The sequence below is a fragment of the Streptomyces sp. P9-2B-2 genome, from assembly GCF_030406865.1.
GTDB classification, from domain to species: domain Bacteria; phylum Actinomycetota; class Actinomycetes; order Streptomycetales; family Streptomycetaceae; genus Streptomyces; species Streptomyces platensis.
In genome coordinates this window covers 8,347,073-8,404,743 of sequence record NZ_CP129126.1, presented here as the reverse complement: position 1 = coordinate 8,404,743, position 57,671 = coordinate 8,347,073, and the positions used below count along the sequence as shown (strand labels likewise).

The 57,671-nt window shown below is 71.8% G+C and carries 52 protein-coding genes (2 of these 52 running past the window's edge); 18 read left to right on the top strand and 34 right to left on the bottom strand.

The genetic code is table 11. From position 1 onward, the window contains the following. The 7 genes from QT196_RS36980 to QT196_RS36950 form a co-directional block, all read left to right on the top strand. Positions 1-411 carry the end of an aromatic ring-hydroxylating dioxygenase subunit alpha gene (locus tag QT196_RS36980; protein ID WP_290356491.1) on the top strand. The gene continues 783 nt to the left of window position 1, outside the view, so the window shows 411 of its 1,194 coding nt (coding positions 784-1,194); its start codon lies off the left edge, out of view; it ends in the stop codon at positions 409-411. A gap of 148 nt (positions 412-559) precedes the next feature. Continuing rightward, on the top strand, positions 560-1,693 hold the full coding sequence (locus QT196_RS36975; RefSeq protein ID WP_290356490.1) for a spermidine/putrescine ABC transporter substrate-binding protein: 1,134 nt from the start codon (positions 560-562) through the stop codon (positions 1,691-1,693). Position 1,694: 1 nt separating this feature from the next. After that, the gene (locus QT196_RS36970) at positions 1,695-2,597 is read left to right on the top strand and encodes an ABC transporter permease (RefSeq protein WP_168483042.1); all 903 of its coding nucleotides are present in this window, start codon (positions 1,695-1,697) and stop codon (positions 2,595-2,597) included. Then, positions 2,594-3,430, top strand: a complete 837-nt coding sequence (locus QT196_RS36965; RefSeq protein ID WP_168483041.1) for an ABC transporter permease — start codon at positions 2,594-2,596, stop codon at positions 3,428-3,430. Before QT196_RS36970 ends, QT196_RS36965 begins: the two co-directional genes overlap by 4 nt. Before the next feature lie 5 nt (positions 3,431-3,435). Then, positions 3,436-4,545 carry an ABC transporter ATP-binding protein gene (locus QT196_RS36960; RefSeq protein WP_266736831.1) on the top strand — a complete coding sequence of 370 codons (1,110 nt, stop codon included), beginning with the start codon at positions 3,436-3,438 and terminating at the stop codon, positions 4,543-4,545. A gap of 81 nt (positions 4,546-4,626) precedes the next feature. Next, positions 4,627-5,940: an NAD(P)/FAD-dependent oxidoreductase gene (locus QT196_RS36955; RefSeq protein ID WP_290356489.1), complete on the top strand. Its 1,314-nt coding sequence runs from the start codon at positions 4,627-4,629 to the stop codon at positions 5,938-5,940. Further along, complete coding sequence (locus tag QT196_RS36950; protein ID WP_266736827.1) at positions 5,933-7,366, top strand: aminobutyraldehyde dehydrogenase; 1,434 nt, start codon at positions 5,933-5,935, stop codon at positions 7,364-7,366. The genes QT196_RS36955 and QT196_RS36950 overlap by 8 nt, the downstream gene beginning before the upstream one ends. A gap of 74 nt (positions 7,367-7,440) precedes the next feature. Here QT196_RS36950 and QT196_RS36945 read toward each other — a convergent pair whose 3' ends face one another. Then, on the bottom strand, positions 7,441-8,364 hold the full coding sequence (locus QT196_RS36945; protein WP_168483037.1) for a DMT family transporter: 924 nt from the start codon (positions 8,362-8,364) through the stop codon (positions 7,441-7,443). A 352-nt stretch (positions 8,365-8,716) separates the two neighbouring features. On the opposite strand from QT196_RS36945, the gene QT196_RS36940 reads away from it, so the two are divergent. The 5 genes from QT196_RS36940 to QT196_RS36920 all read left to right on the top strand — a co-directional run bounded on the left by QT196_RS36940 (position 8,717) and on the right by QT196_RS36920 (position 14,503). Next, entirely contained in the window at positions 8,717-9,841 is a 1,125-nt protein-coding gene (locus QT196_RS36940; protein WP_168483036.1) for a PP2C family protein-serine/threonine phosphatase, read from the top strand. Positions 9,842-10,036: 195 nt separating this feature from the next. After that, entirely contained in the window at positions 10,037-10,288 is a 252-nt protein-coding gene (locus tag QT196_RS36935) for a hypothetical protein (protein WP_042158299.1), read from the top strand. Positions 10,289-10,526: 238 nt separating this feature from the next. Further along, positions 10,527-10,829 (top strand): hypothetical protein, encoded by a 303-nt coding sequence (locus QT196_RS36930; protein ID WP_168483035.1) that lies wholly within the window; start codon positions 10,527-10,529, stop codon positions 10,827-10,829. 537 nt (positions 10,830-11,366) lie between these two features. Then, on the top strand, positions 11,367-13,172 hold the full coding sequence (locus QT196_RS36925; RefSeq protein WP_290356487.1) for a M4 family metallopeptidase: 1,806 nt from the start codon (positions 11,367-11,369) through the stop codon (positions 13,170-13,172). A 131-nt stretch (positions 13,173-13,303) separates the two neighbouring features. Continuing rightward, positions 13,304-14,503, top strand: a complete 1,200-nt coding sequence (locus QT196_RS36920; RefSeq protein WP_168483033.1) for an MFS transporter — start codon at positions 13,304-13,306, stop codon at positions 14,501-14,503. 45 nt (positions 14,504-14,548) lie between these two features. Here QT196_RS36920 and QT196_RS36915 read toward each other — a convergent pair whose 3' ends face one another. Beyond that, entirely contained in the window at positions 14,549-15,793 is a 1,245-nt protein-coding gene (locus tag QT196_RS36915) for a cytochrome P450 (RefSeq protein WP_290356486.1), read from the bottom strand. Positions 15,794-15,854: 61 nt separating this feature from the next. Here QT196_RS36915 and QT196_RS36910 point away from each other — a divergent pair, with 61 nt between their 5' ends. Then, positions 15,855-16,052, top strand: a complete 198-nt coding sequence (locus tag QT196_RS36910; RefSeq protein ID WP_266736815.1) for a hypothetical protein — start codon at positions 15,855-15,857, stop codon at positions 16,050-16,052. A 6-nt stretch (positions 16,053-16,058) separates the two neighbouring features. Here QT196_RS36910 and QT196_RS36905 read toward each other — a convergent pair whose 3' ends face one another. Further along, a complete protein-coding gene (locus QT196_RS36905) occupies positions 16,059-16,712 on the bottom strand; it encodes a TIGR03086 family metal-binding protein (protein WP_266736813.1) in 654 nt (217 codons plus the stop codon). Positions 16,713-16,785: 73 nt separating this feature from the next. Between QT196_RS36905 and QT196_RS36900 the strand changes: the two genes are divergently transcribed. Beyond that, complete coding sequence (locus tag QT196_RS36900; protein WP_168483030.1) at positions 16,786-17,286, top strand: MarR family transcriptional regulator; 501 nt, start codon at positions 16,786-16,788, stop codon at positions 17,284-17,286. A gap of 104 nt (positions 17,287-17,390) precedes the next feature. Here the strand turns inward: QT196_RS36900 and QT196_RS36895 are convergent, their stop codons facing one another. From QT196_RS36895 to QT196_RS36865, 7 genes are all read right to left on the bottom strand, one after another. After that, entirely contained in the window at positions 17,391-17,654 is a 264-nt protein-coding gene (locus QT196_RS36895) for a hypothetical protein (protein WP_168483029.1), read from the bottom strand. Positions 17,655-17,905: 251 nt separating this feature from the next. After that, positions 17,906-19,222 carry an MFS transporter gene (locus tag QT196_RS36890; protein ID WP_168483028.1) on the bottom strand — a complete coding sequence of 439 codons (1,317 nt, stop codon included), beginning with the start codon at positions 19,220-19,222 and terminating at the stop codon, positions 17,906-17,908. Then, positions 19,219-20,307 carry a 4-hydroxythreonine-4-phosphate dehydrogenase PdxA gene (gene pdxA / locus QT196_RS36885; RefSeq protein WP_211117516.1) on the bottom strand — a complete coding sequence of 363 codons (1,089 nt, stop codon included), beginning with the start codon at positions 20,305-20,307 and terminating at the stop codon, positions 19,219-19,221. Before pdxA ends, QT196_RS36890 begins: the two co-directional genes overlap by 4 nt. 25 nt (positions 20,308-20,332) lie before the next feature. After that, a complete protein-coding gene (locus QT196_RS36880; RefSeq protein ID WP_290356485.1) occupies positions 20,333-21,628 on the bottom strand; it encodes a four-carbon acid sugar kinase family protein in 1,296 nt (431 codons plus the stop codon). Positions 21,629-21,739: 111 nt separating this feature from the next. Continuing rightward, positions 21,740-22,552, bottom strand: a complete 813-nt coding sequence (locus QT196_RS36875) for a DeoR/GlpR family DNA-binding transcription regulator (protein WP_168483026.1) — start codon at positions 22,550-22,552, stop codon at positions 21,740-21,742. 128 nt (positions 22,553-22,680) lie between these two features. Beyond that, positions 22,681-23,079 (bottom strand): SHOCT domain-containing protein, encoded by a 399-nt coding sequence (locus QT196_RS36870; RefSeq protein ID WP_235464186.1) that lies wholly within the window; start codon positions 23,077-23,079, stop codon positions 22,681-22,683. A 50-nt stretch (positions 23,080-23,129) separates the two neighbouring features. Further along, positions 23,130-25,859, bottom strand: coding sequence for a SpoIIE family protein phosphatase (locus QT196_RS36865; protein ID WP_266736799.1), 2,730 nt, complete (start codon positions 25,857-25,859; stop codon positions 23,130-23,132). 461 nt (positions 25,860-26,320) lie between these two features. Between QT196_RS36865 and QT196_RS36860 the strand changes: the two genes are divergently transcribed. Continuing rightward, complete coding sequence (locus QT196_RS36860; protein ID WP_168483024.1) at positions 26,321-26,659, top strand: hypothetical protein; 339 nt, start codon at positions 26,321-26,323, stop codon at positions 26,657-26,659. Positions 26,660-26,733: 74 nt separating this feature from the next. Here QT196_RS36860 and QT196_RS36855 read toward each other — a convergent pair whose 3' ends face one another. Beyond that, entirely contained in the window at positions 26,734-28,185 is a 1,452-nt protein-coding gene (locus tag QT196_RS36855) for an APC family permease (RefSeq protein ID WP_248001508.1), read from the bottom strand. Between the two features lie 380 nt (positions 28,186-28,565). Continuing rightward, positions 28,566-30,650 (bottom strand): SpoIIE family protein phosphatase, encoded by a 2,085-nt coding sequence (locus tag QT196_RS36850; RefSeq protein ID WP_168483023.1) that lies wholly within the window; start codon positions 30,648-30,650, stop codon positions 28,566-28,568. Positions 30,651-31,158: 508 nt separating this feature from the next. Here QT196_RS36850 and QT196_RS36845 point away from each other — a divergent pair. Next, a complete protein-coding gene (locus QT196_RS36845; protein ID WP_290356484.1) occupies positions 31,159-32,706 on the top strand; it encodes an AMP-binding protein in 1,548 nt (515 codons plus the stop codon). 58 nt (positions 32,707-32,764) lie between these two features. Here QT196_RS36845 and QT196_RS36840 read toward each other — a convergent pair whose 3' ends face one another. The 3 genes from QT196_RS36840 to ligD all read right to left on the bottom strand — a co-directional run bounded on the left by QT196_RS36840 (position 32,765) and on the right by ligD (position 34,343). Then, positions 32,765-33,040, bottom strand: a complete 276-nt coding sequence (locus QT196_RS36840; protein WP_290356483.1) for a hypothetical protein — start codon at positions 33,038-33,040, stop codon at positions 32,765-32,767. Positions 33,041-33,164: 124 nt separating this feature from the next. Continuing rightward, the gene (locus tag QT196_RS36835; RefSeq protein ID WP_168483020.1) at positions 33,165-33,320 is read right to left on the bottom strand and encodes a hypothetical protein; all 156 of its coding nucleotides are present in this window, start codon (positions 33,318-33,320) and stop codon (positions 33,165-33,167) included. Positions 33,321-33,329: 9 nt separating this feature from the next. Then, complete coding sequence (gene ligD / locus QT196_RS36830; RefSeq protein ID WP_211117515.1) at positions 33,330-34,343, bottom strand: non-homologous end-joining DNA ligase; 1,014 nt, start codon at positions 34,341-34,343, stop codon at positions 33,330-33,332. 88 nt (positions 34,344-34,431) lie between these two features. On the opposite strand from ligD, the gene QT196_RS36825 reads away from it, so the two are divergent. Continuing rightward, the gene (locus tag QT196_RS36825; RefSeq protein ID WP_168483019.1) at positions 34,432-35,493 is read left to right on the top strand and encodes an ATP-dependent DNA ligase; all 1,062 of its coding nucleotides are present in this window, start codon (positions 34,432-34,434) and stop codon (positions 35,491-35,493) included. A 21-nt stretch (positions 35,494-35,514) separates the two neighbouring features. Here the strand turns inward: QT196_RS36825 and QT196_RS36820 are convergent, their stop codons facing one another. The 4 genes from QT196_RS36820 to QT196_RS36805 form a co-directional block, all read right to left on the bottom strand. Next, a complete protein-coding gene (locus QT196_RS36820) occupies positions 35,515-36,501 on the bottom strand; it encodes an MASE1 domain-containing protein (protein WP_290356807.1) in 987 nt (328 codons plus the stop codon). A gap of 63 nt (positions 36,502-36,564) precedes the next feature. Further along, complete coding sequence (locus QT196_RS36815) at positions 36,565-37,398, bottom strand: PP2C family protein-serine/threonine phosphatase (RefSeq protein ID WP_168483018.1); 834 nt, start codon at positions 37,396-37,398, stop codon at positions 36,565-36,567. 194 nt (positions 37,399-37,592) lie between these two features. Further along, a complete protein-coding gene (locus QT196_RS36810; RefSeq protein ID WP_248001507.1) occupies positions 37,593-39,233 on the bottom strand; it encodes an APC family permease in 1,641 nt (546 codons plus the stop codon). Positions 39,234-39,588: 355 nt separating this feature from the next. Further along, positions 39,589-40,086, bottom strand: coding sequence for a hypothetical protein (locus tag QT196_RS36805; protein ID WP_248001506.1), 498 nt, complete (start codon positions 40,084-40,086; stop codon positions 39,589-39,591). 290 nt (positions 40,087-40,376) lie between these two features. On the opposite strand from QT196_RS36805, the gene efeB reads away from it, so the two are divergent. Next, positions 40,377-41,630, top strand: coding sequence for an iron uptake transporter deferrochelatase/peroxidase subunit (gene efeB, locus QT196_RS36800; protein ID WP_168483017.1), 1,254 nt, complete (start codon positions 40,377-40,379; stop codon positions 41,628-41,630). 64 nt (positions 41,631-41,694) lie between these two features. Here the strand turns inward: efeB and hypE are convergent, their stop codons facing one another. From hypE to QT196_RS36725, 15 genes are all read right to left on the bottom strand, one after another. Next, positions 41,695-42,750 (bottom strand): hydrogenase expression/formation protein HypE, encoded by a 1,056-nt coding sequence (hypE, locus tag QT196_RS36795; RefSeq protein WP_168484248.1) that lies wholly within the window; start codon positions 42,748-42,750, stop codon positions 41,695-41,697. Positions 42,751-42,796: 46 nt separating this feature from the next. Next, on the bottom strand, positions 42,797-43,921 hold the full coding sequence (hypD, locus tag QT196_RS36790; protein WP_168483016.1) for a hydrogenase formation protein HypD: 1,125 nt from the start codon (positions 43,919-43,921) through the stop codon (positions 42,797-42,799). Then, positions 43,918-44,256, bottom strand: coding sequence for a HypC/HybG/HupF family hydrogenase formation chaperone (locus QT196_RS36785; RefSeq protein ID WP_168483015.1), 339 nt, complete (start codon positions 44,254-44,256; stop codon positions 43,918-43,920). The genes hypD and QT196_RS36785 overlap by 4 nt, the downstream gene beginning before the upstream one ends. Positions 44,257-44,307: 51 nt before the next feature. Further along, the gene (hypF, locus tag QT196_RS36780; RefSeq protein ID WP_290356482.1) at positions 44,308-46,722 is read right to left on the bottom strand and encodes a carbamoyltransferase HypF; all 2,415 of its coding nucleotides are present in this window, start codon (positions 46,720-46,722) and stop codon (positions 44,308-44,310) included. Continuing rightward, complete coding sequence (gene hypB, locus QT196_RS36775; protein ID WP_290356481.1) at positions 46,719-47,582, bottom strand: hydrogenase nickel incorporation protein HypB; 864 nt, start codon at positions 47,580-47,582, stop codon at positions 46,719-46,721. The genes hypF and hypB overlap by 4 nt, the downstream gene beginning before the upstream one ends. A gap of 3 nt (positions 47,583-47,585) precedes the next feature. Next, entirely contained in the window at positions 47,586-47,966 is a 381-nt protein-coding gene (gene hypA, locus QT196_RS36770; RefSeq protein ID WP_168483012.1) for a hydrogenase maturation nickel metallochaperone HypA, read from the bottom strand. A 226-nt stretch (positions 47,967-48,192) separates the two neighbouring features. Then, positions 48,193-48,756, bottom strand: a complete 564-nt coding sequence (locus QT196_RS36765) for a hydrogenase maturation protease (protein ID WP_290356480.1) — start codon at positions 48,754-48,756, stop codon at positions 48,193-48,195. Next, positions 48,753-50,147 (bottom strand): hypothetical protein, encoded by a 1,395-nt coding sequence (locus QT196_RS36760; RefSeq protein WP_266737153.1) that lies wholly within the window; start codon positions 50,145-50,147, stop codon positions 48,753-48,755. The genes QT196_RS36765 and QT196_RS36760 overlap by 4 nt, the downstream gene beginning before the upstream one ends. A gap of 23 nt (positions 50,148-50,170) precedes the next feature. Beyond that, a complete protein-coding gene (locus QT196_RS36755) occupies positions 50,171-50,875 on the bottom strand; it encodes a DUF6084 family protein (protein ID WP_168483009.1) in 705 nt (234 codons plus the stop codon). Next, positions 50,872-51,483, bottom strand: a complete 612-nt coding sequence (locus tag QT196_RS36750) for a DUF5947 family protein (protein WP_211117652.1) — start codon at positions 51,481-51,483, stop codon at positions 50,872-50,874. The genes QT196_RS36755 and QT196_RS36750 overlap by 4 nt, the downstream gene beginning before the upstream one ends. Before the next feature lie 53 nt (positions 51,484-51,536). Continuing rightward, positions 51,537-52,178, bottom strand: a complete 642-nt coding sequence (locus QT196_RS36745) for a hypothetical protein (protein WP_290356479.1) — start codon at positions 52,176-52,178, stop codon at positions 51,537-51,539. Then, entirely contained in the window at positions 52,175-53,956 is a 1,782-nt protein-coding gene (locus QT196_RS36740) for a nickel-dependent hydrogenase large subunit (protein WP_168483006.1), read from the bottom strand. Before QT196_RS36740 ends, QT196_RS36745 begins: the two co-directional genes overlap by 4 nt. Before the next feature lie 92 nt (positions 53,957-54,048). Further along, entirely contained in the window at positions 54,049-55,137 is a 1,089-nt protein-coding gene (locus QT196_RS36735) for a hydrogenase expression protein HypE (protein ID WP_085927579.1), read from the bottom strand. Between the two features lie 306 nt (positions 55,138-55,443). After that, the gene (locus QT196_RS36730) at positions 55,444-56,178 is read right to left on the bottom strand and encodes a DUF4232 domain-containing protein (RefSeq protein WP_168483005.1); all 735 of its coding nucleotides are present in this window, start codon (positions 56,176-56,178) and stop codon (positions 55,444-55,446) included. 444 nt (positions 56,179-56,622) lie between these two features. Further along, positions 56,623-57,671, bottom strand: partial view of a 2-isopropylmalate synthase gene (locus tag QT196_RS36725; RefSeq protein ID WP_290356478.1) — the 3' portion only. It continues 775 nt past the right edge of the window; only the last 1,049 of its 1,824 coding nucleotides appear in the window; the start codon falls outside the window, past its right edge — the gene reads right to left on this strand; it ends in the stop codon at positions 56,623-56,625.

The following is a 57,671-nucleotide window of genomic DNA, read 5'->3' as shown; positions in this document are numbered from 1 at the left end:
TCCTCGAACTGGGCCGAGCGGCTCTACCAGCGCCTCGCCTCCCCCATGCCGGGGCTGACCGAGGCCGACCGGCGGATCTGGCGGTACGCGGTGATCTACCCCAACACACTCATCGACTTCTACCCCGACCATGTGCTTGCCTGGACCGCCATACCGACGGCCGTCGACCGGGTGGCCGTGCCCGGCGCTTTCTACACGCGCCGCGGGACGAGTGCACGGACCCGGCTCGCCCGCCGGCTCAACATCCACATCGGCTGGATCACCAATGACGAGGACGCCGAATTGGTGGCCCGGGTACAGAAGGGCCTCGGCACACCGGGCTTCGAGCCGGGCCCGCTGTCCCGCCGGGAGGCCGCGGTCGGCTGGTTCGCCGACCGGGTACGCGACGACCTCGGTGGCGCGATGAGCTGACAGCACCGGTGAGACAGCGCCATGAGCCGTCCCCCTCGGCGCGCGACGCCCCGCGCCACGGCTGACAAGGTCCCGCACGGAGGACAGGGCTTCCGTGCATCCGTGACCGCTCCCTGAAGCAGCGCTCATCCCCTACGGAGAGGACCTTATGTCCCCCGAGGAACCCCCGTCTCCGTCCCGGCGCGCCCTTCTGCGCTCGGGCGTCGCCGCGGCCTTCGGTCTCGGCCTGGCCGGCTGCGGCTTTCTGCCGGAGGGCCGCAACTCCTTCGGCGACCCGGACCGGCCGATCGACGTCAAGGTGGACGGCGACCTGGTGTATTTCAACTGGGCGGACTTCGTCGCCCCGGCCGTCTTCGACGGATTCGAGAAGGAATACGGCGTCAAGGTCATCCAGTCGAACTTCGACTCGATGGAGGGCATGGCCGCCAAGCTCAACGCCGGGAACCGCTACGACATCATCTTCCCCACCGCGAAATGGGCCCAGCGGCTGGCCGACGGCGGGCGGCTGCACCGTATCGACCACTCCCGGCTGTCGCACGCCGACGCGGTGTTCGGCCGCTACCACTACTTCGCCGACCCCTGGTACGACCGCCGCTCCGCGCACACCGTCCCGTTCACCATGTACAAGACGGGCATCGGCTGGCGGAAGGACCGGATCGGCGACGACCTGGCCGGCTCCTGGGGCGATCTGTGGAACGCGCGGGCCAAAGGTCAGGTCTTCGTGCTCGACGACCGCGACGAGGTGCTCGGGATGGCCGCGCTCAAACTCGGCCTGGACATCGACACCTCCGACGCGGACGATCTCGCCCGGATCACCGCCACGCTGAAGAGCCTCCGGCCCCGGCTGCGCGGCTTCTCCAGCGACAGCTACAACAACCTGCTCAACGGCAACGCGGTGATGACCCAGGCCTGGAGCGGTGACATGGCCGCCATGCTCGGACAGGCCAAGGACCCTTCCGTACTCGGCTTCGAGGTCGCCCGGGAGGGCGCGCCGATCAACTCGGACTGCTACGCGATCCCCGTCAACGCCCGCCATCCCGGTACGGCGATGCTCTTCATCGACTACATGCTCAGACCCGGGAACGTCCGCAAGAACATCGAGTACATCGGCTATCCCATGCCGGTCGGCGGCAGCGAGGACGTCTACGCCTCGATCGTGAAGCCGTTCCCGCAGTGCCTGGTCTCCCCCGACGAGCTCAAGGCCGACCTCTTCTTCCGCAATGCGTCCTCGAAGGGCGAACAGGCCCGCGATACCGCCTGGACCCACGTGAAAGCCGGCTGACATGGCACAACGCACCCCCTCCGGGGCACTCCGGGACCGGCGTGGGAACTCCGCGTCCGGCACCCGGCTGTGGACCTGGCTCATGCTCCCCGGCACCCTGTGGATGACCGGGTTCCTGATCGCCTCCCTGATCCTCGTGGCCACCCTGGCCCTGGGCACCACCGACCCCCTCGGCAATCCGCGGTTCGGGTTCAACTTCGACAACATCGCGGCGATGGCCGACCCGGCCTACCGCATCGTGCTGCTGCGCTCGCTGGGCTTCGCGCTGATCGCCTGCGTCGTCTGCCTGATCGTGGCCTATCCGGTCGCCTACACCATCGCCCTGCACGGCGGGCGGTTCAAGAACCTGCTGATCGCCGCGATCGTCGTCCCGTTCTTCGCCAACTACCTGGTGCGGATGTACGGCTGGTCGGTGGTGCTGTCCGACGGCGGCCCGGTGCTGAAGGTGCTGCGCGCGGTCGGCCTCGCCGACGCACACACCAAGATCCTCCAGAGCGGGGTCGGTGTGATCGCCGGGCTCGTCTACGGCTTCATCGTCTTCATGATCATCCCGCTGTACGCGGCGCTGGAGCGGATGGATCTCTCGCTGATCGAGGCGGGCCGCGACCTGTACGGAGGGCCCTTGCGGACCTTCTTCTTCGTCACCCTCCCGGCGACCCGGCAGGGTGCCGCCGCGGGCGCCGTCCTGGTCTTCCTGCCCGCCATGGGCGACTTCGTCAGCGCCCAGCTGATGGGCGGACCGGACCAGATCATGATCGGCAACCTGATCCAGGACAAGTTCTTCCAGGGCCAGAACTGGCCGCTCGGCTCCGCCCTCACCATGCTGATGATGGCGGTGCTCTTCATCGGGATGCTCGGCTACCTGCGGCGCACCCGCAAGGACGAGGCGGAGGCCGCCCGATGACGCTCCGCACCCCGCACCGCCGCGGCACCGACCGCAGGCCCCGGCTCGCCCTCACCGTCACCACCCTCTTCTTCCTCCTCCTCTACCTCCCCATCGCGGTCGTCGTCCTCTTCTCCTTCAACGGCCAGAAGTCCCTCACCGTCTTCAAGGGCTTCAGCCTCCGCTGGTACACCGCCTTCTTCCACGACCACGTGCTGATCGAGTCGCTCGGCATGAGCCTGCGGGTCTCGCTGGTGGCGATGGCGGGGTCCGTGATCCTGGGCGTGGCACTGGCGTTGGGGCTGGTGCGCTGCCGTACCCGGCTCGGCTCGCTGGCCGGTCTGATCATGCTGGTCCCGCTGATCACCCCGGAGATCGTCACCGGGGTCGCCGCGATGCTGCTCTTCAAGGGCATGGACATCACGCTCTCCTCCGGCACCGTGATGCTCGCCGAGATCACCTTCTCCATCTCCTATGTGACGGTGATCCTGCGCTCGCGGATCGCCGCCCTCAACCCGGAGGTCGAGGAGGCCGCGATGGACCTGGGCGCGACCCGCTGGCAGGCCCTGCGGCTGGTCACCCTGCCCGCGCTGCTGCCCAGCATCCTGGCGTCGGCGGTGCTCATCTTCGCCCTGGTCTTCGACGACTTCGTGCTGGCCTACTTCACCACCGGCGTGGACCCGCAGCCGCTGTCCGTCCGCATCTACTCGGCGATCCGGTTCGGCGTCCAGCCCACCATCAACGCGGTCGGCACGCTGATGCTCGTCGGTTCCATCGGCCTCATCGGGCTCGCTCTGGCCATCCCGCGTCTGTTCGGCCGCCGCGGTGGCCTCGATCTGCTCTCCGGGAAGTGACACCCATGACCTCCTCCGACGCCCCCTCCCCCGGTGCGGCCCCGGCCGGCGAACCGCCCGCCGTCCGGCTCGACAACATCAGCAAGAACTACGGCGGTTCCTACGCGGTGCAGGACCTCTCCCTGGACATCGCGCCCGGCGAGTTCTTCTCCCTGCTGGGCCCGTCCGGCTGCGGCAAGACCACCTCACTGCGGATGATCGGCGGCTTCACCGACCCCACCGCGGGCACCATCCTGCTCAGCGGGGAGGACGTGACCGCGCTCCCGCCGGACAAGCGCAACGTCAACACGGTCTTCCAGAGTTACGCCCTCTTCGACCATCTCTCGGTGGCCGACAACGTGGCCTTCGGTCTCAAGCGCAAGGGCGTCGGCCGGGCCGAGATCCGCGAGCGGGTCGGCGCCATGCTCGACCGGGTGCAGCTCGGCGGTCTCGGCGACCGCAAGCCCGGCACGCTCTCCGGCGGCCAGCGGCAGCGCGTGGCACTGGCCCGGGCCCTGGCCAACCGGCCCCAGGTGCTGCTGCTGGACGAGCCGCTGGCCGCGCTCGACCTCAAGCTCCGGCGGCGGATGCAGGTCGAACTCAAGCAGATCCAGCGCGAGGTCGGCATCACCTTCGTCTTCGTCACCCATGACCAGGACGAGGCGCTGACCATGTCGGACCGGGTGGCGGTGATGAACGAGGGCCACGTGGAGCAGTGCGGGACGCCGGAGGATGTCTACGAACGCCCCGCGAGCCGCTTCGTGGCGTCCTTCATGGGGACCTCCAACCTGGTCCCCGGCACCTACCGCGACGGGCGGGTCGTCCTCGACTGCGGCCCGGCACTGCCGGTCGGCGACCGCCACGGCGTCGCCGACGGCAGCAGCGTCAGCCTGTCGATCCGGCCCGAGAAGATCTGGCTCTCCGACTTCGAACCGGGCATGGCGCTGGTGCAGGGCGTGGTGCGGGAGACCGTCTACTCCGGCCCCACCACCACCTATCTGATCGAACTCGCCCCCGGCGTCACGGTATCCGTACTGGAGCAGAACACCGACCGCTCACGCATGGAGGACCGCTGGTGCGGCGGCGAGAGCGTGGAGATCGGCTGGCGGCCGGAGCACTGCCTGGTCCTGGACTAGGGCGTGTCCGCTTCGGCACCGATCTCCGACCGGGCGGCTGGTGCCCCACCCCAGCCGCCCGCCGACAGCAAAGGAAGCTCCATGAACCACGATGTCATCGTGCTCGGTGCCGGGCTCGCCGGGCTCGCCGCGGCGCGGGACCTGAGCGCGGCCGGCGCCGACGTCCTCGTCCTTGAGGCCCGCGACCGGGTCGGCGGGCGCGTCGAGCAGGCCGTGCTGCCCGACGGCCGGCTGGTCCAGCTCGGCGGCGAGGTGGTCGGCCGGGCCCACACCGCCTACCTCGAACTGGCCGCCGAACTCGGTCTGACCCTCATTCCCAGCTATGTCGCCGAGCCCGGCCGGATGGCCCGGGCCACCGCCGAAGGGGTCTCGGCCGGTGACCCGCCGCACTGGTTCGGCCCCGGTGACGAGGCCTGCCACCGGAAGGTCACCGACGCCTTCGTCGCGCTGGCACGGACCGTGGACCCCGACGACCCGTGGTCCCATCCGCACGCCGCGACCCTCGACCGCCTGTCGGTCGGTGCCTGGCTGCGCGGCGAAGGCGCGAGCCCGGCCGTCGTACGGCTCTGGGAGATCGGCCAACTCGCCCTGGCCAGCGGCTCCTACGAGCGCACCTCGCTGCTCGCCGCACTGCGCAAACACGCCGCGGTCCCCGGTGACGACCCGTACGCCTACGAGGACTGGGAGGGGCTGCGGGTGGCCGAGGGCTCGGCGACGGTGGCGCTGCGCATGGCCGCCGAACTCGGCCGCCGCATCCGGCTCGAAGCGGCCGTCGAGGAGGTGGTGGTGCGGCCGGGAGGCTGCCGGCTGCGGCTGGCCGGCGGGGAGAGTCTGACCGCGGACGCCGTGGTCAGCGCCCTGCCGGTCGGTCCGCTCCGCTCGGTCACCCTGACCGGCGTCTCCGAGGCCCGGCTCGCCTCGCTGCACCGCCAACGGCAGGCCGTCGCGGCCAAGTTCGCCGTGGCCTACGACAAGCCGTTCTGGCGCAGCCTGGACCTCAACGGTCTCTCCGAGTGCGAAGGCGTGCTCGGCAGCACCTGGCCGCAGAGCGAGGGCATCCTCTCCGCGCTGATCCCGCCCGAGCGCTACGGCGTCCTGCTGGGCATGCCCGCCCCGGTCCGGGACCACGAACTGCTCTCGGACGTGGCGCGTCTCTACGGCGCCGAGGCGTTCCAGCCGTTCACGTCGTATCTGCGGTGGTGGGGCACCGATCCCTGGACCCAGGGGTACGTCACCCAGTGGAACCCCGGCGATGTGATGGCGGTCGGTCCGCTGCACGGCTCGCACGAACCGCCCTTCTACGTCTGCGGATCCGACCAGTGGGTCGCCGGCTACATGGAAGGCGCGGTGCGCACCGGCCGGGACGCGGCGCGGGAGGTGCTCCGACATGGCTGAACACGCGCACCCCGGCACGGTACTCAACCACCTCGCCGGAACCGACCGCCCGGCGGCCTCCGGCGCGACGATGGACCTGGTCGACCCCGCCACCGGCGAGGTGCACCGCAGCGCCCCGCGCTCCGGCCCGTCGGACACGGACGCGGCCTGCACCGCCGCGCAGACCGCCCTGGCCCGCTGGTCGCTGACCACCCCCGCCGAGCGGCAGCAGGCGCTGCTGCGGATCGCCGACGCGGTCGAGGAGCACGCCGACGCCCTGGTGGCGGCCGAGGTCGGGGACACCGGCAAGCCGCCGGAGCAGTTCCGGACCGAGGAACTGCCCGCGGTCGTCGACACCTTCCGCTATTTCGCGGGGGCGGCGCGCAATCTGCCGGGGGCGGCCGCCGCCGAGTACACCGAGGGCCGCACCTCGGTACTGCGCCGCGAACCCATCGGGGTCTGCGCCCAGATCACGCCCTGGAACTACCCGTTGATGATGGCCGCGTGGAAGGTCGCCCCGGCGCTCGCGGCCGGCAACACCACCGTCCTCAAGCCCGCCGACACCACCCCCACCTCCACCGCGCTGCTCGCCCGGATCGCCGCCGAGCAGCTGCCGCCCGGGGTGCTCAATGTGGTGTGCGGGGACCGCGACACCGGGCGGTCCCTGACGGCGCATCCGGTGCCCCGGCTCGTCGCCGTCACCGGCAGCGTCCGGGCCGGGCAGGAGATCGCCGCCACCGCCGCGGCGGATCTGAAACGGGTGCACCTGGAACTGGGCGGGAATGCGCCGGTCCTCGTCCATGAGGACGTGGACGCCGAGGCCACCGCGGCCGAGCTGGCGGCCGTGGCGTACTACAACGCCGGCCAGGACTGCACCGCGCCCACCCGTTTTCTGGTGCACCGACGGCGCTACGACGCCTTCGTGGCCGCGTTCGCCGCGGCGGCGCAGGCGCTGCGGACCGGACCGCCCGACGATCCGGCCGCCGACTACGGTCCGCTCAACAGCGCGGCCCAACTGGGCTCCGTACAAGCCCTGTTGAGCCGTCTGCCGGACCATGCCGAGGTGGTGACGGGAGGGACGGGACCGGCGCGGCCGGGGTGGTTCCACTCCCCCACGGTCGTGGCCGGGGTGCGCCAGGACGACGAGATCGTGCAGGAGGAGATCTTCGGCCCGGTCGTCACGGTGCAGCCCTTCACCGACGAGGACGAGGCCCTCCGGCTGGCGAACGGGGTCCGGTTCGGGCTGGCCGCGAGCGTGTGGACCCACGACCACGCGCGGGCCATGCGGGCCACCCGCGCCCTGCACACCGGGATCGTCTGGGTGAACACCCACGGCACCACGGTGTCGGAGATGCCGCACGGCGGAGTCAAGCACTCCGGCTACGGCAGCGATCTGTCCCTCGCGGGCCTGCTGGACTACACGCAGGTCAAGCACGTCATGCTGTGAGGGCGGCGGCTCCCGGGCACGGGCGGGCCCAAGGCCGCGCCAGGCCCGGGAGCTCCGGGCGGCGTGCGGCGTGCTCAGATGTCCGCCGACCCGGGCTCCGTACCCTCCCGGACGGCTGCCGGGGCCTCGTCCTGAGCACCTGTCAGGTCCCGGGCCAGCGCCACACGGGAGAGCAGCATCGCGCCCCACAGGACCAGCCCGACGCCCACCGCCTCGGGCAGCAGCCACCAGCCGGTCCGCACCCGTTCGTCGAAGAGGGTGACGCCCAGCGACAGGCTCACCAGCGCGTCGCCGAGCGTGAGGACCGGCTGCGAGGCGGTCAGCGGGCCCGACTGCATGGCGTTCTCCAGCAGGAAGATGGCCAGCACGCCGGTCAGCGCGAATCCATAGGTCTGCCAGGTGCTGAAGAACGCGGCGGGGCCGCCGGTCTGCCAGGCATGCGTGGCGTCCTTCAGCATGGCCGCCGTGAGGGCGTAGCCGACCGCGGTCGCCCCGGCGAAGCAGGCGGCCCGTACACCGCCCGCCCCGCGCCGGAGCGCTGCACCGACCGCCGCGACGATCACCGCGGCGCAGACCGCCAGCGCGGGCACCCAGCGGTCGAAGGGGGCATGGGTGGTGCCGAGGGTGGGCGCGGCGGCGGCGAGGGCGGAGCCGAGACCGACGACGAGCAGCGCCACCCCGACCCAGCCGGAGCGGGGGATCCGCCCCCCGAGGAGGACCCGCCCGATGAGCAGGGCGAGGGGCAATTCGAGGACGAAGAGCGGCTGCACCACCGACAGCGCCCCCTGGGACAGCGCCAGCGCCTGGAAGCAGGCCGCGGCGACGACCGCGAGCATCCCGCCGAGCCAGACGGCCCGGTGCAGCAGGTCGACCAGCAGCCCCAGGCGCAGTCCGGCGGAGAGCGGGACCGTACGGGCGGCCCGGCGCTGGAGGACGGTGGCCAGCGCGTTGCTGGCCGCCGCGAGCAGTGCGAACAGTACGGCCGGCCACGTGGTCACGGCCTACCTCCTCGTCGGCCACCCGGCACCGGGACGGGGCCCGCACCGTGGTGGCCGGGCAGCGGCGGGGCGGCGCTGTACTGGGCTTCGACGCTATCCGGCGGCCACCGGGACGGCCCGGCGACACGGGCGCCGGAGGGCCTTAGTCGCTGAGCCGGACGGATGCCGCCCGGGTGCCGGGGTGGCCGCTTCCCGGACTACGGCGTGTCCCCGGCTCCCCACAACCGGCAGACCGCGACTGGCCCACGCACCGGCCGCAACGGCGCGTGCCGACCACCGCACCCCCGGTATAAAACTTCCCAAAACAGGCATATTCCTGCTAGCCGACATGGACAGCTGGTCAGGAATGCCTATGCCCTCCCTCACCCCCCGATGGCCCCGATACGTCGAGTTCGCTCCGAGCGTCCTGGTCGCCGGAGGGCTCGTCTGGGACGCGTTCTCACCGGCCGACTACTGGGGCGACCCGATGCTGACGGCGGCCAGCGTGATGGCCGGTGCGCTGCTCTCCCTACGGCACACCCTCGCCATCGGCGCCGCCATCGTCGGCGGGGTCTTCGCCCTGACCGTGAAGGACGGCACGGCCGGCGACCTCGTGGGCTATCTGGAGCTCATCAACACCCTCTTCGCCGCGCTCATGGGGGTCGGCGTCAACCGGGTGATCGCCCGCCACGGACGCCATCTGGACGTGGTGCGTTCGGTGGCCGAGGCCGCCCAGCGTGCCGTGCTGCCCGCACCGCCGAAACGTATCGGCCCGCTGGCCGTCGCCGCCCGCTACCAGGCCGCCCAGAGCGAGGCCCGGATCGGCGGCGACGCCTATGCCGTCCAGCGGACCCCGTTCGGTGTCCGGCTGCTGATCGCCGATGTGCGCGGCAAGGGGCTGGGCGCGGTGGGCGCGGTGTCGGTGCTGCTGGGCGCGTTCCGCGAGGCCGCCGAGGAGGAGCCGGACCTCGCGACGCTGGCCGACCGGATGGAGCGCGCCCTGCTGCGGGAGAGCGAGCACACCTCCGAGGAGGACCGGCTGGAGGGCTTCATCACGGCCCTGCTCTGCGAAGTCCTTCCGGGGGCCGCGGGCCTGCGGATGCTGAACTGCGGCCACCCCGCGCCCTACCTCTGCCAGGACGACGAGGTACGGGTCCTGGAGGCCGGTGATCCGGGGCTGCCGCTGGGGATGGGCACGCTGGGCGTGGAACGGACCCTCCCGGCCGACCGGCCGTTCCCGGCGGGCAGCACCCTGCTGCTGATCACCGATGGCGTGACGGAGGCCCGGGACGCCGCCGGCCGCTTCTACGATCCCGCGGCACAGCTGGCGGGCCACGGCCCGTTCCGGGGGCCGCAGGATGTGATCGACCGCTTGGTGCGGGACGTGGAGCGCTGGACCGGCGGCCCGCGCGACGACGATATGGCGGTGCTCGCGGTCACCCGGCAGATGACGGGCGGGGTGCGGGCCCCGCACAGGGGGAGCAGCTCCGTCCGCTGACGTGGCGGCGCGACGGCGGGGGGCGCGACGCCGGGGCGCGACCGGGCACCTATTCGCGGACGCAACCGGTCCGCGGCGCCCGACGACCGGTATGTCTCCCCGTCATCACTCCTCGGCCGCCGCCACATCGCGGCTTTTCGCCATCCCTTGGGGAATTTCGTCGTGTGCTGCCGAAAATTCTGCAAGGGAGATGAGATGATCAGTCAGAGCATCAGCATCCGCACCGAGCGACCCTTCGCTCCCGCGCAGATCGGAGTTGATGTGTCCGACAACAGATCAACCCTGCTGAGTCAGCGCGCCGCCGTGATTTTCCTCCTCGGCGCCCTCACCGCTATCGCCGCCGGGGTGCTCACCTTCTTCAACGGCGGCACCCCGGCCTCCGCCACCCTCGTCGGCGGCGCCGCCTTCGGTGCCGCCGTCACCTTCTTCCATACGGTCATCGACTGATCTCCCCCACGGACCTGCCGGGTCCGCCCTCGGCTCCGCCCGGCCGGACGCTCGGGCACCGGGCCCACACCTGCACGCTCTTCCTTCACCTAGCTTGAGGTTTCCAGGTCCGGCCCGGTCTGCGCGCCTCAGGCGGAATCCGTGGCACCGCATGCGGTGCGCTGCCGCACCTCAAGTGCCAAACTTGAGTCACCGCGCCCGGCTGCCGGCCGGGGCCCTTGTCGCCGAGGGGAACATCATGACCTGGGCATCTTGGACCACTGTGGGGATCCACGCCCTACCTGGCGCGGTTCACACCGCGGAGATCGGCGTGATCAACGGTGACTTGACCATTCACACGACCTGGTCGGAGAACCTGGCCCATGTAGCTGTGCAGTACACCGGGGCGTCGGACTGGTACACCATGGCCGGCAGCCCCGTCCCCTGCGCTTCCGAAGAGGCCAGCCGCACCTTCCACCAGGCCGTCGTCGAAGCCGTACGCGGCGGAGAGCGAGCCGACGCCTCCCTCGAGGAGCTTTTCACCCCTAGGGCATCGCCCTGACCCGGCCCTCCCCTGGCCCGACGAGCGGCGCCGGGCGGGAGGGCCGCGCCGTGGCACCGGGTCTCCCCGCGCCCCCTCTCCGCAACCGGCCCCGCTCCTTTCCGTAGCCGGACCCCGCCCCCTCTTCAGTCCGCCCTGCCGCGCCACGGGCCGGATCACAGCACCGGCCAAGATCGTCGCGATCTTCACGGAATGAGAGCGCTCCCCTACCCCAACGGCCCTGCACTGGCGGCCCTTTGACGCAGGCGAGCCCGCTCCCGTAGGAGCCCGCAGATTCGCTCATCTCCCGAGCAACCATTTCGCGCCACCGCATGTCTCCTCAGATGGACCACAGTTGGTCACCTGCTGGCTACTTAATGCTGACCAATTGTTAAATTTCGCCCACGAAACACGGTTCTTGATCTTTTCGCTTTACATGCCCATGCCAGGCATACCAGGGTTTGCGCGGGGCCCCGCGGCCCCCGTGGTGCACAACAGCACCGCGCGTACGGGCGGTTGGCGAGCCGACCGCCCCCGCAGCACTAAGGATCCACATCAGTGCGTAGACCCCACATACGCAGACACCGCCTGGCCATCGCGGTCGCCGTCACGACGGCCGCCACCCTGACAGCGGGTGTGGCGGGCAGTGCCTCCGCGACCCCGCCGGCCTCGCCGGTTGCTGCTTCCTCCTCAACTCCCGCTCTCCAAAAGGCCGTTGACGCGGCACGCGACGCCACCTACGCGCACGCCTCGGCCACCGGAGTCAGCAAGAAGGACACCCTCAAGGCCACCGACACGCTCGTCGACCCGGACGGCCGGCAGCACGTCCGCTTCGTCCGGACCCACCGCGGGATGCCGGTGCTCGGCGGCGACCTCGTCGTCCACCTGACGGCCAAGTCGGCGTACGAGGGCGTGACCCGGGCCTACCGTCATCAGGTCGACATGACCGGCACGGACCCGAAGCTGTCGGCCGGCGAGGCGCGGACGAAGGCCGCCTCCGTGGGCAAGGGCCGGGCCGGCGACGCCGAACTGGTCGTGGACGCCCGCAACGGCCGGACGACGCTGGCCTATCAGGTGCAGGTGACCGACAGCCGCAGCGCCGAGTCCGGTGGCGCCCGTACGGTCGTCATCGACGCGGCGACCGGTGCGGTGCTCAGCAACGTGCAGGCCGACGACTCGTTCCTGTCGCCCGCCCTCCAGCGCAAGCTGCGTGCGCGCGGCGAGCGGCTGAACCCCTCGACCGGGCTGGCCACCCCCGCCCCGACCGCCGCGGGTCAGACGGCGAAGTCCGCCGGATTCCCGGCCGCCGCCAAGGGCACCGGCGCGTCCTTCTTCGTCGGCAGTGTGCCGCTGTCCACCACCCAGACCGCGAAGAAGTCCTTCACCCTGAAGGACTCCACCCGCGGCAACACCGAGACCCGGGACGCCGGCGACCGGGAACTGGAGAAGTTCGCCGACGGCAAGGCGTTCACCAGCACCACCAACCGCTGGGGCAACGGCACCACGAGCAACCGGGCCACCGCCGCCGTCGACGCCCAGTACGGCGTCGCCAGCACCCTGGACTTCTACAAGAAGACCTTCGGCCGCAAGGGCATCAAGAACGACGGCCGTGGGGCCCGGGCCCTGGTGCACTTCGGTAAGAAGGTCGGCAACGCCTTCTGGTCCCCGGACTGCGGCTGCATGCTCTACGGCGACGGTGACGGCCGGACGTTCGCCAAGCCGCTGGTCGTCCTGGACGTCACCGGCCATGAGCTCTCCCATGGCGTCGTCGACGCGACCGCCAACCTCCAGCCCACCCGGGTGGACATCGAGGGCAACCAGTTCGGTGAGCCCGGCTCGCTCAACGAGTCGCTGGCGGACATCTTCGGCAGCGCGGTCGAGTTCGCGACCAACAACCCGAAGAACCCGCCGAACTACCTGATGGGCGAGAAGCTCGGTCTCGACCAGAAGTTCCTGCGCCGCCTGGACAAGCCGTCCCTCGACAAGCTCGAAGGCACGGTCGACTACTGGTCGAAGGCGTCCTTCGACACCGAGGTGCACGCCGGCTCCGGCGTCTCCTCGCACGCCTACTACCTACTCGCCGAGGGCAGCGGGAAGAAGACCATCGGCGGGGTCGCCTACAACTCCCCGACCGTGGACGGCTCCAAGGTGACCGGCATCGGCCGGACGAAGGCGACGGCGATCTTCTACCGGGCACTCACCCGGTACATGGTCTCCACGACCGACTTCCACGACGCCCGGACCGCGACCCTGCGCGCGGCCAAGGACATGTACGGCGCCAAGAGCACCGAGTACAAGACGGTGGACAAGGCCTGGGCGGCCGTGAATGTGAAGGCGTCCAACAAGCCTTCCGGCAAGCACTGATCCGTCCCGGACCGGGCCCTGCGTGGTGCCCCCGCCGACCGCGGGGGTGCCACGCTCGGCTTTTTCCCGCTCTCTGAGGTCCCTCCGGTGGGTCCTCGACGGGGTGGCGGCGGAAGCCTACGTTTGACGCCATGATCATCGATCGCACGAGCGGGACCCGGCGGCTCGGCTATCCGGCAGCGGCGGGTGTGTTCGCCGTGGGCATGGCCGGGACGACCCTGCCCACCCCGCTGTACGGGCTCTACCGCGCCCAGCTCGGGTTCTCCGAGCTGATCGTGACCGTGGTCTTCGCCGTGTACGCCCTCGGGGTGATCACGGTGCTGCTGCTGGCCGGCAATGTCTCCGACGAGGTGGGCCGGCGGCCGGTGTTGCTGTGCGCGCTGGGGCTGTCGGCGGCGAGCGCGCTGTGTTTTGTGTTCGAGGGCGGACTGCCGATGCTGCTGCTCGGCCGGGTCCTGTCCGGTTTCGCCGCCGGGTTGTTCAGCGGCGCCGCCACCGCGGCCGTGCTGGAGCTCGCCCGGCCCGGCCAGGAAGCGCATGCGGGGTTCGCCGCCACCGCCGCGAACATGGGCGGCCTGGGCTGCGGCCCGTTGCTGTCGGGGCTGCTGGCCCAGTACGCGCCGTGGCCGCTGGTCCTCCCCTTCCTGGTGCATCTCCTCCTGGTGGCCGGGGCGGCCGGGGTGACCTGGTTCCTGCCGGAGACCGTCGGCGCTCCGCACCGCCTCCACCGGCTGCGCCCCCAGGGCCTGCGGCTCCCGCCCGAGGTGCGGGGCGTCTTCACCCCCGCGGCCGTTGCCGCGTTCGCCGGTTTCGCCCTCCTGGGACTGTTCACCGCGGTCGCGCCGAGCTTCGTCGCGGAGACTCTCGGGGACCACAATCTGGCCGTCGCCGGGTTGATCGTCTTCACAGTGTTCCTCGGCTCCACCGCCGGACAGTCCCTGACGGAACGGATCGGCATCCGCCGCGCGCTGCCGGGCGGCTGCCTGGTGCTGGTGGTGGGCCTCCTACTGGTGGCCACCTCGCTGGCGGTGACCTCTCTGCCGCTGCTGGTCGTCGGCGCGGTGTGCGGCGGCGTCGGCCAGGGCCTGGCGTTCCGGGCCGGGCTGACCGCGGTGGGCCACGCGGCGCCGCCCGCGCACCGCGGCGGCACCATCTCGGCCTTCTTCCTCGTCGCCTATCTCGGCATCTCGCTGCCGGTGGTCGGCGTCGGTGCCCTCACACTGGTGCTCGGCCTGCGCGGCGCGGGCCTGACCTTCGCCGCCTGCCTCATCGTGCTCGCCGTCGCCGTCGGCCTCTACGTACTGCGGCACCCACCGGCCGACGAGAACTGACCGGCGCCGGATACCGGAACCCTCACCGCCCTTCCTGGCGAGCCGTCAGCCCCCGCTCGCCCGGGCCCGGTCGTCCGCCGGCACCAGCCGCACCCGCAGCCGCTCCGGCCCGCGGGTGAAGACCCCCGCGTCGGTGGGCGGCGTACCGTCCGCGAAGTCCATCGCGGGGAACGCGTCGAGCAGCTGATTGACCGCGATCTCCACCTCGGCCCTGGCCAGCAGCGCACCCACGCAGAAGTGCCGGCCGAGGCCGAAGGCGACGTGCTGGGCGGCGGCGCTGAAGGCGGTGGTGGGCGTCAGATCGTCGCGGAGGACGTCGAAGGTGTCCGGCGCGGCGTAGTGGCGCTCATCGCGGTTCGCGGAGCCGATCAGGCAGGTGACGGTGGCGCCCGCGGGGATGATGCCGCCGCTGAGGGGCACTTCGGCGGCGGTCTGCCGCATGATCATCTGGACCGGCGGTGTGTAGCGCAGCGTTTCGGCGAAGGCCGCGGGGATCAGCGACCGGTCGGCGCGTACGGCGGCCAACTGGTCCGGGTGGGACAGCAGATTGCGGAACAGCGCGGCCAGGGCCTTGTCCGTGGTTTCGCCGCCGGCCGAGAGCAACAGGCTGACGAACGCCGTGATGTCCTGGTCGTTCATCCGGGTGCCCTCGACCTCGGCGGTGCAGAGCGTGGAGAGCAGATCGTCGCCGGGAGCGGCCCGCCGTTCGTGGATGACCGGGAGCAGGTAATCGGCGAGTTCCTGGCCCGCGCGCAGGCCGGCCTCCGCGATCTCGGGGTCCTGGGCCAGATTGGCCAGGAAGCCGACGACCGCGCCGTACCAGTCGTGGAAACGGTCGTGGTCGGCCCGCTCCAGCCCGAGCATGTCGACGATGACATTGATGGGGAAGCGGGTCGCGAACCGCGCCACCAGATCGGTCTCCGCCGCGTCGCGGAAGGTGTCGATCAGCTCCCGCGCATTGCGCTCGATGACCGGCAGAAACCTCTCCCGCAGCTCCCGGCCCCGGAAAGCGGGGGCCACCAGGGCCCGGCGTACGGAGTGCTCACGGCCGCTCATCTGGGGCAGCGTCCGGCCGCCGTGCGCCGGTTCGAGCTGCCATTCGTAGTTGTCGCTGGTGAACACCGGATCGCGGAAGGCCCGGGACACGTCCTCGTACCGCGAGAGCAGAAAGCTGTCGGTGCCCGGGTCGTGGAAGACGGGGTAGTGCTCCCGCAGCACGCGGTACGCGGGGTAGGGGTCCGCCGCGAAGTGCGGTGACAGGATGTCGGGCGGCTGCGGGAGAGTGGTCACGACACGTCCTCGGCTTCCCTGAGTGGCGAGCGGGCTCGGACGGCGGTGCACGGGGCGGCTGTTGACGCTAGAGCACGGCCCGGTGCCCGTCCAGAGCGCACCGCCCGCCCCGCACCACCCGCGCCGCCCGGATGCACGGCATCACCTGGTGCCGAACGCCACGCTCAAGCTCTACCCGGGCGCGCCGCACGGCCTTTCGGCGGTCGGCTCGTACAAGGACGACTTCCCCGCCGATCCGCTGGAGTTCCTCAAGAGCTGAGCGCCTTCAGCGGCGGCCGGCGTCGTGAGAGTCCGCTCCGCGCTCCGGACCGCGCCACTGCGGCGAGCGGCCGAGTGCCGTCAGGATCTGCTCCAGGGCGTCCGCGTCCTCCCCGGCGGTCAGCCCCGGCCGGAAGGCGCTGCCCGGGGAGAGCCGGGCGTCGTCGTCCGGGACGGCGCGGGCTATCGGCAGGGCGGCCCGCAGGAGTTCAGGAGCCGGGGTGTACGCCAGGCCCAGGGTGCGGGCGACGTCCCAGCTGTGCACCACGTAGTCGATGAGGTGGAAGCCGATCGCGCGGGCGGCGCGGAAGGTCCGCCCGGCGCTGAATTCGGGGAGGGCGAACGCTTGGTCCGGGCCTTCCACGGTCGCGAAGGCGGCAATGACTTTCTCGGCAGCGGCGGTGTACTCCCCGACGGGGTCCGTGCCGAGCGGCCGGACCGCCCAGTGCGCCAACTCCCGCCCCTCGCCCCGCGCTGCCGCCGCGAAGCCGTGGTGCTGGGCGGTCATATGGGCGAGCAGATCGGCCAGTGTCCACGCCGAGCAGGGGGTCGGCCGGGACAGATCGTCAGGGGTCACCTGTTGGACGAGGGTCTCGCTGTCCCGGACCGCCTGGGCGTGGAGCCGCCGGAGGTCGGCGAAGTCTGTGTGCGGCGCGGACACGTGCGCAGGATTCATATGCATGCGCTTACGATCAGCTCAAGCACATGAATTGTCAACGGGTATTTTCGTGACCATGGCCGAGAACGCAGCCGACAAGGACACCCCATCCGGAGGGCGGCCACCCCGCCCCGACCTGGCGGCGATGGTCGTACCCTTGGGCCGTGCGCTGATGGCGGCCGAGCAGCCGGCCCTTGACACACACGGTCTGACGATGTGGGCCTACGCGGTCCTGCTGCATCTCGACGAGACGCCGATCCGCACCCAGGCGGCACTGGCCGAGGCCATCCGGGCGGACAAGACCCGCATCATCGCCGTCCTGGACGACCTGGAGCGCCGGGAGCTGATTCGCCGTCAGCCGGATCCCGAGGACCGCCGGGTGCGCCTGCTGTCCCTCACCGCCGAGGGCCGGCGGCTGCGGGATGCGACACAGGCCGCGATCCAGGAAGGCGAGGAACGGCTGCTCGCCCAGCTTCCGCCCGCCGATCGCGCCGCCCTCCTGCGGGCACTGCACACGCTCTATACCTCGCCGGAGCTGACCGCGCGGAAGCCCGGCCGGGGCACCTCCCGGACCTGACCCGCCGGGGGGGGGCGGCGCAGTGCGGCCCGCACATGCCGACGGTGCCGGCCGAACGGACCCGTGGGTCCGTTCGGCCGGCACCGGCCGGAAAAACTCAGCGATCAGCGACGGCGGCCGTCGTCGCCGCCCCAGCCCCAGCCGCCGCGCTCGCAGCCCTCACTGAAGACCGGGCCGACGCGGTCGAGGACACCCGCGGAGAGCCAGCAGGACGCGTGGTGGCCGTGGCCGTGGTGGTTCTTGTAGTGGTGGTGGTGGTGACGGTCCTTGTGCACCTTGCCCATGTTGCAGGCCAGGGCGGCGCTCGCACCGCCCATGACGATGGTGGTGGCCAGGGCGCTGGCTGCGATCGCGGCGCGGATGCGCATGTCTGCTCCTCGAGAGGATCAAAGGGGTATATCGACCTTTTCAGGATGCACCTTTACGGAATCTCCCAAAACCTGACACGTCGTGAATTGGGCGAGTTGGAGTAATTGATCAACCCGCCGACCCTCCCTCTCGTATACGGGTACCGCCCACGTGGAGAAAAGGCAGCACCCCCGCCGACGGTCTCGGCGGGGGCGTCGTACCTGAGAAGCCTGATACAGACAGAACTGCTGAGAGGTCATACGCCGGTTCGTCAGGCCCCTTCCGCCGCCTGCTCGGACAGTCGGCGTACGGGACGGGTGCCCGTGCGCAGGCCCAGTGTCACCAGTGCCACGGCCACGGCGAGGAAGCCGGCGAGTACCGCGAAGCCGGTGACGCTGGAGCCGGTGACGTCGGTCAGCCAGCCGACCAGATAGGGGCCGGCGAAGCCGCCGAGATTGCCCAGGGCGTTGATCAGGCCCATGGCGACGGCCACCACCTCGAAGCGCAGCAACTGGCCGGGGATCGCCCAGAACGGGCCGTACGGCGCGTAGACCGCTGCGGCCGTCACACACAGCAGCAGCATCCGCGGCAGGGCGCCGTCCACGGCCTGTCCCAGCAGCAGGGCCGCGATGCCCACGACGAGCGGGAGGGCCACCGCCTGGCGGCGTTTGCCGGTGCGGTCGGACCAGGCCGCGTTGGCGATCATCACGACGAGGGCGACGGTGAACGGGATCGCGGTGAGCAGCCCGACCTCGGTGGACGAGCCGTTGTGGGTCAGCTCCTTGATGACCGAGGGCAGCCACAGGTTGAAGCCGTAGAAGCCGGTGATCCAGAAGAAGTAGACGCCGATGAGGACGAGTACGGACTTCTGCTTGACCGCGTCGAGGTACGAGCCGCTGCCCGCCGGTGGCTTCGCGGCCTCGTCGGCGGCGATCGAGCGTTCCACGTGGTCGGCCTCGGCGCGGGAGATCCACCGGGCCTGCGCGGGCCGGTCGGCGACCGCGAACCACCAGACCACCGCCCACACCAGAGGCGGCACCCCCTGGAGCACCAGCACCCAGCGCCAGCTCGCATGGTCGAGCATCCACCCCGACAGCGGCGCCATGAACACCGAGGAGAGCGGCAGGCAGGCCATCCACAGGGCGTTGGCACGGGCCCGTTCGCGCAGCGGGAACCAGGAGGCGAGCAGGATGAGTACGGCCGGCCAGACACCGCCTTCGAAGAAGCCCAGTACGAAACGGGCCGCGTAGAACTGCGACTTGGTCTGCACGAGACCGGACAGCGACGCGGCCAGCCCCCACGCCACCATCAGGATGACGACGGTTTTCCGGGCGCTCCAGCGCTGGGCGAGGATCGCGGCGGGGATCTGGAGGAAGACATAGCCGACGAAGAAGATGCCGCCGACCAGGCCCTTGTCCGCGTTGGACAGCTCCAGATCGCCATGCATGTAGGGGAGGATGACGGAGACATTGTTCCGGTCGAGATACGCCAGCATGTACATGATCGCGGCGACCGGAATGACGTACGCCCAGCGCTTGGCGGGGATCGCGGGCGAGGGCGGCTGCGGGTTCGGGCGGGCGTCCGTCACCGGGCGGCCGCCGTTCCGTACGCGGCCCGGATCCGGTCGGTGCAGCGGCTGAAGTCGGCGGCGGCGCGGAAGGCCGCGGCCATCGTGCCGTGCGAGGCGCGGCCGCTGCCCGCGATGTCGAAGGCGGTGCCGTGGTCGACGGAGGTCCGCAGGATCGGCAGCCCCACGGTGACGGAGACGGTGCCGTCGAAGTCGACGGTTTTGGCGGGGATATGGCCCTGGTCGTGGAAGTGCGACAGCACGCCGTCGAAGCGGCCTTCGAGGCCCTGGTGGAAGACCGAGTCGGCGGGGATCGGTCCTACGACGCCGAGCCCCTCGGCGGCCGCCTTCTCCACCGCCGGGCGCAGGACGGTGACCTCCTCGTCGCCGAAGTGGCCGCCCTCACCGCCGTGCGGATTGATCGCGGCGACGGCGAGCCGCGGCTCGTCATGGCCGAAGACACGCAGTGCGGTGGTGGCGTGCCGGATGCTCGCCGCGACCCGCTCCTCGGTGATCTGGTCGAGGGCCTTGCGCAGGGCGAGATGGCGGGTGGTGAAGAAGATCTTGAGGCCGCGGACCACGAACATGGTGTCGAAGTGGGCGGCGCCGGTGAGTTCGCCGAGCATTTCGGTGTGGCCGAGGTGCTCGGAACCGGCCGCCCAGATGGCCTCCTTGTTGATCGGCGAGGTGACGATGCCGTCCACCTCACCGGCCAGCGCGGCGCGGGTCGCGGCCTCGATCGCGGCCACGGCGGAGCGGCCCGCCACCGCGTCGACCGTGCCCCAGGGCAGGTCGGCGGGGGCGATCCCGAGGTCGAGCACATCGATGGTGCCGGGCTCGAACCGTGCCTCGCCGGGCGTGCCGACGGCGTTGACCTCGACGTCCAGCCCGCAGAGGGCGACGGCGCGGCGCAGTACGGCGGCGTCACCGACGGCGAGTCCGCGGCCGAGTGCGCTGGTCGCGGGGTCGGCGAGGGTGCGCGCGGTGATCTCGGGGCCGATGCCGACGGGGTCGCCGAGGGTGACGGCCAGGAGCGGCAGCGGGCCGTCGGCATCCGGACGGTGACGGTCCGCCCGGGGGCCGGTCGCGGGCTGAGGGTCGGTCATGGGGTCGCCTTTCGGGGTGCGGTGTTCACTTGGCGCTCAACGTGGGGCCGGGGGTGTGCCGGGTGCAGGCCGCGCGCAGGTGTTCCAGGCAGTCGCGGGCGGCATCGGGGCCGCCGATCAGGCCACCCTTCGTGGCGAAGAGCAGTCCGTCGTGGGGGCCGCCCACCAGGTGTCCGGCGATGGCGAGCGGGAGCACCTCGGTCTCGATGGCGAAACCGTCGGCGCCCAGCGCGGAGGTGACCGCCGCGGCGACATCGCCGCCGGAGGCGTACAGCCCGCCGGGGCGCAGCTCGACGACCGCACGGTGGGCGACCTCGGCCAGCGCGCGCAGGAGGCGGGCCGCGGTGCGGGGATCTTGTACGGGGGCGGTACCCGCGGTGGTGGGCGGTTCGGAGGCGACCCGGACGCCGAGCACCGTGGCACCCTCGCCCACCGCCGCGCGCAGTGCCGTCAGCACCCGGTCGGGGTCCGGGGCGGCGGGGTCGAGGTCCGCCCAGCGGGCGCCGAGCGCGGTTTCCGTGCGGGCGAGCTGGCTGCGGGTGCGGTCCGTGACGCTGCCGACGACCGCCAGGACGGTGGCGGGGGCGCCGCCTTCGGGCCGCAGGCCCATTTCGGCGGCGAGGGCGGCGCCGAAGGGGCCCGAGTCCAGCGCGACCCAGCGGATGCGGTCCTCGGCGGCGAGGCGGGCCGCGGCCGCCGCGGCCGTGCGCAGATGTGCGTTCTCGGTGGCGTCGCAGACCACGATGTCGGCCGGGCTCTCGCGCAGTGCCGCGGCCACCGCGTCGGGGCCCCGTTCCACCACGTCCAGGGCCAGTTCGGCGGTGCTGCGTCCGCTCTGGGCGCCCAGTACGGACGCGACCCGGGCGTGCCGGACCGGGTCGAACGGGTCGTGGGCCACGGCCGTGCGGGTCAGCGGTACGCCGTCGACGAGATGCAGACCGCCCACCGTGGTCCGGCCGGCGTCGGGGAAGGCGGGGACGGCCAGGGTCCGGATCCGGGCCGCGGGCTCGCGGGCGGCGAGGGCATCCACCACCGCGTCGAGTTCGCTGCCGGGATTGCCGCGCAGGGTGGTGTCGACGCGCTTGACGAGCAGCGGGGCCGGACCCGCGGTTTCGGCGGCGGCCCGGACTGCCGCGTAGGCGCGGGCGGGGCTCCAGTGGCGCGAGGCGGTGTTGACGACGAGGACGTCCACCCGGTCCACGTAGCGCATGACGCGGTCGAGATCGCCGACGGTGACGGCCCGCAGGCCCTGTCGCGCATAGAGCGCACCGGTCGCATTGCTGCCGGTGAGGTCGTCTCCGATGACGAGCACCTGGGCCACCCGGTCTCCTCCCGTCGGCTCCGGTGCCGCCGTCGACCCCGAAGTGACCGAACCGCGCATTTTTGTTGCGCGGTTCATGCAATTCAGAGTGGCGACTCGCCGAACGGGCTGTCAAGAGGTGTGCAACGGGGCGCCCCCGGCGCCGTCCTCGGGGCTCGCCGCGGCCGGGTGCACCGACCATCCCGCGTCCGTGAACGCGGCCAGCTCCCGCTCCCCGCCCCCGGAGATCAGGCCGGTCCCCGCCGGCATCGGCGCCCAGTAGGGGAAGCCCCCTCCCCCGCCGAGCTTGGAGTGGTCGGCGAGCACCCAGGCGGCCCGGGCGCACTCGGCCATCGTCTCCTTCAGCGCGGCCTGCTCCGGGTCCGGGCAGTTGACGCCCCGCCGGGGATCGAGGCCGTCGACGCCGAGGAAGGCGATGTCTGGGGTGAGCCGGCGCAGCGCCTGTTCGGTCCGGGTGCCCAGCAGCGACTCGTTGGGACGCCGCAGCCGGCCGCCGAGCACCACCACCTCCACCTCCGCGTCCGCCAGCTCGACCAGGGTGGACAGGCCGTTGGTGACGACGGTGAGGTCGCCGCGGTCCCGCAGCTCATGTGCCAGCCGGGCGACGGTGGTGCCCGCGTCCAGGAGGACGACATCGCCGCTGCGGACCAGCGCCGCCGCGGCGCGGGCGATGGCGTCCTTCTCGCCGCGCTGCTCGTGCTCCTTGTCGTGCCAGGAGCGCTCGACGGCCCGGTGGTCGACCGCGCCGCCGTACGTGCGCGTGATCCGGCCCAGGGCGGCCAGGGTCGCCAGGTCGCGGCGGACCGTGGACAGCGAGACGTCGAACTCCGCCGCGAGATCGTGCACGCTGATGTCGCCGGCGCCGAGCAGCTCCACCATCCGCTCGCGCCGGCGCCGGGTGGCCGAGCGTTCCCCACTGGTCACGTCACTGCCCGCCTCTGCCTGCCGTAGCTGCCGGCGTCCCGAAGGGACCTCTCAAGTTGCGTGTTTCGCGCAATTCGAGAGTAGCAGTCGCGCAGACAGCGGCGGGCGCCACCTCAGGGGCCGGGCGGTCAGGCGAGAACCTTCGCCTTGGCCTTCTGGTACTCCTCCTCGGTGATGTCACCGTGGTTCTTCAGCTCGGCGAGCTTCGCCAGGGAATCCGCGTGCCGGCTCGCCTCGTCGTCACCAGTCGCCATGGTCTTCCGCAGATAGTCCTGCATCTGCTTCTGCTGCCGTTCGGCCTGCGCGATCTCCCGGTCGCTCATCCCGTGACCGCGGGCGATCACATAGATGAAGACGCCCAGGAAGGGCAGCAGGATCACCAGGACGAGCCAGCCGGTCTTGCCCCACCCCTTGAGGTCATGGCTGCGGAAGATGTCACCGATGATGCGGAACAGCAGGATCAGCCACATGACCCACAAAAAGATCAGGCACATGGTCCAGAACGCGTTGAGCAGCGGGTAGTCCATCACGGCCTCCTATGGCACTGGGAGCCCCCGAGCTCATCCATTCCGTCAGCTCAAGGATCCTCGCCCTCGGCCTCCACCGCGACCACATCCAGGCCGGTGAGGGCCTGTTCCGTCCAAATGACCTTGCCGCTGGTCGTGTAACGGGTCCCCCACCGTTCGGCCAATTGGGCGACGAGGAAGAGTCCGCGGCCGCCCTCGTCCGTGGTGGCGGCCTGCCGCAGATGCGGTGAGGTGCTGCTGCGGTCGGAGACCTCGCAGATCAGGGAGGTGTCCCGGATCAGGCGTACGCGGATGGGCCCGGCGGCGTACCGGATGGAGTTGGTGACCAGCTCGCTGAGGATCAGCTCGGCGGTGAACGCCTCCTCCGCCAGGCCCCACTCGATCAGCTTGCGGACCGCCGCGGCCCGTATCTGGCCGACCGCCGAGGGGTCGGGCGGCACGTCCCAGTCCGCGACATGCGCGGTGTCCAGCACCCGGGTGCGGGCGACTAGCAGCGCGATGTCGTCGCTGGGCCGGTCCGGGAGCAGCGCGCCGAGCGCGGCCTCGCAGGTCTCGTCCGGTGTCCGGCCGGGGTGATCGGCCAGGGTGCGGCTCAGCAGCGCCATGCCCTCGTCGAGGTCCCGGTTGCGGTCCTCGACGAGGCCGTCGGTGAAGAGCACCAGACGGCTCTCCTCGGGCAGTTGCCGCTGCCAGGTCTCGAAGGGCAGACCGCCGAGCCCGAGCGGCGGGCCGCCGGGCACGTCGGCGACCTCGGCGGTGCCGTCAGGACGCAGCAGGACGGGCTGGACGTGCCCGGCGCGGGCCATGGTGCAGTGCCCGGACGCCGGGTCGTAGATGGCGTAGAGGCAGGTGGCCCCGGTGACGGAGCCCTCGGCCTCCTCGGCGCCCTCGTCCTGGTCGATGCGGGTGACGAGCTCGTCGAGGTGCCAGAGGATCTCGTCGGGCGGCAGGTCCAGGTTGGCGAAGTTGTGGACGGCGGTGCGCAGCCGGCCCATGGTGGCGGCGGCATGCAGTCCGTGGCCCACGACATCGCCGACGACGAGCGCCACCCGGGCGCCGGGCAGCGGGATGATGTCGAACCAGTCACCGCCGACGCCGCCGAGTCCGCCGCGGCCGGCCTGGGCGGGCAGATAGCGGTAGGCCGCCTCGACGGCGTTCTGTTCCGGCAGGGCGCGCGGCAGCAGGCTGCGCTGGAGGGTGACCGCCATGGTGTGTTCGCGGGTGTAGCGGCGGGCGTTGTCGATGCTCACCGCGGCGCGGGCGACCAGCTCCTCGGCGACGGAGAGGTCCTCTTCCTCGAAGGGCTCGGGCTCGTTCGAGCGCCAGAAGATGGCCACGCCCAGGATGACGCCGCGGGCACGCAGCGGCACCGAGATCCTCGAATGGATACCGTGCTGGACGATCTTTCTGGCGCGTTCGGGGCTCTGGAGGTGCCAGCCGGCGAACGCCGAGAGATCCGCTTCCAGGGCCGCTTTGCCGGTGGTGAGGCCGGCGCCCAGGGCGGTGGCCGGCTCGAAGCGGATCAGCTTGCCGACGGGGTAGAGGCCGCTGTCCGGCGGGGCGCCTCTGGACGCTATCCGCCGCATCTCGACGGTCGCGCCGCCGGGCGACGTGGGTTCCTCGCCGATCAGCACGTCCTCGGCCAGGTCGACCGTGACGATATCGGCGAAGCGGGTGGCGCCGAACTGTGCGAGTTCCTCGCAGGTGTGCACCACGTCCAGGGTGGTGCCGATCTCGGTACCGGCGTCGTAGAGGAGCTTCAGACGGCCGCGGGCCACATCGGCGCGGCCGGTCAGCGCCCGGAGCTCGGTGGTGTCGCGCAGCGTCGTGACGCTGCCGGGCGGCCCGCCGGCCTGGTCCGTCGAGCGCTGGTTGACGGCCAGCAGCCGGTCGCCGACCGGGTGGACCTCGTCGGTGGCGACCCGGCCGGAGGCCAGCAGGTGGGCGGTGGCGGGGTCGAGCCCGAGATCGGCGACCTGGCGTCCTTCGACGTCCGGTGACAGGCCGAGCAGCCGGCGCGCCTCGTCGTTGGCGAGCAGCAGACAGCCGTCGCCGCCCACGATGATCACGCCTTCGCGTACGGCGTGCAGCACCGCGTCGTGGTGCTCGTACATCCGGGTCATCTCGGCCGGGCCAAGGCCGTGGGTCTGACGCCGCAGTCGCCTGCTGACCAGCGCGGTGCCGCCGGTGGTCAGCGCGAGGACGCCGGCCGCGGCGCCGAACAGCAGCGGGAACTGGTCGTCGACGACACCGCTCACACGGTTGACGGTGATCCCGGCCGAGACCAGCCCGATGACCTTTCCCTTGTCCGGGCCGCTGTGACTGAAGACCGGCACCACGGCCTGGACGAGCGGCCCGATGGTGCCGGTGATCTTCTCGGTGACCACCCCGCCGGCCAGCGCCGGTTGCAGGGTGCCGACGAACTTCTTGCCGATCCGGTTGGCGATGGGGTGGGTGTAGCGGATGCCCTGGGTGTTCATCACGACGATGAAGTCGACCTCGGAGCGCTTGCGGGCGGCCTCAGCCCGCGGCTGGAGCACGATGGTCGGGTGGGCGCTCTTCAGCGCCGCCTCGATGCCCGGCGCGTTCGCAAAGGCTTCAGCGACGGCGACGGACCTGTTGCGGGCCTCGCGGTCCGCATCGGACCGGGATTGCAGCACGAGTGCCGCAATGGCGGCGGCGACGAGCAACACCACGATCGCCACCTGCAGGAGAAAGACCTGACCTGCGACAGTTCGCATCCTGAGAACCGAACGCGGGCGGCCGTAGCGTCCGGCCATGTCCTCTTTCTACACCTCCCGCATACGGTGGGCGAGCCGCGCGATGCGGAGCGCAGCAGCCACCAGGGCATGTCCGCCAGGTCCCGTCCCGCCGGGCCGCCTCACGGCTTTTCCGAGGATGATCCCGTGATCCGTGGCAGGGCGCCAGAGGGCGGGAAGACCCCCGGGTAGGTTTTACTGCTGCACACATGCGAACCTCTCCGACTAAGGGGACATACCCGGCCGCGGCCGGGCGCCACCACATCGGGAACAAATCGCCCAAGGCGCCGGGGGTTCATGTAACTCTTGCCACAGGCCCGGCCGCTTGTCTGATCGGGCTCTGCCGCTCGGGTGAGCTCAGCCCCGGCGCAACGTGCCTGGTCAGCATGGTTCACCGGGAACCCGGTGACGGCCCGGGGACGGCCCCGGGGGCACCCTTGCTCGCGGACTCGCCGTCGGGACGGTATGAGACGTTCGTGGGCATGCATGTTCCCGAGGAGATCCGAGCCGAGGCGGCCGCACTCATCGACCACCACGCGCTCGGACTGTGGAAGCCGAACGATGCCGACCGGCGTGCCGCCGTGGCGTTGTTCCACTTCCTCGAGACCGGTCTGCCGCTCACGAGCGAGCAGATCCGGTCCGCCCTTGCGCACACGGAACCGGCTGCCGACCTGACCGGGCGCCTGCTGGACCTGCTGCGGGGAACCGCCGGGCTGCTCGACGACGCCCAGGTGGCCGAGAGCCCCGCCGGGCGGGACGCCGTCGACCACGTATGCCTTCTCCTGGACGCGCTGGCGCTCTCCCGGCTCACCGGGCGGTAACAAGAAGGCCCGCCCGGGCTCGAGCTCCGGGCGGGCGGTTCTGCGGCTTCTACGGCCCCAGGGGGTGTCTCCCCCTAGACGGGCAGCGAGGCGGGCTTCTCGGGCGGGGCCTGCTCATCCTCGGGTACCGAGATCACCCAGTGCGTCTCCTGGCGCGGGCGGAGATAGCACGCCCAGTACAGCGCGGCGACGGCCACGATGCCGCCGGTGATCACCAGGCTCTTGACGCTCTGCTGGTAGAGCACCCACGCCAGCACCATGACCAGCAGCGCCGGGACCGCCGGCCACAGTGGCATCCGCCAGGCCGCCCGGTGCTTGTGCTCACCCCGGCGCGAGACCAGGGCTCCCAGGGCGACGAAGACATACATCGCGGCGACGGCCACACCGGTGACCTCGCTCAGGGTGTCGAGGTTGACGAAACACAGCGCCGCGCCGGGGACGCCCACCGCGAGGGTGGCCGCCCAGGGAGAGCCGAAGCGCCGGCCCACGTGCGAGAAGACCCGGTTGACGGCGGCCGGCCAGGCCGCGTCGCGCGCCGAGGAGAAGACCACGCGGGAGTTCTGGATCACCATCACGATCGCCGCGTTGATGATCGCCAGGGCGATGCAGAGGCTGACGAAGGTGCCGATGCCCGAGTTGCTCCAGTCCTGCACCATGCCGGCGACGTCACCGGCGCCGAGGGTCTTCAGGTCGGGGGCGCCGAGGGTGATCGCGACCACCGGGATCAGGACGACGGCCACGCCGATGCCGAGTGTCCACAGCACGGTGCGGGAGACGTTGCGACGCGGGTTGTCCATCTCTTCGGCGAGGTATACGGCCGTGGAGAAGCCCTGGAGGATGAAGAGCGCGGTGGCCAGCCCGGTCACGATGAGCCCGGCGGTGACGGCGGTGCTGTGGCCGCCGCCGGCATCCATCACGGGGTGCACGAGCACGGACGCGGAGCGCTGGGTGTGGGTGAAGCCCAGGAAGGCGACGACCGCGCAGGCCACGACCTCCAGCACCAGGAAGATGCCGGTGATCCAGGCGTTGGCGCGCAGGTCGAGCAGGCCCATCGCGGTGGCCAGCAGCATCACGGCGGCGGCGGTGTACTGCGGATCCAGGTGCACGATCGGCGCCAGATAGTCGGCGGTTCCCAGGGCGATGATGGGCGGCACGATCATGACGACGATCAGCGAAAGCACGAAAACCAGCCACCCGGCGAGGCGGCCCATGAGCGTGCCGACCATGGCGTACTCGCCGCCCGAGCTCGGGATCAGCGTGCCGAGCTCGGAGTAGGTGAAGGCCACTCCGATACAGAGCAGGGCCGCGACGGCGATGGTCAATGCGGTGCCCGTGCCCAGGCCGGCGAAGGAGTCCGGCACGATCACAAAGAGCGAGGACGCCGGGGTCAGACAGGACAGCGTGAGCAGGGTGCCGCCGACCACACCGATCGACCGGGTGAGTTTGGGGCCGGTGGAGGTGTCCCCCTCCGTCGCGCTGCGGGTGTCCCGCTCAGGTGCTGCGGGGGCAACAGGCGTGTAGGGCATATCGGTATCCGTATCCCATCGGTGCTGGCGGCATGAGGGGTGGCACTTCGGGGACGAGCGCCGCAAAACGGTGCGGACCCGGATTCCCACAGGCCCCGCTTTGGTGACCGAATACAACCCCTGCCGACGACTCCCGTCAAGGTCTCGTTAAGGCTCACGGACAACGAAATCCGTAGCCGTGGAGGCATCTCGGAACGCTTATCCGTGATCCATCATGGAAATCAAGCGGATTTCGCGGCCGGACGGAAGCTGCGGATTCCCGTGGGCCGCCGCCGGATTCGTTGCCGCTCCGCCAGACCCCGTACCCGTCCGCCGGATCCCTTGCCGGCCTCCCGGCCCGGTGGCCGGTCCGCCGACCCCGCCGCCGCGCGTCCGCCCCGTCAGTCCTTGTGCGTATGCGGGCGGGCGATGAGCAGCGCGACATCGTCGTGGTCGTGCTCATCGCGCAGGGAGCGCAGGAGGCGGTCGCACAGGCCCTCAAGGTCCTGCTGGGGCTCGGCCAGCAGCTCCAGCAGGGTGTCCAGGCGGGCGTCGATGGGCTGGTCCCGGGTCTCGATCAACCCATCGGTGTAGAGCACCAGTTGGTCGCCCTCGCGGAGCGCCACCGTGGTCTGCTCGAAGGGCACGCCACCGACCCCGAGCGGCGCCCCGGTGGGCAGATCGAGCAACTCGGGCGCCCGGTCCGGCCGTACGACGATGGGGGGCAGATGCCCGGCGACGGCGATCCGGCACTCCATCCGGTGCGGGTCGTAGACGGCGTACAGGCAGGTGGCGAAGGCCGGGTCGAGGCCGACGGCGATGTGGTCGAGATGGCGGAGCACTTCGGCGGGGTCGAGGTCGAGATCGGCCAGGGCGCGGGCGGTGGTGCGCAGCTGGCCCATGGTGGCGGCGGCGTTGATGCCGCTGCCCATCACGTCCCCGACCACCAGCGCGGTCTTGTCACCGGCCACCGGGATGGCGTCGAACCAGTCGCCGCCGACCTCACTGGCCGCCTGGGCGGGCTGGTAGCGATAGGCGATCTCCATGGCCGTGGGCTGCGGCGGCCGGTGGTTCATGAGGTGGCGCTGGAGGGTGAGCGCGGTGCGGCGTTCGCTCTGGTACGAACGGGCGTTGTCGATGCACACTGCCGCCCGGGCGGCCAGTTCGACGGCGAGCACCGCGTCGTCCTCGTCGAACGGCTCCGGGTTGCGGACGCGGTACAGCGACAGCGCGCCGAGGACCTCACCGCGGGCGATCAGCGGCACGGCGAGGTAGGAGTGCAGTCCGGCCTTGCCGAGGAGCGCGGCGCCCTGCGGGTCGGCGGCGATATGGGGCAGGTCGCCCTCGCTGACCCGGGGGACGAGCACCGGACGGGCCTCGGTCACACAGCGGGTGATCAGCCGGTCGGCCTCGTAGGAGGCGATCTGGCCGGTGGGGTCGGCGGCCCGGACGGCTTCGGTGGAGTAGGCCGCCGCTACGGCGAGCGCCCGGAAGCGGGCCGGGCCGCCACGGGAGAGCGAGGTCGGGCGCCGGCCGTCCAGTACGACGTCGAGGACATCGACCGCTGCCAGGTCCGCCAGCTCGGGCACGATGACATCGGCGAGTTCGTGCGCGGTCTGGTCGACATCGAGGGTGGTGCCGACGGTGGCGGAGGCGTCGGCGATGACGGCCAGCCGCCGGCGGGCGCGGGCCGCCTCGGTGGCGGACCGGTGCTGCTCGGTGACGTCCACGACGGAGGTGGCCAGCCCCAGCACCCGGCCGTGGGCGTCCTCCAGCCGGTAGTACGACACCGACCAGGCCCGGTCGGCGTGCGGGTCGGCGGCGGTGCGGCCGATGGTGTACTGGTCGAGCAGTGGTGTGCCGGTGTCGAGGACCGCGCGCATGCTGGACACGATGGTGTCGGTGTCCAGGAACGACAGCGCCTCCCGGACATCGTGGCCGATGTGCTGGTCGGCGGGCAGATCGTTGATGCGCTCCAGCGCCGGGTTGACCATCACGAAGCGGAGGGAGGTGTCCAGGACCGCCAGGCCGATCGGCGACTGGGCCACCAGGCGGACGGACAGCGCCAGATCCCGCTCGACCCGCCGCAGCACGGCCTGATCGGTGGCGATGCCCAGGGCGTATGACTCACCGCGCTCGTCCAGCAGCCGCATATTGCGGAATTCCACCAGGCGGGTGCTGCCGTCCTTGTGCTGGACGGGGAAGACGCCGGCCCAGCTCTCGCCGCCCGCCATGACCTGGGAAAACAGCCCCAGAACCAGATCGAAGTGCTCCGGTCCGACCAGCAGCTGCGCGGCGGACCGGCCGAGCGCCTCCTCCGCGGTCCAGCCGAACAGCGACTCGGCCTGCGGGCTCCAGAGGGTGATCCGTCCGTCCGCGTCCAGCATCACCGCAGCGACGCCCAGCACGTCCAGCAGGCCGCCGGGTTGCCCGGGTGTGGCCCCCACCTGGGCAGCACCTTCGGGGAACGCGTCGGTCGCACCCATTCAGGCACTCCTTCCGCCGGTCATCGCAGACCGACAGCCGTGGCGCTCTCCGTACATCGGCCGGTTCTCGCTGTGCTTCCGTTGCTCCCCATCATCTCTCGACACGGGACGGACCCGCAGGGAGAGCGAGATCCGCAGGGCGTCCGCACCCCGTGCGCGAGCGAGCATTATCCGACGCGGGTTCCCAGGTCGGCGACCGCGTTGACGATATTGGGGGCGATGATTCCGGACGGGTTCCGAGGGGGCGGCCGGGTCGGTGACCGTCCGTCGTGCGACCGACCGCAGCCGGTGATCACCGGGCACCGCAGGGCCCGCCGCGACCGGTGGCCGGCGCGCACCGCAAGGCCGGTCGCAGTAGCCCGTGGCCGGCTCGCGCACCGTACCCAGCAGCCGACTTGGAGATGTCGACCTCCAGCGACTACCCTGACTTGGTTGCCTCCAGCAACTAAATGGCCCCACCCCGGCGTACGTGCCCGCACCCGCCGGCGTCAGGAGGAAGCCCTACATCATGCCCACCACCGCCCGGACATTCCGCACCTACGTGGAGGAGAACCTCGATGCGCTTAGCGCCGACCCGGCGCGCGAAGCCCTGGTCCACCAGGGCCGCCGCGTCACCGCGGGCGAACTCCGCTCACTCATCCACCGCTTGGCCCGCGCCCTGCGCGCCCGGGGCGTCGACCGCGGAGCGACCGTCACCCTGCTCAGCGGCAATCTCCCGGAGACCGTCGCCGCCCGCTACGCCGCCAATCTGATCGGCGCCCGGGTCAACTTCCTCTACAACAAGCTGTCCGCCGAGTCACAGGCCGCCATCGTCCGCGATGTCGAGACCCGGGCCCTGGTCGTCGACCCGCGGTACGCCGAACGGGCCGCCGAGGTCACCGAGTTGGCACCGACGCCGGACGTCCTCACCCTCGGCCCCGCGAAGACGGGCGCGGATCTGCTGGAGCTGGCGGCCGGACAGTCGGACGAGCCGTTCGCCAGCCGGGCCCGGCCCGACGATGTGTGCACCATCCGCCACACCGGCGGCACCACCGGCCACCCGAAGGGCATCTGCACCACCTTCGAGCAGGCGCGCTGGTTCCGCGGAGTGATGGCGCCGCAGCCGGAGTTCGAGCGCCGGCAGCTGGTCTGCACCACCCTCGCGCACGCCGCGGGCATGATGGCCGACCGCACGCTGCACGTGGGCGGCACCGTCGTCCTTCTCGACGACTTCGAGCCCGGCACCGTGCTCGCCACGCTGGCACGGGAGCGCATCAGCGAACTGTTCCTGCTGCCGCCGCTGCTCTACCAGCTGATGGACCACCCGGACGCCCCGCACACCGACACCTCCAGTCTGCGGACGCTGACGTACGGCGGCTGCCAGGCCTCCCCGGCCCGGATAGCCGACGCGGTGCGGATGTTCGGCCCGGTGCTGATGCAGGGCTACGGGCAGAACGAGGCCGGCGGCATCAGCGTGCTCACCCGGGAGGACCACGATCCGCAGCGCCCCGACCGGCTGCGTTCGGCGGGGAAGGTGCTGTCCGATGTCGAGGTGGAGATCCGCGACGAGTCTGGCCGTCCGCTGCCGGCCGGTGAGCACGGCGAGGTCTGTGTGCGCTCCGACATGATCATGAAGGGGTACTGGAAGCAGCCCGAGCTGACCGCCGAGGTCCTGCGGGACGGCTGGCTGCACACGGGAGACATCGGATTCCTCGACGACGAGGGGTACTTGACCATCGTCGACCGGCTCAAGGACATGATCGTCGTGGTCGGCGGCCATGTGTACACCACGGAGCTGGAGGACCTGCTGAACTCGCACCCGCAGGTACTTCAGAGCGCGGTGTTCGGCGTCCGGGACGCCGACCGGATGGAGCGGGTGCACGCCGTGGTGGTGCGGGCGCCCGGCAGCGAGGTCGACGGGGAACAGCTGCGGGCGAAGGTCCGCGCGGAGCGCGGTGCGATGTACGAGCCGCACCGGATCACCTTCGTCGAGGCGCTGCCGCTGACCGACGTGGGCAAGCCGGACAAGAAGGAGCTGCGCCGGCAGGCCGAGCAGCAGGTCTGCGCGGCCGGCTGACCGCGGCGACGGGCCGCCGCAGCTCCATGCCGCGGCGGCCCGACTGTGCTGCTGCCGGTCAGAGGATGCCCAGCAGGCCGAAGGGGAAGCCGCCGAAGCCGAAGAAGCCACGGTCGAAGCCACGGCCGAAGCCACGGCCGCCACGGCCGAAGCCGTCGTTGCCGAAGCCGTTGTTGTGGTGGCCACAGTGGTGACGGTGGTGGTGGCGACCATGGCGGTCCTGGGACTGTGCCGACTGCTCCTGGGGCGCGGCCGAAGCCATGCCGGCGAGCGGGACGACGGTGGCGGCGGCGAGCGCCGCAGTAGCCACGGAGCGGCCTATGTACTTGCGCATTGCGTTTCTCCTGTGTGGCAGGAAATCTGACATTCGATGAGTACCGCGCCTCGCCGAAAACTCCGCAGACACGGCGGAGAGCCACTCCAACGGCCCCAAGAATTACTCCAGTCGCGGTAATGAATCAGCAAAGCGAGCTGGTGAACGGGCTGGGGTGGCCGGTCGCCCGGTCCAGCGGCTCGACGGTGCCGTCCGGGTGCGGCAGAGCCGGGGGCAGCCACCGGACTACGAGCAGCACCGTCCAGGCGCGCAGCACCGCCACCGGCAGGGTGCCGGACACCGGAGCTGGTCAGCGCTTACGGGCGCGGCTCGGCTGGACCCGGGACGGCTCGCCCGGCATCTTCGGGTGGTCGGGCGGATAGGGCAGATCGCCGAGACCCTCGTCCACCGCCTGCCGGTCCGCGAGCTCCAGGACGGATTCCAGGCCGAAGGCGTGGTCCGCCATGTCCGCGTGCACATCACCGAGTTCCGCGAACCGCGGCGGGACCGTGCGCAGATCGAAGTCCTCGGGGGTGGCGTCGGACAGCTCGTCCCAGTGCAGCGGGGTGGAGACGGTCGCCCGGGGCCGGGCGCGCAGTGAGTAGGCGGAGGCGATGGTCCGGTCCCGGGCCATCTGGTTGTAGTCGACGAACACCTTCTCGCCGCGTTCCTCCTTCCACCACGCCGAGGTCACCAGATCCGGTGTCCGGCGCTCCAGCGCCCGCGCCAGCGTGATCGCGGCCCGTCTGACCTCGGTGAAGGTCCAGCGGGGCCGGATCGGTACATAGACGTGCACTCCGCGGCCGCCGGACGTCTTGGGCCAGCCGCGCAGCCCGTGCTCGGCCAGCAGCTCGCGCAGGTCGAAGGCGACCTTGACGGCGTCCGCGAAGTCGGTGCCGGGCTGCGGGTCGAGGTCGATCCGCAGCTCGTCGGGGTGCTCGGTGTCACCGCGGCGGACGGGCCAGGGGTGGAACGTCAGACACCCCAGGTTGGCCGCCCAGAGCACGGCCGCCGGTTCGGTGGGGCACATCTCGTCGGCGAACCGTCCGCTCGGGAAGGCGATCCGGGCGGTGGGCAGCCAGTCCGGCAGGCCCTTGGGCGCCCGCTTCTGGTAGAAGAACTCGCCCTCGATGCCGTCGGGAAAGCGCTGCATGGTGGTGGGCCGGTCCCGCAGGCCCCGCAGCACCCCGTCGGCGACCGCGAGGTAGTACTGCGCGACGTCCATCTTGGTGAAGCCGCGCTCCGGGTAATACGTCTTGTCGGGGTGCGACAGGCGCACCTTCCGCCCCGCGACATCCAGTTCCACAGCTCCCGCTCCGGCCATGGCTCCACGGTAAGTACCGTGCGCCGCCGCCGCGCGCCGGAAGGGCTGCGGGCGCGCGGGATGGGTCCGCAGCCCGCAGGATCGGGACATGGACCTGCCCGTCATGCCCCCGGTCTCCCCGATGCTCGCGAAGCTGGTGGCCGAGATTCCCGCCGGTATGCAGTACGAGGCCAAGTGGGACGGCTTCCGTGTCATCGTCTTCCGGGACGGCGAGGACATCGAGATCGCCAGCCGTACCACGAAGTCCCTGACCCGCTACTTCCCCGAAGTGGTCGAGGCGGCCCGTGCCGAACTGCCCCGGCGGTGCGTCATCGACGGCGAGATCGTGATCGCCCATGACGGGCGGCTGCACTTCGAGGAGCTGCTGGAGCGGATCCACCCGGCGGACTCCCGGGTCCGTACGCTCGCCGAGCGGACGCCCGCCTCGCTCGTCGCCTTCGACCTGCTGGCCCTCGACTCCACCACGCTGCTGCACGAGCCGCAGTCCGCACGGCGGGAGGCCCTGGTCGAGGCGCTGCGGACGGCCCGTCCGCCGGTGTACACCGCGCCCGCGACGCGCGACCAGGAGCTGGCGCGCAGCTGGTTCACGCAGTTCGAAGGGGCCGGGCTGGACGGGGTGGTCGCCAAGCCGCTCGATCTGCCGTACCGGCCGGGCGACCGCGCCATGTACAAGATCAAGCATGCCCGCACCGCAGACTGCGTCGTCGCGGGGTACCGGCTGCACAAGAGCGGGCCGGTGGTCGGCTCCCTGTTGCTGGGGCTGCACGACGACGCCGGGCAGCTCCAGCACGTCGGGGTGTGCGCCTCGTTTCCCATGGCCAAGCGGCAGAAGCTGGTCGAGGAGCTGGCGCCGCTGCGGATGGACGATGTCGCGGGCCATCCCTGGGGCGAGTGGACCGACGAGGCGGCGCACGCGTCGCGGCGGATGCCGGGCGGGCCCAGCCGCTGGAGCGGCGGCAAGGATCTGTCGTGGGTGCCGCTGCGCCCGGAGCGGGTGTGCGAGGTGGCCTACGACCACATGGAGGGCAGCCGCTTCCGGCACACCGCCCAGTTCCGCCACTGGCGTCCCGACCGTACGCCGGAGAGCTGCACCTATGCCCAGCTGGAGGAGCCGGTGGGCTACGACCTGGGGGAGCTGCTGCGGGACTGACCGTGCCGGGCGGGCTGCGGGTCAGCTCTCCTCCCCCTCCGGGGGCCAGCGGCGCCGGCTCTCCCCGGGAGCGAGCCGGTCCACCACGTCGGCCAGTTCGCGGCAGGCATGCTCGACCTTGCGGCGGATGCTGTTCTGCTCGGTGACGATGGCCGACAGCAGCAGCGCGGTGAGCGCCGCGGACGCGTTGAGGGCCTGGAGGTTGACCATCGCCTCCAGCAGGCTCTGGCCCTCGAACGGTCCGGTGCGGCGGGTCGCCGCCGTAATGGCCAGGACGGACACCAGCAGCACACAGGGCGCCGCCCCCGCGAGCTGGAAGCGCAGCGCCGCCCACACAATCAGCGGAAAGACCAGGAACAGCAGGGAGAGCCCGCTGGTGACCGCCACCCACGCGACCACGACCGAGGCGACCAGCAGGACGGCGGCCTCGGCCCACCGGTAGGCGGGGACGCCCGTCGGCCACCGGAGCTTGCGGCAGGCGAGGAGCAGCGGGGTGACGACGAGAACGCCCATGGCGTCGCCCACCCACCACGCCGCCCAGGTCCGCCAGTAGCCGCCGGGCGGCAGCGCCCCGCTGAGGAGGAGCGTCGTGCTGCCCACCGTGGCGCTGACCAGCATTCCGGCGAACGCGCCCAGGGCGACCAGCGCCACCCCGTCACGCAGCCGGTCCAGCCCGGTATGGAAGCCCACCCGACGGAGCATCAGGAAGGCGCACACCGGGGCCAGGGTGTTGCCCGCCATGATGCCGAGGACCGAGACATCGAGCGGGCTGAGGGAGGCGACGACCAGCAGGGTGCCGAGGGCGATGCCCGGCCAGGTCCACAGGCCCACGAGCAGCAGACAGCTCAGGGAGATCCCCGTAGGGGGCCACAACGGTGTGACCCTGGCGCCCGCGATCACCACCTGGTCCAGCAGCCCGATCCGCGCGGTGCCGTAGTAGACGCCGGCGAGCACGAGGATCGTCAGGGCTGCTGGTGCGGGACGGCGGAGTTCCTCGGTGCGCACCACATCAGCCATCAGACAACGCGGACGGCCGGGCGCCGTCCGCGACACGCGCGCCCGGGCCGCGCTTCACCCGGCTCTGGGCGCGGCCGCGTCGAAGCGCAGCACGAGCACCGCGGAGTCGTCGGTGTGCCCGGTGAACTCGGCCACGCTGATCGCCACGTCCGCCACGGTGGCCGGATCGCCGTCGGCGTTGGCGCTGACCAGCCGGGTCACCTGGCTCAGTCCCGCCTCTATGGGGAACGACGGCCCTTCGACGACGCCGTCGGTGAGCAGGACGTACGCCCCCGCCGTGGCGAACCGGCGGCGGGTGACCGGATAGCTCTCCCCCGGCACGATGCCGAGCGGCAGGCCCCCCGGGTCGTCGGCGATGCCGGAGCGGCCGTCGGTGGTGGCCCAGATGCCGGGTACATGACCGGCGCGGGCGCTGGTCAGCTCCCAGGCGACCGGGTCGAAGCGGACGAAGGTGCAGGTCGCGAAGAGCCCGCAGTCGACGGAGAGCAGCAGGTCGTTGGCCCGGCTCAGCACCTCACCCGGATCGGCGGCGTGGCCGGCGACGGCGCGCAGCCCGAAGCGGATCTGCCCCATGAAGGCGGCCGCCTCGACGTCATGGCCCTGGACATCGCCCACACAGAAGGCGAGCGAGCCGTCGGGCAGCGGGAAGCCGTCGTACCAGTCGCCCCCGATGTCCAGGCCGTGCCGGGCGGGAGCGTAGGTGGCGGCGGCGCGCAGCCCCGGTGTCCCCGGCAGTACGGCCGGCAGCATCTCCCGCTGGAGCGCCTCGGCGAGTTCGACCCGGGCCCGCTGCTTCTCGGCGCCTTCCCGCGCCTGGGCGGTCAGCCGCCCGAGCGTGGTCAGCAGATCGTCCGCGCTCGCCGACCGCGGGGGACGACGCCGAAGCATGGGCCGCTCCCAGGTGCGTCGGTGCGAAGGCCACCGCGGGCGGGCTCGTACGTCTCCGCAGTGGCCGCCGGACCAGGCCTGATGGGGCTCTCGGGGAGCCCGCCTCTCCCGATTCATCATATTTCTGCGGGGTGACTTCCGCTTGACGACACCGGCGCGGCGCGGCCCGCTCCCTCGCCTTCCGTGGCCGCGGCTCAGGCCGTCGCGGGCCGGGCCACCTCCAGGTGCCGGACGCCGGACCGCACGGCCCAGAAGAAGACGGCGATCGCGAGGGCGGCCACGGTGACCGAGTCGTACGGGGCCGGCAGCCGGCCGGAGCCCTCGAAGGTGCCCAGCCAGGAGAGCACCGTCAGGCCGACCAGGTAGGCCACCATCCAGGCACCGGTGCGGAGTTCCGCGCCGAGCGAGCGGCTCGGGCCGGCGCCGTCGCTCTCCACGGCGGCCTTGTCGCGGGCGCCGGGGCGGCGCATGACCAGGAAGATCAGCAGGCCGCCGAGCACGAGCGGCAGGGCGAGGCGCAGGTCGTGCCAGCCCGACCAGTAGACGAACTCGCTGGCCACCACGAAGCTGAGCGGCGCGATCCAGCCCAGCCCCGGGACCCAGCCCGCGGTGCGGCCGCCCGGTTCGGCGCGGAAGACGGCGACCGCGACCGCGGAGGCCGCGTAGATCAGCAGATACATGTCACCCATGACGCTGACGATGTCCTGCCAGCCGCCGAACGGCAGCAGGAAGACCATGATGACGACGAGGTTGATCGCCAGCGCCCGGCGCGGGATGCCGAACCGCTCATTGACCTTCATGAAGTACCGGGGAATGGTGCCGTTCTTGGCGAGCGCGTAGGTGTGCCGGGCGTTGAGCGCCACGCCCACGTACGCCGAACCGCCGGGCGAGATCACCGCGTCCGCGTACAGCAGGCTGGCCAGCCAGTGCAGATTGAGGATCAGTGCGAGCTGGCCGAAGGGCGACTCGAAGGAGACTCCCTTCCAGCCGTGGCCGAGCAGGTTCTCGGGGACGGTGAAGAGGAACGCCACCTGAAGGGCCAGGTACATGAGGACGGCGAGGCCGATGCCGGTGAGCACCGCGGCGGGAATGGTCCGGCGGGGGTTGCGGGTCTCGCCCGAGAAGTCCAGCGGTGCCTGGAATCCGTTGACCGAGTAGACGATGCCGCCGCCGGCCAGCGCGGTCAGGCAGGCGACATAGCCGTACGGGGCGAAGCCGCCGTGGTCCGTCAGGCGGCCGGAGTGCCAGCCGGAGGCGATCAGCGCGATCACGGTGACGACCGGCACCACGATCTTGAACACCGAGATCAGGTTGTTGAGTTGGGCGAACATCCGCACCGCGAACCAGTTCAGCGCGGTCAGCAGGACGCTGAGTGCGGCGGCCAGCGCCAGCCCGCCGAGGGTGAGGGTATGGCCGTTGTAGATGCCCGGCAGGTAGTGCGCGGCGTACTGCATGATCGCGCTGATCTCGGCCGCGGTACCGCCCACCGACAGCAGCGTCGACCAGCCGATGAGGGTGCCGACCAGCCGGCCGCTGGCGAACAGCGGCCAGCGGACCGTGCCGCCGCCCTCCGGCCGGGTCGCGCCCAGCTCGATCATGACCAGGGCGACCAGCCCGCACAGCAGACCGGCGCCGACCCAGGAGAGCAGCGCCGCGGGGCCGGCCGTCTGGGCCGCGTACAGCGCGGCGAACAGCCAGCCGGAGCCGACGATATTGGAGAAGCCGATGCCGGTCAGTCCCCAGAAGCCCAGGTCACGGCGCAATCGGCGCTCCTGCGCCTGCACTTCCGGGGCAGCGGCCCCGTCGCCCTCACCCGATACCTGACGCTCCGTCACGAGAACGGCCTCCTTGATTCACTGTTGCGGCTCGCCGGACCCTACTCGACGATCACCGAAGAGGAATTTCGCGTTCCACCAGCGGACACTTCCTGCACACAGCGCAGCGTCGGGGCACGGAGCGTACAGAGCGGTACACGGCGCTCACGCCTGGTCAGCGGGGTGGGCGGCCGGCATCTCGCGGTGGTTCGGGGCGCCGCGGGGTTCCGCACCGCGGCGTGATGCTCCGCTCAAGGGACGGGCGCGCGTCGTTCGTGGAAGGAAGGTAGGAGACTCGCGGGGCAAGGCAGGCAGGAGGCCCGCGGGGGAAGCCGCATCGGCTCGGCTGACCGCCCGTCGGGCCTGCCGCAGCGGCTCAGCCGCAGCTCCAGCAGCCCGACCAGCAGGCCGAGCGGTGCGGAGGATGCCGCCGTGCCGGGGGCGGTTCCGCGGGCCGGCCGTCCTCGGCGAGGGCGTGCAGTCCGGCGAGTTGGGCGCACAGCACGACGCTGATCGCCGCGATCTCCTCCGGCTCGGCATGGCCCTTCTCGATCCGCAGCCAGGAGACGGGCGGATCTTCCCCGGGCGCGCTCCCGTCGAGGGACGTGGTGCGGTCGACGGCCGTGCCCTCCCCGGCCATGGAGCCCCCGCCCCCGCCGGACGGTGTGCCACCCCCGGCCCCGCTCTCGTCCGGGGCCCCGCCCGCGTCGGCGACGGTGTCCTCCTCGACCGCTACGGGTGGCGCCCCGTTGCCGGACGGGCCCTCGCCGAGGGAGACGGCGGCGCCATCGGCTGCGCGCTCGTCCAGGGTGGTGCCCTCAGCGAGGCGGGTGGCCTCGCTGAGGACGGTGCTCGCGTCGGTGGATGTGCTCATGTGTGGAGGTCCATGGGCTCGGCGGTGGGGCGTGATGCATGACCTGCCGCCCGACGGTGCAGGGGGAGAGTTCGGGCAGGTCACAGGGCCGACGCTAGAAGCGCTCCGGGGCGCTGTCGCGCGCTGAGCCCGTCGGCTGCGCCATTCGGACGACCCGCCGGGGGCCCAGGCGTGATATCCGGGGCCGGGGCCGTGTTGCTCCCGGTCCTCGCGTCGTGGGCGGCGAGCATCGCGCACAGGCGTGTGCAGGCACGCGGCTGACCGGATGACGCAGTCAGGATGGCGGGACGATGAGACGTGATCAGGCCGAGGACGGGTGTGCCGCTCCGCGGCACGACGGACGCCGGGGGTTTCTGAAGTGTGCGGCGGGGATCGCGGGGGTGGCCGCCGCGGGGCTCGGCGGGCCGGCGGCCGCCGCGGCGGACCGGCCCGTGGGCGGGCTGCGCGACGGCGGACCGCTGCCCGACAAGGTGCCCTTCCACGGTGACCATCAGGCCGGCATCGTGACCCCGCAGCAGCTCTTCGCCGGCTTCGTCGGCTTCGATGTGCTGGCCCAGGACCGCGACGGCCTGATCTCCCTGTTCCAGCGGCTCACCAGACGGTCGCGGGTGCTGACGGCCGGGGTGAAGCCGCAGGACGAGCAGGTCGCCTCGGAGGGGCCCACCCCCGACTCCCTCAGCATCACCCTCGGCGTGGGCGCCTCCCTGTTCGACGACCGCTTCGGACTGTCCGGGCACAAGCCCCGGCACCTCAAGGCGATGCCGGCGTTCCCCGACGACCGGCTGGAGCCGGCCCGCTGCCATGGCGATCTGTCGTTGCAGGTCTGTGCCCAGCACCCGGACGCCGTCGTCCATGTGCTGCGCGATCTGGCGCGGGAGACGGAGGGGCTGCTGCGGCCCCGCTGGCGCGCTGACGCCTTTCTCAACCCGTCGCGGCCCTCGGGGTCGCCGCGTACCTTCGTCGGCTTCAAGGACGGGATCGTCAATCCGGACACCGGCTCGGCGCGGGAGATGGACCGGCTGCTGTGGGTGACCCCGCCCTGCGGGGAGCCGGACTGGGCGCTGGGCGGCAGCTATCAGGTGCTGCGGCTGATCCGCTTCCAGGTCGAGAAGTGGGACAAGGTGCCGCTGGAGCGCCAGGAGAAGATCTTCGGCCGGCGCAAGGCGAGCGGTGCGCCGCTGGACGGCACGCACGAGTCGGATGTGCCGCGGTACGGCGAGGACCCGCACGGCAGCAAGATCCCGCTCAACTCGCACATCCGGCTGGCCAACCCCCGCACCGAGAAGACCGAGAACTCCCGCTTCCTGCGCCGGAGTTACAACTACGACGCCGGTTACGACAGCAAGGGACAGATGGACCTCGGGCTGGTGTTCTGCGGCTACCAGCAGGACCCGGAGCGGCAGTTCGCGACCGTACAGCGGCGCCTCCGGCACGAGCCGCTGTCCGAGTTCATCACGCCCATCGGCGGCGGCTACTTCTTCATCCTGCCCGGGGTGCGGGACGCCGATGACTGGTTCGGGTCCCGGCTGCTGCAGAAGACCTGAGCGGGTCCGACCGCACGCACGAGGGCGGCGCCCTTTCCGGCGCCGCCCTCGTGCGTGCGTCACGTCAGCAGATCCGCGGCAGCTGCTCGCCCAGCGGCAGATCGACGACCCGGGTGCCGCCCAGCGGCGTGCGGGCCACGACCATGCCGGGGTGGGTCTCGACGGTCTCCCCGATGATCGCGGCACCGGCGCCCAGCGGGTGCGCACGCATCGCGTCCAGCACCGCGTCGGCGTGCTCGCGGGGGACGAACGCCACCAGCTTTCCCTCGTTGGCGACGTACATCGGATCCAGGCCGAGGATGGCGCAGGCGTTGGCTACGGCCGACGGCACGGGGATCGCGCGCTCCTGGACGACGATGCCGGTGCAGGAGGCGGTGGCGATCTCGCACAGGGCGGCGGCCAGCCCGCCGCGGGTGGGGTCGCGCAGCACATGCAGATCGGGGGTGACCGCGAGCATGGACTCGACGAGGCCGCCGAGGGCCGCGCAGTCGCTCTCGATCTCGACGCCGAACTCCAGGCCCTCCCGGACGCTCATGATGGCCACGCCGTGCAGGCCGATGTCACCGCTGACGATCACCACATCGCCGGGGACGACGCGCTGCGGGCGCAGATCGACGCCCGGCGGGATCAGACCGATGCCGGCGGTGTTGAGGTAGACGCCGTCACCGTGGCCCGCCTCGACGACCTTGGTGTCACCGGTCGCCACCTCGACCCCGGCGGCCCGCGCCGCCGCGCCCATGGCGTCGGCGACCCCGGCGACCACCGGCATCTCGACCCCCTCCTCCAGGATGAAGCCGCAGGAGAGATAGGCCGCTCTGGCACCGCTCATGGCAAGGTCGTTGACGGTGCCGTTGACGGCGAGGTCGCCGATGCAGCCGCCCGGGAAGAAGAGCGGCCGCACGACGTAGGAGTCGGTGGTGAACGCCAGGCGGACGCCCCCGAGGGACACCGCGGCGGAGTCGCCGAGCTGGGCGAGGATCTCGCCGCCGAAGGCGGGGGCGAAGATCTGCTGGACGAGTTCGGCGGACAGTGCACCGCCGCCGCCGTGCCCCATGACGACCCGGGGCTGGTCACGGAGGGGGGTGGGGCAGGTCCAGCCGGAGATGTCGACGGTGGGCAGACCGCGGTCGGCCGGGGTGGGGCCGCCGGGGGTGGGGTGCTTGGTGTCAGGCAACGGGGCTCGCCTCCTGCGGGGTGGGCGTGACGCCGAGTCGGCGGTAGAGGTAGTAGGCGGCGCAGGCGCCCTCGCTGGAGACCATGGTGGCGCCGAGCGGGGAGCGCGGGGTGCAGGTGGTGCCGAAGGCTTCGCACTCGTGCGGCTTGATCAGCCCCTGGAGGACTTCCCCGCTGCGGCAGGCGGCCGGTTCGCGGGTGGTGATGCCGCCGACGGAGAAGCGGTACTCGGCGTCGAAGTCGCGGTAGCGCTCCGACAGCCGCCAGCCGCTGGCGGGGATGGTGCCGATACCGCGCCAGGCGCGGTCGGTGACCTCGAAGACATCGGCGAGCATGGCCTGCGCGGCCGGGTTCCCCTCGCTGCGGACGGCGCGCGGATAGGCGTTGTCCACGGTGTGTTCGCCGCGCTCCAGCTGGCGGACGGTGCGGCGGATGCCCTCCAGGATGTCCAGGGGTTCGAAGCCGGTGACGACGATGGGCACCTGGAAGCGGTCGGCCAGTTCGGGGTACTCCCCCATGCCCATCACACTGCACACATGGCCGGCGGCGAGGAACGCCTGGACCCGGCAGCTGGGCGACGTCATGATCGCCTCGATGGCGGGCGGCACCCGGACGTGGGAGACCAGCATGCTGAAGTTGGGGATGCCGAGCTTGCAGGCCTGATGGACCGTCATGGCATTGGGGGGCGCGGTGGTTTCGAAGCCGATGCCGAAGAACACCACCTCGCGGTGCGGGTTCTGCTGGGCGATCTTCAGGGCGTCCAGCGGGGAGTAGACCACGCGGACGTCGCCGCCGTGACCGCGCACCTGGAAGAGATCCCGGTCGCTGCCGGGGACGCGGAGCATGTCGCCGAAGGAGCAGAAGATCACGTCGGGGCGGGAGGCGATCTCCAGGGCCTTGTCGATGACCTCCAGCGGCGTCACACAGACCGGGCAGCCCGGCCCGTGGATCAACTCGACCTGATCAGGCAGGAGTTGATCGATACCGTGCCGGATGATGGTGTGGGTCTGCCCGCCACAGACCTCCATCAGGGCCCAGGGCCGGGTCGCCGTGGCCCGGATCTCGTCGAGCAGCCGCCGGGCCAGCTCGGGGTTCTGGAATTCTTCGAGGTACTTCACCGGCTCGCCTCCCGCGCTCCGTCATTGCGGACGACCGGGGGCGTACCGCCCGCCCCGTCCCACCCCTCGGGAGCGGCAGCCGCCTCCCAGGGGTCGCCGAACTCCTCCTGGAGCAGGCCCAGTTCCTCGAACAGGGCGAGGGTGTGCCGGGCGGATTCCTCGTCCAGCCGCTGCAGTGCGAAGCCGACATGGACGATGGCGTACTCACCGACCTTCAGGTCGGGGACGTACTCCAGACACACCTCCTTGACCACACCGCCGAAGTCGACGGTCGCCATGCGGGTGCCGTCCCGTTCCTCGATGTCCAATACCTTGCCGGGTACCGCCAGGCACATGGGCCCTCTCCTCGTCGTGGGTACGTTGCGTCCGCCGCGCCGCGGTGCCGCTCAGCGCACGGCGGCTCCTGCCGTGCGCGCCGCCACGACGATCTGACCGAGCGCCAGTCCCCCGTCGTTGGGCGGGACGCGGCGGTGGCGCAGGACGGTGAAGCCGTCCTCCCGCAGGAGGCGGGCGGTGGTCTCGGCCAGCAGGGTGTTGGCGAAGACCCCGCCGGTCAGGGCCACGGTCGTCAGACCGGCCCGCTCCCGGGCCGACGCACACCAGCGCCGGACGAGGTCGGCGACCGCGCGGTGGAAGCGGGCCGCGATCAGCGGGACGGCGGTGCCCGCGCGGAGGTCCTCGACAACGGCGGTGAGCACCGGCGCCGGGTCGGCGACGAGGTCGGCGGCCGCCGGTCCGGTCCGCCCGGCGCGCAGCGCGAACGTGTAGCCGGGGCCGGGGTCCTCGCCCGCGGTCAGGGCGGCGGCTTCGAGGGCGATGGCGGCCTGGGCCTCGTACCCGGCCCGGTGGCAGACCCCGGCCAGCGAGGAGACGGCGTCGAAGAGCCGGCCCATGCTGGAGGTGGGCACGCAGTTGAGGTCCCGTTCGAGCTGCCTGGCCAGCAGCCGCCGCTCGTCCGGCGGGCAGGCCGCCACCGGGGGCAGGTCCGCGGCCCAGTCGATGCCGGCGGCGCGCAGGTGGGCCAGGGCCATCCGGTAGGGGCGCCGTACGGTGGTGTCGCCGCCGGGCAGCGGCACGTAGCCGAGCTGTCCGAAGCGGCGGTAGCCGTCGTAGTCGGCGAGCAGGATCTCGCCGCCCCAGATGGTGTGGTCGTCGCCGTAGCCGGTGCCGTCGAAGGCGACGCCGATGACGGGGTGGCCGTCGCGGAGGCCGTGTTCGGCCATGGCAGCGGCGATATGGGCGTGGTGGTGCTGGACGCGGACCAGCGGCCGGCCGTCGGTGTGGCACTGCGCCCACCGGCCGGAGCGGTAGCCGGGATGCCGGTCGGCGGCCAGGAGTTGGGGGCGGACCCCGGTGACCGTCTCCAGATGCTCCTCGGCCCGCTCGAAGGCGAACTGGGTCGCCACATCGTCCATGTCGCCGATGTGCGCGGACAGCCAGGCGCGGTGCCCTTCGGCGAGGCAGAACACGTTCTTGAGGTCGCCGCCGGTCGCGAGCGCGGGCCGGACCGGCACCGGGAGCGGAACCGGGAACGGGGCATAGCCGCGCGAGCGGCGGACGAACAGCGGCTCCCCGTCGCTGATCCGGACCACGGAGTCGTCGCAGGGAATCCGGATCGGCCGGTCGTGGGTGAGCCAGGCGTCCGCCAGATGCGCGAGGCGGCGTACGGCCTCGTCGTCGTCGGTGACGATCGGTTCGCCCGCGACATTGCCGCTGGTCATGACGAGCAGCCGGGGCCCCGGAGCATCGCCCGGCAGCCCGAGGAGCAGGTAGTGCAGCGGGGTGTACGGCAGCATGACGCCCAGGTCGGGGCTGCCGGGGGCGACGGCGTCGGACAGCGTGGGTGCGCCGGGAGCGGGGGGCGGGTGCGGGGTGCGGCGCAGCAGGACGATCGGGCGCACCGGCCCGGTGAGCAGGGCGCGCTCCTCCGCCCCGACGCGCACCAGGTGGGTCACCTCGTCGACATGACGGGCCATCAGGGCGAAGGGTTTGTCGCCGCGGGCCTTGCGGTGGCGCAGCAGGGTGACGGCGGTGTCGTCGGAGGCGTCACAGACGAGGTGGTAGCCGCCGAGACCCTTGACGGCCACGATCGCGCCCTCGGCGAGCAGCCGCCGGGTGTCGGCGACCGGGTCGGTGCCGGGTGCCGGGCGCGGGGGGCGGGTGCGGTCGGCGGGGTCCGCGGTCAGCAGCCGCAGCCGGGGGCCGCAGTCATGGCAGGCGATGGGCTGGGCGTGGAACCGCCGGTCGCCCGGGTCCGCGTACTCCCGCGCGCAGCGGGGGCACATCGGGAAGCGGTCCATGGTCGTCAGCGCCCGGTCGTAGGGGATCGCGGTGACGATGGTGAAGCGCGGCCCGCAGTGGGTGCAGCTGAGGAAGGGGTGCCGGTGGCGGCGGTCGGCCGGGTCGGTCAGTTCGGCGAGGCAGGCCGCGCAGGTGGCGGCGTCCGGGGCGACCAGGGTGCGGGAGGGGCCGTGGGCGCGGGAGGGGAGGATCCGGAAGCCGGTGTCGCCGGCCAGTGCGATGTCCTGGCCGTCGACGGTCTCCACTACGGCCAGCGGCGGGGCCTCGCCGCTGAGGCGTTCACCGAAGCGGGCCAGCGCCGCGGGAGCGCCCTCGACCTCGGCGACCACGCCCTCACCGGTGTTGGTCACATGGCCCGTCAGCCCCAGTTCGGTGGCGAGGGTGTGGACGAACGGGCGGAAGCCGACGCCCTGGACGACGCCGCGCACGGTGATCCGGCGGCGTGCGGCGGCGGTGGGAGGGGCCGTCGCGGTGCTCCCCTCGGCCTGCCGGATGGTCATGAGCGGCTCGACGCCACGGTGTCGGGGTCGGTGGTGTGCGCACGGCCGCCCGGTGTCCGGTGCGGGTGGGTGTGCTCCCCGGCGTGGGTGTGCTCCCCGTGCGAGTGGTCTGCCGTGTGGGTGTGCCCCTCGTCGCACGGCTGGCCGTCCTCGGCGTCGTGGACGTGGTGGGACTTACGGGTCATGACCGGGATGTGCACCGGTGTGCCGTCCCGCGCCGCCAGCGCCCGGTCCAGCAGCAGCCCGTCGCCCTCCCCGCCGCGCGCCGAGGTGAGGACGACCTCCACGCCGGGGTTGATCTGTTCGACGTTGGCGCGGAACTCCTTCTCGTCGAATGACACCGCCTCGGCGATATCGGTCTTGGTGACCACCACCAGATGCGCGAGACCGAAGGCGGTGGGGTACTTCAGCGGCTTGTCCTCGCCCTCGGTCACCGACGCCAGCACGACGCGCAGCGTCTCGCCGAGGTCGTAGGAGGCGGGGCAGACCAGGTTGCCGACGTTCTCGATGAACAGCAGCCGGGTGTCCGCGGGGAGCCAGCCGTGCAGGTGCCCGCCGAGCATCTCGGCCTCCAGGTGGCACAGCCCGTCGGTGAGCACCTGTTTGACGGGCACGCCCGAGCGGGCCAGCCGGACGGCGTCGTTCTCGGTGGCGAGGTCGGCGGTGAGCGCCGCGACGGGAATGCCCCGGTCGCGGGCGAGGGTGAGTTCGCCTTCCAGGAGCGCGGTCTTGCCGCTGCCGGGGCTGGAGAGCAGATTGACGAGCGCGGTGCCACGGGCGGCGAGGTCCTCGCGCAGGGTGTGGGCACAGGCGTCGTTCTTGGCCAGGACCGCCTGTTGCAGGTCGACGACACGGCACATGGTTCAGCGCTCCTCGTGGGTCGGTGCGTGTACCGGGGCGTCGTTCCAGCACACGCTGACGATCTGGAGTTCCCGGCCGGACAGCAGCTCGGCCGTGGCTCCGCCGCAGCCCGGACAGCTGAGCTGCGGCGGCATGCCCACCGGCCAGGTGTCCGCACAGGGCTCGCAGCGGGCGCGGGCCGCGACGGATTCCGTCACCAGCTCCGCCCCCTCCAGCACCGTTCCGGCACAGGCGAGTTCGAAGGAGAAGGCCAGCGCGTCGGGGACCACCCCGGCCAGTTCACCGACCCGCAGCCGGACACTGTGGACGGCGGTGGCGCCGGCGGGCCGGGCCGCGCTCTCGACCTGGTCCACGACCGCAAGCGCGATGGACATCTCGTGCATCGGTCCCTCTCTGGTGCGGGGACGACCGGGTGCCGCTCGGCTTCATTAGACGGCGCGGCCGGAGGGCGGCCGGGGTGCCTCGCCGGGGCGGCGCGGTGGCGTACACCGTTCGGTGCAGCGCCGCCCCGTCACATGGCGCGGATGCGCAGATAGCGCTTGAGGTCGGGCAGCATGGACTTCACGACGAGGGCGAGCGCGGCGGCGAGCGCCCCGCTCAGGGCGAACTTCAGCATGGTGTCGTGTTCCTCTCACTGGTGTGCGGTCCGGCGGCGGACGGGGTCGGTTCCTCCGCGCCGACCAGCCGCAGGATGAGCTGTACGGCCTCGTCGACCGCGGCGTCGACAGGTTCGCTGAGCCCGATGCCTTCGGCGACATCGGCGGGTTCACAGCCGACGACCAGGACGCGCTCCGGGCGCCGGCCGCCGGTGCCCGCGCTGAGGGTGTCCAGGAGCGCGAGCACGGTGTCGGGGGTCATGTGGTGGCCGTCCAGCGCGGTGTCCGGCGGGCGGGCGGCGGGCGCGGTGGCGTCGAGGAGGTAGACGGTGCCGGGTTCGCCGCCGCGCGCGGAGGCATCGACGAGGAGCACGGTGTGGTAGCCGTCCAGCATCTGGTAGGCGAGGTGCACGCCCCGTACGCCGACGTCGACGACCTCGACCCCGTCGGGGAGTTGCCGCTCACCGAGCCGGCGGACGGCCTCGACGCCGAAGCCGTCGTCACCGAGGAAGATGTTGCCGACGCCGGCGATCAGCGTCTTCGCTGGCCGCCTGGCCACGGATGCCTCGGGACTCACGCGTCCTCCAGGGGAGCGACCTCGTCGGGTTGGAAGTACAGGAACCGGCCCTGCTCGCGCCGGATGTCGGCGCCCGGGTCGCCCTCCACGGTCACCGCGAGGTGCACCCCGCCGTCGACGTCGTGCAGGACCGCCTCGACCTGCGCGGTACGGCCCTGGAGGAAGAGGTCCTGGGCGTCGGTGCGCCGCAGGCCGGGGCGCAGCAGCACCCGGCTCCCGGCGCCGACCGACTGCCCGTCGAGGGTGATCCGGTCGCGGACGGGATCGACGCTGCGGTCGCTCGCCGGGTCCCACCAGGGGGTGTCCGGGCGGAGGCCCGGCACGTCCGGGGTGAGCGTGTCCGGGGCGGCCGGGCCGGGTCCGGTGACCTCGCGCAGGGCCCGTACGGCGCCGTGCAGCCGCTCCAGCACCTCGGGCGGCATGGTGTCGGCGAGTTCGATGACCTCGGCGGCGCGGGGGTCGGTGCCGCGGGCCTCGCGCTTCTCCTCGTCGGTGAGGGCCGCGGTGCGCAGGGTCAGGATCTCGTCGATCTCCAGGGCGTCGTAGAGCGCGCCGGGGCTCTCCGGGGCGATGGCCGGGTGGTCCTCCAGGATGATCGGCGCGGAGAGCACCACATCGGCGCGGCCGGACTCGCCGGCCAGCACGGGCCAGGCGTGCTCGTTGCGGCAGGCGGCGACGGCTGCCTTGGCCCACTCGGGCGGGTCGGTCATGGAGACGAACGCGCCCGCGCTCAGGCCGAGGAGGAGATGGGACCCGACCAGCGAGCGGGGCAGCGCCGCGGCACGGTCGGCGCCATCCTCGTCCGGTTGCCAGCCGCTGGTGTTCTCGACGGTCGCGGTCAGCCGGAACGCCACGTACGGGCCGTCGAGTTCGCTCGCGGTCAGCCGGACCCGGCCGTCGATCCGGGCGGTGTGGCGCACCAGCCGGCCGACGAGCTGTCCGTCGGCGTCATGGACCGGCTCGGTCTCGTCCCGCGCGGGCCGGGTGAACGGGACGGTGACGCCCTCGCCGGTCAGCTTGGAGACATCGGCCGTGAGCGTGACGCGCTCCTCGACGCCCTCGTCCCAGGGGACCAGCACCCGGTCGGGCAGTGCGAGTTCCGCCACGGTCTCGAACCCGCCGTCCGGAGACCGGCGTTGGACGGTGCGCCGCTGGGCGCGCAGAAACCGCAGCTCGGCCGAGAGCCGGGCACCGGAGCGGGGCTCCATGAGGCATTCGGTGCGCTGGAAGGAGTGCTCCGCGCTGTCGGCGCCCCAGTGGGGCGGGACGAGCACCCCGAACTGCCAGCGGAGCTGGTTCTTGGCGGCGGACGCGCGGTACGGGTAGAGCACATAGCCCTCGAACAGCACGGCGTCGGCCACCTGGCGGGCGGCGGCGAAGCGGTCCGCCATCTCCTCGGGCAGCACGCTGGTCGTCACGGCGCGGTCCTCTCGCTGACGGGGCGGACGGCGGCGCCCGGGAAGAGCCGGGCGTGCGGTGCGGGCGGCGGGGTGCCGTCGGCGCCGGCCAGCAGCGACTCGACGGTCGCCTGCCAGGAGGGCAGGGCGTGCCGGGAGCGGTAGGCGAGCAGCGCGTCGAGGGTCTCGCGGGGCAGCCGCAGCCAGCCGCAGCCGGGGAAGTGTGCCTCGGTCATCTCCTGCCAGACGGCCACCGGCATCCGTACGGACGCTTCCTTGCTCCAGGGCACCGGGTGCACCTGGAAGCCGCCCGCGCCGGCGAACACCGTGCCGGAGAACAGCAGCAGCAGCGGGACCTCGCCCTCGCGCAGCGCATGGAAGTAGCGGCCGACCGCGACATCCAGGTCGTAGGTGCAGGGGACCGGCAGATCCACCTCCGTCTCGCCGGTGAAACCGGGTACGACCAGGGAGACCTGGGCGAACTGGAGCGGGTGCAGGGTGGTGCCCCAGCGGGACCGCTCGCCGAAGAGGTCGGACAGCGCCTCGGCCTCGTCGGTCCGGTAGCCGCGGCGGGCCGGTTCGATACGGAGCTGGCAGCGCAGCGCGAGGGCGTGTACCCGGGCCGCTTCGGCGGCGGTGATGCGCAGCCGGAAGAGGAGGGTGGGGGCGGCCGCGTAGCGGTCGGCGCGGACGCCGGTGCAGACGAAGGACAGCTCGGTCACGGCCGGTCGTCCTCCCTCGGCTCACGAGCCCGGCGGGCGACCTTGGTGAAGAAGTCGGCGAGCGCGGCGCGTGCTTCGGCTCCGCCGTCGAAGCCCTGCCACAACAGGCGCATCCGGCCGACGAGTTCGTAGCAGATGTCGACGGGCACCAGGTAGCAGTCGATCCGGCCCTCGGCGCGGCGCAGCAGCAGCGCCTCCACATCGGGCCGGAGGAGGGCGGCCAGCCGGCTGGCGGAGAGCACGGTCTGCCAGGTCGACGGGTCGAGTTCGCTCTCGGTGGCGCCGGCCGGGCTGGGGTAGAGAGCGGCCAGCCGGTCCGGCTCGGCGGTGCGCAGGAAGAAGGCGACACCGACGGGGATCTGGAGCCGGTCCCAGGCCGTGTCGTCGAGGGTGTGGCCGGGGTCGACGAAGTAGCGGTCGGGGACCGTACGGAACTGTCCGGTGCCGGCGCCGGGCCGGTCGAAGAGCAGTGCGCACGGGGTGCAGGCACAGGCCAGCGCGCGGCGCGCGGTGTCGACCAGGTGGCGGTGGTTGTGCTCGGCGAGCACCACGGCGCACAGTTCGCAGCGCTCGGGGGCGGCCGGCACCGGGGCCCGGAAGCGGCGCAGGCCGCGGTGGGCGGGCGGCGGTCCGAGGCGCGGGAGCGCCGATGGCCGGCCGCTCACGAGGCGGTGGCGGCGGTCGGCGGACGACGGGAGATCTGCAACAGCGCCGGCTCGGCCCGTTCGCCCGCCGCCTCCCACCCCATGGAGGTCACCTCGGGCGCGAAGCAGGAGACGGCGGCCTCGACGGTCTGCTGGGCCTGTTGGCTGGTGCTCGGGCAGCCGCAGCCGCCGGAGTCTGCGGCGCGCAGCCGCAGCGTTCCGGCGTCCGCGTCGAACTCGGCGACCTCGGCGGGGTGTTGGCGGCGGACACTGTCCAGGGCGCGGCCGATGCGGGTCGCGGTGTCCTCGGGGTGCAGATCGTGCAGCACCAGCAGGCTGGTCACCAGCTCGTCACCCAGCAGCGCGGGACGGGCGCGGTCGTCGCCCGTGGCGCTGCCCATGAGGTGCATGATCCGGGCGAGGCCCGCGCCGTAGAAGTCCATCAGGACGCGGACGAGTTCCTCGGCGGCGGCGCTCGCCTCGCGGTCGTCGCGCTGCGCGAGGCGGTCCAGCACCTCTTCGACGCGCCGGCCGGTCGCCTCGGCGTTCGGCACGGCGGGGGCCGCGGCGGGGGCCGCGGCGGCTGCGGACGGCGCGGCGGCCTCGGGTGCACCGGTCTGCGGTGCGGCGGCCTCCGCCGTGGTGGCCCGGGCGCTCATCCGGCGAGCCCGCTCAGACCGGTGGGCACGTGCATCTTCTCGACCGACTTGCCGTTGCCGACGTACATATGGACGCCGCACGGCAGACACGGGTCGAAGCTGCGCACCGCGCGCATGATGTCGATGCCCTTGAAGTTCTCCGGGGAGTTCTCCTCGAAGATCGGGGTGTTCTGGACGGCGTCCTCGTACGGGCCGGGGGTGCCGTAGGTGTCGCGGGTGCTGGCGTTCCACGGGGTCGGCGGGTACGGGTGGTAGTTGGCGATCTTGCCGTCCCGGATGACCATGTGGTGCGAGAGGACGCCGCGCACCGCCTCGGTGAAGCCGCAGCCGATCGACTCGTCGGGGACCTCGAACTTCTCCCACGTCTGGGTGCGTCCGGCGCGGACCTCCTCCAGGCCCTTCTCCGCGAAGTGCAGCGCCATGGCGGCGGTGTACGCCTGGAAGTAGGTGCGGGCCCGGTTGCGCTCCAGCGCGTTGCTCCACTTGGGAATCTTCCACTCGAAGCGGGCCTCGGGCCGCGTCATGGAGCGGGGCAGGTCGATGGTGACGCTGTGGCCGGTGGCCTTGACGTACGGGGTGTCGACGAGCCCGGACAGGGCCGTGGACCACAGCCGGGCGATCGGGCCGCCGCCGGTGTCCAGGGCCAGGTGCTCCTTGCCGTCGAACCAGCGCGGGGACATCACCCAGCTGTACTTGTCGTTGAAGTCCCGCTTCTGCGGGGCGGGGATGGTGTGCTGGTTCCACGGGTGGCGCGGGTCGACGGGGTTGCCGAGCGGGTCATGGGTGACGAACTGCTCCTGGCCCTCCCAGTCCTGGTAGTAGGAGCTGCCCAGCAGGATCCGGATGCCCAGGTTGATCTCGGTGAGGTCGTTCGTGACCAGCTTGCCGTCGACGATGATGCCCGGGGTGACGAACATCTTCCGTCCCCAGTCCGTCATGTTGCGATAGGTGAAGTCGCAGTGGTCCGGGTCGTTGAGCGCACCCCAGCAGCCGAGCAGCACGCGCCGCCGGCCGACCTCCTCGTACCCGGGCAGCGCCTCGTAGAAGAAGTCGAACAGGTCGTCATGGAGCGGGACGACGCGCTTCATGAACTCGACATAGCGCATCAGCCGGCTGAGGTAGTCGGTGAACAGCTGGACGCTGGCGATGGTGCCGACACCGCCCGGGTAGAGCGTGGAGGGGTGCACATGGCGGCCCTCCATGAGGCAGAACATCTCCCGGGTGTAGCGGCTGACCTGGAGGGCCTCGCGGTAGAACTCGCCCTCGATGGGGTTGAGGGAGCTCATGATGTCAGCGATGGTGCGGTAGCCGTGGTCGCCCGCGTGCGGGGCCTCGGTGCGCTGGGCGAGCTCCCAGACGCCGGGGTTGGTCTCGCGGACCATTTTTTCGCAGTAGTCGACCCCGACCAGGTTCTCCTGGAAGATGTTGTGGTCGAACATGTACTCGGCGGACTCGCCGAGGTTGATGATCCACTCCCCCAGATGCGGGGGCTTCACCCCGTAGGCCATGTTCTGGGTGTACACCGAGCAGGTGGCGTGGTTGTCACCGCAGATACCGCAGATCCGGCTGGTGATGAAGTGCGCGTCACGCGGGTCCTTGCCGCGCATGAAGACGCTGTAGCCACGGAAGACGGATGAGGTGCTGTAGCACTCCGCCACCCGCTTCTGCTTGAAGTCGATCTTGGTGTGGATCCCGAGGCTGCCCACGATCCGGGTGATCGGATCCCAGGACATCTCCGTCAGACCGCTGCCGTCGGCCGCCTTCGTTCTCGGTGCCATCGTGAGTGCCGTGCCCTTCTTTTGCGTGCGCGCGGAGGTGGGGTCGGACGGAGGGTCCGGGGTGCTGCCGGACGGCTACGGGCGGGGTGTGCTCACCACGGTTTCCGGTAGCCGGTGGTCAGTTGGTCGCCGCGGTGGCGCCACTTGGGCTCGTGGTCGACGGTCCGGGCCGTGATGCTCCGGAGACGGCGGACCACGCTGCCGTACGCGGAGCTGGCACTGCTGGAGATCTTGCCGCCGGGCGGCTCGTCCATGAACGGCATGAACTTGTCGGGGAAGCCGGGCATGGTGCAGGCGATACAGATACCGCCGACGTTCGGGCAGCCGCCGATGCCGTCCATCCAGCCCCGCTTGGGCACGTTGCATTTGACCACGGGACCCCAGCATCCGAGCTTCACCAGACACTTGGGCGAGTCGTAGGTGGTGGCGAACTGGCCCTGCTCGTAGTAGCCGGCCCGGTCACAGCCCTCGTGCACGGTCTCGCCGAAGAGCCAGGTGGGCCGCAGCTGGTCGTCCAGCGGGATCATCGGAGCCGCGCCCGTCGCCTGGTAGAGCAGATAGGTCAGCGTCTCCGAGAAGTTGTCCGGCTGGATCGGGCAGCCCGGCACACAGACGATCGGGATCCCGGCCTTGGACGTCCAGTCCCAGCCCAGATAGTCGGGCACACCCATGGCTCCTGTCGGGTTGCCCGCCATCGCATGGATACCGCCGTAGGTGGCGCAGGTGCCGATCGCCACGACGGCCAGCGCCTTGGGGGCGAGCCGGTCGATCCACTCACTGGTGGTGATCGGCTGGCCGGTCTCCGGGTTGTCGCCGAAGCCGCACCAGTAGCCCTCCGGCTTGATGGACTCGTTGGGGATGGATCCCTCGATGACCAGCACGAACGGGTCGATCTCGCCGCGTTCGCCCTTGAAGAACCACTCGATGAAGGTGTCCGCGCCGTCGACCGGGCCGCATTCGAAATCGATCAGTGGCCAGTGGACGGCGATCTTGGGCAGCCCGGGCAGCACACTGAGCGCGATCTCCTCAATGCTCGGCTGCGTCGCGGCGGTGAGCGACACGGAGTCGCCATCGCAGCTCAGGCCGGCGTTGATCCAGAGAATGTGGATCGGGGACTCGTCCTCGGCGGACGGCTTTCCGTTCGCAGCGGCCTTGTCGGCCACGCTCGAAGCTGCGGACATGGGCAGGTCTCCTAGGCAGATATGCAACGAAAGCGCTCATTCAAGGCTTCCCTCCACCTTGGTAACACCGATGCCCGGACACGGGGCGGTCACCAGGGGCCGTTGCGGTGACACACCACCCGAGCGCCGAATCGAAGGCCACAGCACCACAACGAGTCACCGGCGACTGCCGTCACGCCACGCGCTGGGTGCCGGTCCGCCACACACACCACACACCACACGCCCCCGGCGCACCGTGCGCCGGGGGCGTGCTGTCGTACCGAAGCCGTCCGCGGCCGTCCTGATCACGGTCCGCGGACCGGGCCGTCAGCCCAGGGCACCGGCCTCCACCGCGGTCACCTCGAACCGTCCGCCGCACACCCGCAGTCCGCGGCTGCCGGTGGTCATCGACTCCTTGGAGCCGGGCGGGTAGACGTAGACGATCTGCGACTTGCCCCAGCACGGGGTGTCCGAGACGCCCTCGTTGAGGGTGTGCAGCAGGGCGTGGGCGCTCTGGCCCGGCTGGAGCCGGACGACACCGCCGGCGCCACCGTCGCGGGTGGCGGGCTTGCCGACGGGCGAACCGTCACGGTTGATCAGCGAGACGCCCGGGAAACCGCGCAGCGAACAGGCCTTCGTGCCCTTGTTCGTGAAGACGAGGGGGTAGCGGATGTTGCCCGCACCGGCGTCGGCGGCGCCCAGGCGCAGCGACATATTGGCGGCGGTGCAGCGGTCCGAGGTCGCCTCGGCGGAGGTGTGGGCCTCCGCGGCGCTGGGGGCCTTGGCCGTCGGCTTACCGCCGGGCGTGGCCGCCTTCGCCGACGGCCGCTGACCGCCCGGGGAGGACTGCGCCTTCGCACCGGACGACTCCGCGCTGCCGTGGGACGACGAGGAGCCGCCGCTCTCCTTGTGGTGGGAGCTGGCGGGTGCGGCGGCCGACGAGGGGCGGGATGCGGCGTCGGGGCCGCCCTCACAGGCGGTGAGTGCAAGCGCCGCGACAGCGATCAGCGATCCGGCGGCGACACGACGACCGCGGCCGAGCGTCTTGATGGTGAGCGACATAACTGTCCCCCTCGTCTGGTGGGTGCGAGCTCTCGTAGTGGGGTGCGGTCCGTCCGTTGCTCGTTCCAGCGTGGCCCTGGGCACTGCCGGTCCGCTAACGAGGCACTAACACATCACTAACGAGTATGGGTCACCGACACGCCGAAAACCCCGGCAACCGGCGTGACCAGCCGGGATGTGGGTCGTGCCGCTCAGACTCGCAGAAAATTCCCGGATTGCGGATGCGGCACCGCCGGGTTCGGCCGTTCCGTCGACCGAGATCACCGGTCCCACGGCCCCCTGCGGTGCCACCGGCCCCGGTGGCACCGCTCCGGTGTCACCCGTCCGGACGCCCCGAGTTGCGGGCGGAGAGGTGGTCGCGTAGGCGTGCGGCGGACCGGCGAGCGGGGAGCGTGCGCCGTGGCACCGGCGAAGCGAGGGTCACGGAAGGTGGCGCCGTCGGGCCTAGCGAGCCCCCCGCTTTGCCCGGTTCACGGCCGACAGCACCGCCCGGACCGAGGCCATCAGGACGGAGGTGTCCTGGCCCGCGCCCCAGTAGGTGGCGCCGCCGATGCGGCACCGGACGTAGGCGACGGCGGCGCTGTCCGGGCCCGGGGCGAGGGCATGGCCGGCATAGCCGAGGATGCCGACGGGGTGTCCGGCGGCGGCCAGCGCGTCGGCGAACGCGGCCAGCGGACCGTTGCCGGTGCCTTCGTGACGCCCCCGGCCGTCGACGGTGCCGCCCCCGCCGAGGTCGCAGCGGACGCGGTGCTCGCCCGGCGCGGGCTCGGACGTGCTCCAGGAGTCGAGCATCAGCGGGCCCTCCTCCCCCGGCGCGAGATAGGTGCTCCGGAACAGCTCCCACAGGTCCTCCGGGGTGGCCTCCTGCCCGCTGTCGTCGGTGGCGCGCTGCACCGTGCGGGAGAAGTCGGGCCGCATGTCCGGCGGCAGGTCCAGGCCGTGGTGCAGTTGCAGCAGATGGGCGATCCCGCCCTTGCCGGACTGGCTGTTGACCCGGATGACCGCTTCGTAGGTGCAGCCGAGGTCGGCCGGGTCGACGGGCAGATACGGCACCGTCCAGGGCGCCTCGGACTCCGGTACGCCCAAGTCGGCCGCGCGCCGGGCGTGGTGGGCCAGGCCCTTGCTGATGGCGTCCTGGTGGGTGCCGGAGAAGGCGGTGTGGACGAGGTCACCGGCATAGGGGTGGCGTGGGTGGACGGGCAGCCGGATGCAGTCCTCCACCGTGCGGCGAACGGTGCCGAGCTCGGAGAAGTCGATCATCGGGTCGACGCCCTGGGTGTGCAGGTTGAGGGCCAGCGTGACCAGGTCGACGTTGCCGGTGCGCTCCCCGTTGCCGAACAGACAGCCCTCCACCCGCTGCGCCCCGGCCAGCACGGCGAGTTCCGCACAGGCCACCCCGGTACCGCGGTCGTTGTGCGGATGCACGGAGAGGACCACCGCGTCCCGCCGCGTCAGATGACGGTGCAGGTACTCGATCTGGTCGGCGTACACAT

Coding starts and splice junctions, on each gene's coding strand:
- QT196_RS36975 (WP_290356490.1), top strand. CDS start 560: ATGTCCCCCGAGGAACCCCCGTCTCCGTCCCGGCGCGCCCTTCTGCGC.
- QT196_RS36970 (WP_168483042.1), top strand. CDS start 1,695: ATGGCACAACGCACCCCCTCCGGGGCACTCCGGGACCGGCGTGGGAAC.
- QT196_RS36965 (WP_168483041.1), top strand. CDS start 2,594: ATGACGCTCCGCACCCCGCACCGCCGCGGCACCGACCGCAGGCCCCGG.
- QT196_RS36960 (WP_266736831.1), top strand. CDS start 3,436: ATGACCTCCTCCGACGCCCCCTCCCCCGGTGCGGCCCCGGCCGGCGAA.
- QT196_RS36955 (WP_290356489.1), top strand. CDS start 4,627: ATGAACCACGATGTCATCGTGCTCGGTGCCGGGCTCGCCGGGCTCGCC.
- QT196_RS36950 (WP_266736827.1), top strand. CDS start 5,933: ATGGCTGAACACGCGCACCCCGGCACGGTACTCAACCACCTCGCCGGA.
- QT196_RS36940 (WP_168483036.1), top strand. CDS start 8,717: ATGCCCTCCCTCACCCCCCGATGGCCCCGATACGTCGAGTTCGCTCCG.
- QT196_RS36935 (WP_042158299.1), top strand. CDS start 10,037: ATGATCAGTCAGAGCATCAGCATCCGCACCGAGCGACCCTTCGCTCCC.
- QT196_RS36930 (WP_168483035.1), top strand. CDS start 10,527: ATGACCTGGGCATCTTGGACCACTGTGGGGATCCACGCCCTACCTGGC.
- QT196_RS36920 (WP_168483033.1), top strand. CDS start 13,304: ATGATCATCGATCGCACGAGCGGGACCCGGCGGCTCGGCTATCCGGCA.
- QT196_RS36900 (WP_168483030.1), top strand. CDS start 16,786: ATGGCCGAGAACGCAGCCGACAAGGACACCCCATCCGGAGGGCGGCCA.
- QT196_RS36895 (WP_168483029.1), bottom strand. CDS start 17,654: ATGCGCATCCGCGCCGCGATCGCAGCCAGCGCCCTGGCCACCACCATC.
- pdxA (WP_211117516.1), bottom strand. CDS start 20,307: ATGACCGACCCTCAGCCCGCGACCGGCCCCCGGGCGGACCGTCACCGT.
- QT196_RS36870 (WP_235464186.1), bottom strand. CDS start 23,079: ATGGACTACCCGCTGCTCAACGCGTTCTGGACCATGTGCCTGATCTTT.
- QT196_RS36865 (WP_266736799.1), bottom strand. CDS start 25,859: ATGGCCGGACGCTACGGCCGCCCGCGTTCGGTTCTCAGGATGCGAACT.
- QT196_RS36860 (WP_168483024.1), top strand. CDS start 26,321: ATGCATGTTCCCGAGGAGATCCGAGCCGAGGCGGCCGCACTCATCGAC.
- QT196_RS36855 (WP_248001508.1), bottom strand. CDS start 28,185: ATGCCCTACACGCCTGTTGCCCCCGCAGCACCTGAGCGGGACACCCGC.
- QT196_RS36850 (WP_168483023.1), bottom strand. CDS start 30,650: ATGGGTGCGACCGACGCGTTCCCCGAAGGTGCTGCCCAGGTGGGGGCC.
- QT196_RS36845 (WP_290356484.1), top strand. CDS start 31,159: ATGCCCACCACCGCCCGGACATTCCGCACCTACGTGGAGGAGAACCTC.
- QT196_RS36840 (WP_290356483.1), bottom strand. CDS start 33,040: ATGCGCAAGTACATAGGCCGCTCCGTGGCTACTGCGGCGCTCGCCGCC.
- ligD (WP_211117515.1), bottom strand. CDS start 34,343: ATGGCCGGAGCGGGAGCTGTGGAACTGGATGTCGCGGGGCGGAAGGTG.
- QT196_RS36825 (WP_168483019.1), top strand. CDS start 34,432: ATGGACCTGCCCGTCATGCCCCCGGTCTCCCCGATGCTCGCGAAGCTG.
- QT196_RS36815 (WP_168483018.1), bottom strand. CDS start 37,398: ATGCTTCGGCGTCGTCCCCCGCGGTCGGCGAGCGCGGACGATCTGCTG.
- QT196_RS36805 (WP_248001506.1), bottom strand. CDS start 40,086: ATGAGCACATCCACCGACGCGAGCACCGTCCTCAGCGAGGCCACCCGC.
- efeB (WP_168483017.1), top strand. CDS start 40,377: ATGAGACGTGATCAGGCCGAGGACGGGTGTGCCGCTCCGCGGCACGAC.
- QT196_RS36785 (WP_168483015.1), bottom strand. CDS start 44,256: ATGTGCCTGGCGGTACCCGGCAAGGTATTGGACATCGAGGAACGGGAC.
- hypF (WP_290356482.1), bottom strand. CDS start 46,722: ATGACCATCCGGCAGGCCGAGGGGAGCACCGCGACGGCCCCTCCCACC.
- hypB (WP_290356481.1), bottom strand. CDS start 47,582: ATGTGCCGTGTCGTCGACCTGCAACAGGCGGTCCTGGCCAAGAACGAC.
- hypA (WP_168483012.1), bottom strand. CDS start 47,966: ATGCACGAGATGTCCATCGCGCTTGCGGTCGTGGACCAGGTCGAGAGC.
- QT196_RS36760 (WP_266737153.1), bottom strand. CDS start 50,147: ATGGCGGACCGCTTCGCCGCCGCCCGCCAGGTGGCCGACGCCGTGCTG.
- QT196_RS36745 (WP_290356479.1), bottom strand. CDS start 52,178: ATGAGCGCCCGGGCCACCACGGCGGAGGCCGCCGCACCGCAGACCGGT.
- QT196_RS36740 (WP_168483006.1), bottom strand. CDS start 53,956: ATGGCACCGAGAACGAAGGCGGCCGACGGCAGCGGTCTGACGGAGATG.
- QT196_RS36735 (WP_085927579.1), bottom strand. CDS start 55,137: ATGTCCGCAGCTTCGAGCGTGGCCGACAAGGCCGCTGCGAACGGAAAG.
- QT196_RS36730 (WP_168483005.1), bottom strand. CDS start 56,178: ATGTCGCTCACCATCAAGACGCTCGGCCGCGGTCGTCGTGTCGCCGCC.